Raw genomic sequence first — 55144 nt, forward strand, 5'->3', positions numbered from 1 at the left:
TCTTGTCACACTCTTGCCAATTGACGCCAGGCGTCGCGGCTGCGTCGCAATTTTGAGCGGCAGCGGCGTTCTGCCAAGCAAACACGGTGCAAACCGCTAGAACCAAGCCGGATGCGCCGTAACCTCTGGTTCGCCTCAAAGTCATTGTTGCTGCACCTCTGCCACTCGCCGACACTCAACCCTTACCACATCTGCTGACACACGAGCCACGGTGACCACCGCCGTCACAGTTAGCGCGTTTCTCATATCAAGCTTCGATGTTGATCAACCGATCACCCCGCGCGTAGGGCGCGATTTGCGAGCGCCTCCCCATATCATATCATCGGCGGTCCAGCGGAGAGGGCCCTGAAAGACTGGTGGTCCATTCCCCCACTCCCTGGTTGCGAGCGCAAAGGTATCGTCACGTGATCCATCCAAGACATTCCCCGCAGCCCGCCGTGTAGCACTCGCGGAGAACGTCATGTCGGCGTATGATCCGACTGCTTCGAACGCGGTTGAAGGCCTTAGCAATGGATCGGATCGAACGAAAGCTTTCGGCGATCCTCGTCGCCGACGTGGCCGGCTACAGCCGCCTCATGGGGATCGACGAAGAGGGGACGCTGACCCGACTGACCGCGCACCGCCGTTACGTTGTCGATCCGAGCATCATTCGCAACCGCGGCCGAATTGTCAAAAACACCGGTGACGGGCTGCTGGTGGAGTTTGCGAGTGTCATCGACGCAGTACGATGCGCGGTCGAAGTGCAGACCGATATGGCCAAACGGAACTCCGGCGTGGCCGAGGATAAGCGCATAAGTTACCGAATTGGCATTAACGTTGGCGACGTCGTAGAGCAGGACGGCGACATTTTCGGTGAGGGCGTGAACATCGCCGCGCGGCTGGAAGGCATTGCCGAGCCGGGTGGGATTTGCGTGTCAGCACGCGTGCAGGAGGATGCCGCCGGAAAAGTCGACCTCACCTTCATAGATATGGGTGAACAGGCGCTCAAGAACATCGCACGTCCAGTCCGCGCCTTTCGGCTGCTGGTCGAGCAACCCGCCCCATTTGACGCGGCTGCGCATCCGACGTCGCCCGATAAGCCGTCGATCGCGGTCCTGCCATTTCAGAATATGAGCGGTGATCCGGAACAGGAATATTTCGGCGACGGAATAGCCGAAGACATAATAACCGGCTTGTCGAAGCTCCGGGGCTTCTTTGTCATCGCCCGAAATTCGACCTTCGCCTACAAAGGCAAAGTGCCGAACATCCGGCAGGTCGCGCGCGAGCTAGGCGTGCGGTATGTACTCGAAGGCAGCGTCCGCAAAGCAGGCGAGCGGCTGCGGGTGACTGGGCAGCTCATCGACGCGACCAGCAGCAATCACATCTGGGCAGAGCGCTACGATCGTCCCATCGCTGACATCTTTTCAGTGCAGGATGAGATTACGGCAAGCGTCGTTGCAGCTATCGAGCCGCAACTTTATGCTGCTGAAGGCCTTCGTCTCCAAAGCAAGCCGCCCGAAAGCCTCGATGCCTGGGGCTGCGTCGTTCGGGCAATGCCCCATATCTGGACTTGGGTTGCCCAGAACGAAGACGATGGGGTCAATCTTCTGAATCGGGCGATTAAGCTCGATCCGAGTTATGCGCGCGCACGGAGCCTTCTGGCGTGGGCTTTCGCCACCCGCGTCGTCCTCGGCAACATGGATTTTGAGAGAGGCATCTCCGATGGTCTCGTTCTCGCCCAACGTGCGATCGACCTCGATCCCGACGACCCCTGGGCCCATATCGCGGCTGGGTACGTCTATGTGTTTTCGCGACGATTTGGGCCTGCCGTCGAGGAGTTGAACGAAGCGCTGCAGCGCAATCCGAATTTCGCCTTTGCGCGGATGATCCTTGGCTGCGCCTACGGCTATGCCGGGTTAGCGGAGGAAGGTCACCGTCAGCTCGAGATCGCAACACGATTGAGCCCGCGCGATCACACCCAGGCCGCCAATCTTTCGATCGAAGGGCTTTGTCATTTTGTGGCCGGCCGGTACATCGAAGCCGCAACCGCGGAACGCCGAGCCGTCCAACTGCGGTCGAATTTCGGCACCGCTTGGCGCACGCTCACTGCCGCCGCGGGCCTCGCGGGCGATCTGGAGTTAGCCCGGCAAGGCCTCGCCGAATGCAGGCGTTTACAGCCGGACGTCAGCCTCGCCTGGGTTGAGAAATATTATCCAATGATCCGGGTTGAAGACCGCGCTAGGTACATCGAGGGCTTGCGACGGGCGGGGCTCGAATAGCGGAGGCAGCCGTTCGGAAGTGCGACAGTTGGGGGTCGCGACATCCGTTGCTGGCGCAACCGCGACTCCCAGAGTGGTTGCCCGGTATGTTCGCTTCCAAATCTGGCAAATCCGACCTCAACGGCTGAGTTGAGGCGCAGAGCAGACGGTCGGCTTTCAAACCCGGAGCGACACGAGCAGACCTTTGTTCGGCGCAAGTGTCGTCCTGACGTGGTCCAAGGCGGTCTTCCGTTGCCACCGTCGCTTGCTGGAGCTGCGTTAAGTCGGTCGGAAGCCAATGGTATTTTCAATGGAACGCTAATATACATGGAACCCCAACGAGCAGCGCCTGCCAGATACTTGAGGGATGCCATGCGAAGGCTCATCTTCACGGCAATGTGTATCGCCGCCGCAACAGCCGCTAACGCCCACGATTGGTACGAAGACAAGATTGACCCACAGACCAAATTCAAGTGCTGCGGCGGTTCAGATTGCCGCGCCGTACCTCGGTCTTCGGTGCAGTCCAGGGTAGACGGTGGGTACACCTATTTGCCGCATAATTTCATCATCCCACGGGACCGCGTACAAGAATCGCCGGACGGCCAATACCATATCTGCGAAAATAAATATGTTGTAACCAACCAGCTGTATTGGCGTTGCTTCTTCGCACCTCGTGTCGATGTGTCTATACTTCTAAAGCATTAACTGCGCGTCGCTTCCGCAACTTACATCCGCAAGGTGCTAGTCCATTAATTCTGTTGGACTTTCTTCAAAATTGTCGAAGCTCAAGCGGTGCGCGACTGCCCCAGGGATTTCATTGGATACGTCGCGGCTATCGAGAGCCTGCGCACGCTAGGCGTTACTCCATAGGGCGCTGCCGCGGGTGACTTCTGGCGGACTCCGCAAGTTCGGTGACAGGCCAGATTTTATCGTGTCGGCAGGGCCGTGGTTGTGTAGATTGGCTGCGTGGCCCGCCTTGCCTGCATTGTCGTTCCAAGTCCACTCGCCACGTGACGCAAACGCGGTAACGGCTGGCGATTTCGACCACGATGGACAGCCAAGCGATAGGGGATAACTGGCGCGGGATCATCAGCACAGTTCATGCGGGAGCGGCATTCGCCGGATGCGGTAGTTGCGGCTGCAGTCTCGAATTTGACGCATCAGCACTTGCAAATCGTCAGCCGAGGTCTTTTGCTCGCGCGATAGTTGCCCTTGACCGTTGAATGGTTGGCGAACAGATGAACAAAATCGATCGACGGCGGCCAGAGTCAGAAACGGACGCCACCGTAAATGCCGCAAGACTTGGAACTCGGCTGCGCCTCGCCCGCCAGACACGCGGCATGACGCTGAAGAGCCTGGCCGCGGCTGCGAATTGCTCGGAAAGCCTGCTGTCCAAGATCGAGAACGGCAAGGCTTCGCCGTCCCTGCCCATGCTTCACCGTCTGGTCGAGGTTCTCGACACCAACATCGGCTGGATGTTCGAGCAAGTCGATGACGACGAGGCGATCGTATTCCGGGCGGGCGCAAGGCCTTTGATTGCGCTCGACGCGCTACGGCGTGGCGAAGGAATTTCGCTCGAACGCATCATTCCGTATTCGCCTGGCCACCTCTTACAATGCAACATCCATCACATCGAGGCAGAGGGCTCGAGCGAAGGTCCGATCCAGCATGCCGGCGAGGAAGTCGGCTATGTGCTCGCCGGCCGGATCGAGTTGATCGTTGACGGCAAGAGCCATGCTCTCGCCACGGGTGATGCCTTCGTGTTCAGATCGGAGTTGCCGCATCATTACCGCAACATCGGCGAGGAACGGGCCAGCATTTTCTGGGTCAACACGCCGGCGACTTTCTGAGCGACGCACTGCGTTCATTTGGATTGACAAATATTCAAGTCTCTTGAATGCTTGCCTCGTGCCTGTAGCACCAACGGGACCAGCCGAGGTCTGGTCCGCAAGCAAGGGGAACCAAAATGCGTCTGTTCAAACTTCTCGCCGGCTGTGCCGCCGCCATTGCCGTGGGCTCGGCAGCCATGGGATCGGCGCTTGCCGATACGTTCGCTCTCGTCAACATCAACCAGCAGGCCCTGTTCTTCAACCAGATCAACGAGGGCGCGCAAAAGGCAGCCGACGCCGCCGGCGCCAAGCTGGTCATTTTCAACGCCAACAATGTGCCCAGCGCGCAGAACGACGCGATCGAGAACTACATCACGCAGAAAGTCGACGGCATCATTCTGGTCGCCATCGACGTCAACGGCGTCAAGCCTGCGATCACCGCGGCCAAGGCGGCCGGCATTCCCGTCATAGCCATCGACGCGCAGATCCCCGACGGCGACAATATTTCGTTCATCGGCGTCGATAACACCAAGGCCGGCGAGGACATCGGCAAATTCTACGCCGACTATGTGAAGGCCGAGATGGGCGGCAAGGCCAAGATCGGTATCGTCGGCGCACTCAATTCATTCATCCAGAACCAGCGGCTCGACGGCTTCAAGAAGGCGGTGACCGAAAGCGGCCAGGCCGTCACCTTCCTCGACACGGTCGACGGCCAGAACGTTCAGGAGGCCGCGTTGAGCGCTTCGGAAAACCTGATGACCGCCAATCCGGACATGAACTCGCTCTATGCGACCGGCGAGCCGGCATTGCTCGGCGCCGTTTCGGCTGTGACTAGCCAGGGCCGCACCGGCGACGTCAAGGTGTTCGGCTGGGATCTGACCAAGCAGGCCGTTCAGGGCATTGACGACGGCTGGGTGGTGGCGGTGGTGCAGCAGGATCCGGCCGGCGAAGGAAAGGCCGCAGTCGAAGCGCTGGGCAAGCTCAAGAAGGGCGAGAAAATCGATCCGATCATCAATATCCCGGTGACGATCGTGACCAAGAAGAATGTCGACGAATACCGCGCGATGTTCAAGTAACCTGCGTCGGCGACCGAGCCGCGGCGCCGCCTGAGGCTGCGCTGCGGACCCCTTGCAATCGCGTGGAATCCCAGATGAGCAGCGGCCAGACCTATCGGGTGCGGATGAGCGGCATCTCAAAGCGCTACAACGCCATCCAGACGCTCGATGACGTGTCGCTGACGCTGAAGCCGGGCGAGGTGCTGGGGCTCGTCGGCGACAATGGCGCCGGCAAGTCGACATTGAGCAAGGTGCTGTCGGGGGCTGTGGTTCCCGACGCGGGCACCATCGAGATCGACGGTAAGCCGGTGATCTTCAGCTCGCCGGCGGACGCACGTGCGGCGCGCGTCGAGATGGTCTACCAGGACCTGTCGCTGTGTGACACGGTCGATGTCGCCGGCAATCTGTTTCTCGGCCGCGAGCCGCGCCGCCGCATCGCAGGCATTTCCTTTCTCGACAAGAAGCGCATGCATGACGAGACCCGCCAGATGCTCGATCGGCTCGGCATCGTCATTGCCGACACGCGGCTCAAGGTCGAAAACCTCTCCGGCGGGCAGCGCCAGTCGATCGCGATCGGCCGCGCCGCCTCGTTCGAGCCGGCCGTGCTCATCATGGACGAGCCGACGGCAGCGCTTGCCGTGGCCGAAGTCGAGGCGGTGCTCGAACTGATCCGCGCGGTCAGTGCGCGCGGTGTCAGCGTCATTTTGATCACCCACCGGCTGCAGGATCTGTTCCTTGTCTGCGATCGCATCCAGGTCATGTATGAGGGGCGCAATGTCGCCGAGCGACTGATCGGCGAGACCAATATCGAAGACGTGGTCAATCTGATCGTCGGCCGCAAGTTCAGTGCGCGTTCCGCCACCAATGGCTATCGCGGTGGAGCGCCGGCATGAGTGACGCGATCCACGCCGCCCAGCCCTCACGAGTGCACAAGGGCACCTGGCGCGATGTGCTGCTCGCCAATGGCAGTGTCGTCTCGATCGCGCTGTTCTTCCTGGTCGTCTGCATCATCTTCTCGCTTGCGACCGACGCCTTTCTGACGTCGCCCAATCTGTTGAACATCCTGCGGCAGTCGGCGCCGCTGTTGATCGTCGCCGCGGCAATGACTTTCGTCATCACCACTGGCGGCATCGATCTTTCTGTCGGCTCCGTACTGGCGCTGGTGGCGACGCTGTCGGCGACGCTTTTGCAGTTCGGCCTGCCCTGGCCAGTCGTTATCCTCGCGATGTTGGCACTCGGTGCCCTGCTTGGCGCGGTGCAGGGCTATTTCGTCGCCTATGAGGGCATCCCGTCCTTCATCGTTACGCTTGCCGGGCTTTCGGTGATCCGTGGCGTGGCGCTGCTGATCACCGGCGGCTATTCCATCCCGATCGAGCCAGGAAGCGCTTTCACCGTGCTGGGCCGCGCCTGGTTCCTTGGCGTGCCGGTGCCGGCGCTGATCGCGCTGGCGATCCTGGCCATCGCCTATCTCGCCTTCAACGAGACGCCATTCGGCCGCTATGTCACCGGTATCGGCGCCAACGCCGAGGCGGTGCGGCGTGCCGGCGTCAACACGCGGCAGACGACGCTGTTCGTGTATGTGATTTCCGCCACCGCGGCAGCCCTTGCCGGGATCATCATTGCTGCCCGGCTTGGATCGGGATCTTCGAATGCCGGACAGGGTTTCGAGCTGGAAGTCATCGCCGCCGTCGTGCTCGGCGGTACCAGCCTGTTCGGCGGCCGCGGAACGATCATCGGCACGGTGCTCGGCGCGCTGACCGTGGCCGTCATCGGCAACGGCCTGATCCTGGCGCATCTGTCGCCTTTCCTGACGCCGATCGTCACCGGAACGATCATCCTGATCGCTATCTGGCTGAACTTCCGCCTGTTTCGCGGCGCCGTGCGGAGCCGTTGAGCCGATGAGCGATCTGTTCGATGACGCGGTACCCAGGCAGCGGCTGCCAATCGGGGTCGAAACCGGCCATGTGATGACCGTGCTCTGCCCGGTTCCGGTCGAGGAGATGGGCATCACGCTGATGCACGAGCACATATTGCTCGACGGCGCGCGCAGCTGGAAATGCCCCTGCCATCCCAATGACATGGCGATCGCCGAGCAGCCGGTGAACATCGAGATCATCGGCGAGTTGCGCATGAACCCATACGTCAACCGCGACAACGTCTCGCTCGACGACGCCGACCTGGCGCTGTCGGAGCTGCAGCGCTATCGCGCGCTGGGCGGCCACACCGTCGTCGATGCCACCAATATCGGCATCGGCCGCGACCCCGAAAAGCTCGCCCGCATCAGCCGCATGTCCGGCCTGAAGATCGTCATGGGCACCGGCTTCTATCTCGAGCACACCCATCCCGAATGGCTGAAGGCGATGGATGTGGACGCGGTGACCGAGTTCATCGTCAACGACGTCGGCGGCGGCGAGACGCAGCCGCCGATCATGGCCGGGCTGATCGGCGAGGTCGGCGTCAGCAAGGATTTCACCGCCGAGGAACGCAAGTCGCTGCGGGCTTCCGCGCGTGCCTCGCGCATCACCGGCGTGCCGCTGTCAATCCATCTGCCTGGCTGGGAGCGGCTGGCGCACGACGTGCTCGATATCGTCGAGGCCGAGGGCGCCGATCTTCGCCACACCGTGCTCTGCCACATGAACCCGAGCCACGACGACCCCGATTACCAGAAAAGCCTCGCCCGGCGCGGCACGTTCCTCGAATACGACATGATCGGCATGGATTATTATTATGCCGACCAGGACGCGCAATCGCCCTCCGACGAGGAGAATGCACGCGCCATCGCTGCCCTTGTCGAGGCGGGCTTCGGCGACCGCCTGCTGTTGTCGCAGGATGTATTCCTTAAGATCATGCTGACGCGCTTCGGCGGCTTCGGCTATGGCTATATCCTGAAGCATTTCATACCGCGCCTGAAACGCCACGGCGTCGAGCAGGCTGCTATCGACCGCATGCTGATCGCCAATCCAAAGAGCGTATTCGCGCGGCTCTGAATGGCCTCGAGTTACGACGGGAGTTCAAATGTCCAAGAAGAAAATCCTGCTTGCCGGCGAATCCTGGGTTTCGACCGCGACCCATATCAAGGGTTTCGATCAGTTTCCGACCGTTACCTACCACACCGGCGCGGACGAGTTGCTGGGCGCGCTGAAGGCGACCGACTTCGACGTCACTTTCATGCCGGCGCATGAGGCGCAGCGCGGCTTTCCACAGACGATGGAGGCGCTGTCCGCCTATGACGCGGTCGTGCTCTCCGACATCGGCGCCAACACGCTGCTGCTGCATCCCGACACCTGGGTACACTCCAAGCCGACGCCGAACCGCTTGCGCCTGCTGCGCGATTACGTCAGCGGCGGCGGCGGTCTATTGATGTTAGGCGGCTACTACAGCTTCCAGGGCATCAATGGCGGCGCGCGCTACCGCAAGACCCCGGTCGAGGACGTGCTGCCGGTGAACTGCCTGGCCTACGACGACCGCGTCGAGGTTCCCGAAGGTTTTGCGCCCGTGCCGAAACCAGGGTCGAGCCATCCCATCCTCAGGGGCCTCGGCTCGGACTGGCCGATCCTGCTCGGTTTTAATGAGGTGACGCTGAAGGACGGGGCCGAGGTCCTGGCCAGCGTGTCGTCGGATTATGGCTCGCTGCCGCTGCTTGTCACCGGCCATTACGGCAAGGGCCGCACCGTTGCCTGGACATCCGATGTCGGGCCGCATTGGCTGCCGCCGCAATTCATCGCCTGGCCAGGTTACAAGACTCTGTTCGAACAGATGCTGGGCTGGGCGACCGGTGAGAGCTGAGCCATGCATGTCCACGTCGTCGGCAATGCCTGCGTCGATACCGTGTTTCGCATCGGCCGCTTCCCTGCCGCGGGCGAGACTTTGAATGCCATGAGTTATGCCGACGGGCTCGGCGGCAAGGGCGCCAACCAGGCAGTCGCAGCAGCACGGACTGGTGCAGAGGTGACGTTCTGGACGGCGCTCGGCAAGGACCCTGCTGGCGCGTGGATCAGGAGCCGCCTCGACAGCGAGCTATCAAACCTTGAGGCGAGCGAATTCGAGCTGTCGAGCGACCGCTCGACCATCGTCGTCGATAAAGGCGGAGAGAATTTCATCGTCAGCGGCGTCGCCTGCAGCGAAGCCTTCGATCCGGTGGCGCAAACAGCACTTGCCCGCTGGATCGCCCCCGGCGATATCCTCGTCTGTCAGGGCAATCTGCGGGCCGCAGCGACCAATGCCTGCCTGGGGGCAGCAAGGGAAAACGGCGCGCGCACCGTCCTCAACGCCAGCCCCATCGATGCGGCTTCTGTGCCCGATCTCGGCCTGGCGGAGGTTTTGGTGGTCAACCAATCCGAGGCGAAAACCCTGACCGGCCGGGATGACATGACAGCAGCAGCCGGCGCGCTGGTGGCCAAAGGCGCAGGGGCCGTCGTCATCACCCTCGGTGCCGCAGGCTGTCTCTTGCTTGGTCCGGGCCGGGCGGAACCAATTCGCTTGCCGGCGCCGAGCGTCGAAGCGCTCGACACCAGCGGCGCGGGCGATGTGTTCTGCGGCTGTCTGGCCGGTGGGCTTGCGCGGGGCATGCCGGTCATCTCGGCACTGGAGCTGGCGCTCGCCGCCGCCGCGATCGCCGTGACACGGCCGGGCACGCTGGCATCCTGTCCTTCCGCCTCCGAGATGGCGGCACTCATCGACAAAATGGAGTTCTCATGACCCAGCTCGGCCAATCCGGCGGCGATGCATTGTTAGACCTTTTCGGCCGCACACAGGTGGTGATCGGCGTCGTTCATCTGGCGCCGCTGCCCGGCGCGCCCCGCTATCACGGCGAGGTTATCGAGGCGATCTACCAGCGCGGGCTCGACGACGCCAAGGCCTATCTCGACGGCGGCTGCGACGGCGTCATCGTCGAGAACCATGGCGACATCCCCTTCGCCAAGCCTGACGATATCGGCCCGGAGACGGCCGCCTATATGGCGGTCGTCTCCGACCGCATCCGCCGCGAACTCGGCAGGCCGATCGGCATCAATGTGCTGGCCAATGCCGCGATCCCGGCCTTGGCGATCGCCAGCGCTGCCGGCGCCGGTTTCGTCCGCGTCAATCAATGGGCGAACGCCTATGTCGCCAATGAGGGATTTGTCGAAGGCGAGTCTGGCCGCGCGGCGCGCTATCGCGCCAAGCTGCGCGCCAACGGCATCCGCATTTTCGCCGATGCCCATGTCAAGCACGGCGCACACGCCATCGTTGCCGACCGCCCGGTGGAGGAACTGGTCAAGGACCTGGTCTTCTTCGATGTCGATGCCATCATCGCCACCGGCCAGCGTACCGGCCACGCCGCGGATTTGGGCTACATCAGCATGATCAAGCAGGCTGCCGGCCTGCCGACGCTGGTCGGCAGCGGTGTCACCCCGGATAACGCCAAGGATATTCTCGCCATTGTCGACGGGGTCATCATCGCCAGCGCGCTGAAGCACGACGGCGTCTGGTGGAACCAAGTCGACTCTGCTCGAGTAAAGGCTTTCATGGCTGGTCTGAAGCGATAGCTGACTACCCTACCGGGGGGCTTGGGGTCCCAGCTTGATCAGAGACGACGGACCGGCGCAGGATACTGCGCGACCAGATCGTCGACGGTCAGCAAAGTAATGCCTTCCACAATCGATTGAGCAACCAGGATCCGATCGAAAGGTCCTTGTGGATAGGTGGAAGCCCCTCCACTGCAATGGCATGCTCGCCGGTGATTGGCAGCTTATGATAGCCATTGTCAATCAGGCCCCGACGTAAAAGACGCATCGATCTTACAGTCAAGGCGGCCCAGACCGCGTCTAATGGCAATCTCCCGGGGAGTTGCGGCGCTGAACGTCAAGTGATTATTGGCATTCTCGATCTCAGCGAGGGCTGCGGGCGGGAGCTTTTCGGGCTCGCCCGCCGCCCAGAGCAGAAGATAAGTATCGAGAAGAAGTTTCATGTATCGCCGCCAAACAGCTTTTCGATCTCGTCATCGGCCATGCGATCAAAATCGTCCGGAACTGAAAACTGCCCGGCCATAAACCCCACCCGACGCATTTCGCCGGCCGCAGGTGCGTCTATGGCAACCACCTTGACCATCGGCTTGCCGGATTTGGCAATAATGAAGGATTCGCCTTTGGCTGCCCTGTCGACAAGACAAGACAGATGCGTCTTGGCCTCGTGGATATTGACGGTGCGCATTGCGGGCCTCACGACTTAGTCCATACAACTTAATCTACATCGGGCCCCGATTTTCAAGTGTGTTTCAGTCAGTGAAGGATGCCGCATGCGGCCGATCCTTTCGGATCGGCCGCATGCGCTACAAGAAAGGAATTGAGAGGCCCCACAGAGTGGCGAGGATGAGCGAGTCCTAGATCAATCGTTTCAGGTCCGGCGCTCATTTGGTAGGGTACGACTTCAACAAAGACGCGTAATCGATTGTCTGAACTGCATGTTTGTTGGGACTACATCTCATCTGATGTTGGCCGAACCTGTTGGTCCGCCATGCGACGTCGGAGTTCACAGGAGCGATTTTTGCCGAGCAAATGCTCTACGTCGCGCTAGGGGCGGAAAGCGTAACGTCCGCTTTTAGGGCGCTGCACCACGGCGGCGACGAAGGCGATCGACGTGACGGGCGCCAAAAGCCTTACCTGGCTCTATGTTCCCTTCACGATTCTCGGTTTAGTCGGTCGGCGGGATTGAGCCGCGCTCTCGAGGGCCAGGGCCAACCGCTTCTCGTCTTCGATGGCGCGATCGACTGCCTCAATTTCCTCTTGGAGCACCTTCAGCTCGGCTCCGTAGCTGGAGCCGTCGCTGTCCCCAATCTGAAAGCCACTTGCGCGCATTGCGTCGCGAGTATGGTGCACGTTACGGACTCCTTCGCGTCGAGTCGCGACCAAGATTTCCCTAAACTCTCCAAGACGTTCAACGTGATTGCGAGCCATTGCTTTCTCCTATTTCGTCGTCATCGTCGCCGACGGCGATTCAGAACGGCTAAAACCTACGGAGATACTCTCGACAAAGCATGAGTGCGGAAGCTCAAATTTGAATGTCTTGCAACAGCTTGAAGCGCGGCAGGCGGAAATTGGCCGCGACCCAACCGATCTCAGACCAACTGCTAGACAGTTTCGGCCGAGCGCGCCTGCGGCTCCCCCAACGGGGCCATCGCGCGGAAGCCGTCAAACGGCAGAAACTTCAAATCCATCATGTTGGCTCATTGCCAAAGCGCCGCTTCAAGACAACAATGACCTCGACGCCGGCGCGCCAGACGCGCACAAAAAAGCGTCGGAGGAAATGGAGGAGGAAGCCGCTGGCCAAGTCACGGACGCGCTATGCATGCGGCCTTTCGGTGCTCACCACCGACGAATCTGACGCGGATGCGTTCGCCCGGGCGGTGGCAGCGGAAGCAGTGGCCATCGACGCCGGGTTTGCCCTCCTGTTTTTCTCGCAGAGTCTAATAGAGGCCGTCGCCCTGTCGGAAGCGCTGAACACCCACGCGCCGGCGCTCCACTATGCCGGCTGCTCGACGGCCGGTGAGATAACGCCCAAGGGGCTGGAGGAAGGTCAGATCCTGGCGATGCTGCTTCCCTCCGTATCGTTTTCGGCAGCCAGCACCATGGTCGAAAATCTGTCGTCATCAGGCATGGACGGGATTACCGGCGAAGTCGAGGCGCTGAGGCGTTCGTTACGCGAGCGCCTCGGGCACGAGCGGGCCGACACCACTTTCGCGCTCTGCTTGATCGACGGGCTGTCGTATGCCGAAGAAGCGGTGACCTCCGCCATCCATTGGGGGCTCGACGACATCCCACTGATCGGCGGGTCGGCTGGCGATGATTTGAAATTCGAGACAACACGGCTGATCTCGAACGGCAAAGTGACCTCCGACAGCGCCATCATCGTGCTGATCACCACGGAAATTCCTTTCCACGTGTTCAAGACCGACAATTTCGTTCCCACCGACGAGAAGCTGGTGGTGACGGCATCCGATCCCGACCACCGCATCGTGCGCGAATTCAACGCCACCATTGCCGCCGAGGAATATGCCGCCTCGGTCGGCGTCGTCGCGCAGATGCTGACGCCACTGAGTTTTGCCTCGCACCCAGTGGTGGTGAAAGTCGGCGGCGAATTTTACTGCCGTTCAATCCAGAAGATGCACGCGGACGGCTCGCTGTCGTTCTTCTGCGCCATCGACGATGGTGTCGTGCTTGCCGTCGCCCAGCCCAAGGACATGGTCGAGGCGACCCGCGCCGCTCTCAGCGACGTCAGCGAAAGGCTTGGCGGCATCGACCTGATCCTCGGTTTCGACTGCGTGCTGCGCCGGCTCGACGCGCGCAATCGGCAGGTCTATCGCGAGATTTCGGAACTCTACAAGGTCAACAACGTCCTCGGCTTCGGCACCTATGGCGAACAGTACCGTTCGATGCATCTGAACCAGACCTTCACCGGCATCGCCTTCGGTGAACGCAATGCGGCCGAAGCGGCGGAGTAGGAAATCCGGGATGCCGCTCAGGAACATCGACGACCTGGAAAGGCTGAAGAAAATAAACGCCGCGCTGATCAGCCGCGTCGAGCGTTCCATGGACCAGCAAGGCAATGCCTTTTCGCTGTTCCAGACCGCCATTTCGCTCGAGAGCCGGGTGCGCAGCCGCACCGAAGAGCTGCATTCGACCTTGCGCCGGCTGGAGCAGTCGAACATCGACTTGAACGCGGCCAAGGAAAACGCCGAGCTGGCGAACCTGTCCAAGACCAGGTTCCTGGCGGCCGCCAGCCATGACGTGCTGCAGCCGTTGAACGCCGCGCATCTGTCGGTCTCGGCGCTTGCCGAAGTACAGACCAGCAACGAAGGCAGAAACCTGGTCCGCCAGGTCGAGCGATCGCTGGAGACGATGGAGGACCTGCTCCGTACCTTGCTCGACATTTCTAAGCTCGATGCCGGCGTCGTGCAGCCCGACATCACCGATGTCAGCCTGGAGACGCTGTTTTCGTCTCTGCGCTCGGATTTTCAGCCAGTCGCCGAAATGAAGGGGCTGACGCTGAAGTTCCGGCCGGTCAACGCGCTGGTCCGCTCGGATCGCACCTTGCTGCGCCGCATCCTGCAGAACATCCTTTCCAATGCGCTGCGCTATACCCGCTCCGGTGGCGTGTTGGTCGGCACCAGGCATCGCGGCGACACGATCCGCATCGACGTCGCCGATACCGGCTGCGGCATCCCCGACGACCAGCGCGAGGCGGTGTTCGAGGAATTCCATCGCGGCGTGATCCCGACGGATGCCGGGCTTGCCGCCGGCGGGCTGGGGTTGGGGCTAGCCATCGTGCGCCGCATCGCCGCGGCACTCGGCCATCCCGTCACGTTTTCGTCGAAGGTCGGACATGGCACGATTTTCCATATCGACGTTCCGGTCGGGATCGGCGACACGGCCGATCCAATCGCCAGCACGGTCGACATGGAGCGGCCGCGCGGCTACGGTCTGTTCGGCACAAGGGTGCTGCTGGTCGAAAACGACATCGAGGTGTTGCAGGCGATGACCTCCCTGCTCGAGCGCTGGCAGTGCCTGGTGCGCCCCGCCACCTCGACCGGTGACGCGCTCGACCTGCTTGGCGATACCGACTGGTTGCCAGATATTGTCATAGCCGACCAGCATCTCGACGCCGGCGACCTCGGCACCACCACAATCGCCGAGGTCCGTGATTATCTCGGCCGCGCGGTGCCGGCGCTGATCGTCACCGCCGATGGTTCGGAGACAATCGCCAACGCCGCCCGCGCCGCCGGCATCGAGCTGATGCGCAAACCGTTGAAGCCGGCGCAATTGCGGGCGCTGCTGGCGCATCTGCTGGCTTAGGAAATCGCGCGGACTTTCCTAGCATCGGGAGGTGGCAAAACAGATGGTTCGACTCATGTCCGAAGAGACGATTAAGAACCTGCTATGGACGCGGCGCGGAACCAACGTTCTTCTGGGGCGGCTGAGCCGCCAGGGCATGGGAAAGCCGCAAGGCCCAACCAATGCTTGATCCTTATGGGTGTCTGGCGCGATCGTTCTCGCAGCCAAGCGCGAGGAAACGGGTGCAGTTCAAAACCTGCCGCTAAAGGGAAGGAAGGAAAGATGCAATTGGCGGCTGACGCCGCCAAAAAAGTTCCGCGCGCCCTTGACGAGGGGCCGGCCAATGGGTGTCACCGTAATTCTGGGTGAACGGAAGGGCAACGAAGGGGTGGCCAACGAAACAATGACCAACGGCAATAAACAAACGGCTGGATACCATACGTCTCCCTTCTGGCGCATTCTTCGAGGAGAGGCTGTGTACCAACTTGATGAAACGTCAGTGCCGGAACCCATCAATCGAGCGCTTGGTCCCGACCCTTTTTGGGACAAGGGTGAGAACATAATGTGCTTCGACGACCTCGAGGTCGGACTGGACGAGACAAACGAATTGAAGACGGTTCGTTACTTCGGCTTATATCCTGGAAAAACGAGTAAAGGCGAAATCAGGCTACCAAAACATGATAGCGAACGGATTTCCAAAAAACTGATGCGAATGAGCAGCGTTATGGAATACTTGATGACTAATTCAGTTGGATTCAACTACGATAGAACCTTTGACAGCAATTCTGATCGTGGTATTCACCTACACGATGGAATTAGTCTTCATTTTTATGAAAAATCGGGGATATTTTATCTTGGTGCTGTGTTTTTGACGAAAATATAGGCACGCAGATTTTCGCCTGATGTTACTGGACCGCATTGCTCATCTTAAATTACCAATTACGGTGACAGTGCACTTCTTGCATGTTCGCCCAAAGCCTCTCCTGCGCCTCAAAACCCCGCCGGATCCCTAAACAACTCCGCATTGTCCAGCTTCGAGACCTCGATCACCGCCTGTGTGCGGCTGTAGACGTTGAGCTTGCGCAGAATTTCGGAGACATGCGCCTTGACGGTGGTCTCGCCGACCTGCAGCTCATAGGCGATCTGCTTGTTGAGCAGGCCCTGGCGCAGCATCTGCAGCACCTTGAGCTGCTGCGGCGTCAGCGTAGCCAGGCGCTGCACCATCTCGGCGCGGTCGGTGCTGTCGGCGTCGCGCGGCCGGCCTTCATAAGTCTCGGGAACATAGATCGCGCCTTCCATCACCGAGCGGATGGCGGCGGCAAGGTCGCTCTTGCGCGCCGATTTCGGGATGAAGCCGGCCGCACCGTAGGACAGCGCCTCGGAAATGATCTTCGGTTCCTCATAGCCGGAGACGATGACCACCGGCAGGCGCGGATAACGCGTCCTGAGCTGCAGCAGCCCGTCAAACCCATGCACGTCGGGCATACTGAGATCGAGCAGCGCCAGGTCGAACGGCTTGGCATCCGTCAGAAGCTCGAGCGCCTCGGCAATCGAGCGCGCTTCCACCGTGTCAACCTCCGGGTAGGCCATCTGGACGGCGCTGTGCAGCGCCTCGCGAAACAGCGGATGGTCGTCGATGATCAGGAACCTGGCGCGATCGGTCATCAGCTTCATTTCGGTTTGGTCTGGCCTAGAATAGTCCTGCAACCATGGCCAGCTTATTGGCAAATAGTACATTGCCATCTTGGCTGGCCAAAGCAGAATGTGCCCATGATTTCCGCGGCGCCACGCGGCAGATGTGGCCGTTCTAATGCAATGCCTTGCCCGGTGGCCCAAATCGGCCGATCTGGGCCGCGCCAAGCCAGAACCAACTGATCGCAGTCGCTGATGTTGAAATTACACGATCCGGTTGGACCAATTTCAGCGTATTCCCGTTGAGCCCAACGCCCCCGAGGCTGACAGCACGTCGGCAATGACCTGCGAAGCGTGTCCGTCTACGCGCTCGCCTGCGTTCGTTCCAACGCGTGGGACCGGGCGATTTCGTCCGGCCCCAAGGATAGTGTCTGATCAGTCGTTAGGCCGGCAACGCGCCGGATCTCTTCGCCGTCCAGGTGGCGATATAGTCCATCAGGCCGGGATTGAGGCAATCATAAGGTTCGAGCCCGATCGACTTCAGCTGTGATCTTATGCCGTCCATGCGGCTCGGATCGACACCGGATTCAATGATCGAGGAAACAAAAGCGGTGAAGCCCGGCGGCGACCAGCCGTCTTCCTGGAAGCGTTCGGGATGGATGAAGGACAGCCCCTTGAAAGCGTGGTCGCGCTCGACCGGGCCGTGCATGTGGACGCCGCAGCCGGTGCAGGCATGGCGCAGGATCAGCGCGCCCGGATCGACCACCTTCAGCTTGTCGCCGTTTTCGGTCACCGTCACGTCGTTTGTAGCGGCAACCGCCACGACCGAGAACAATGCGCCTTCCGGCTTCCAGCATTTGGTGCAGCCGCAGGCATGGTTGTGGGCGATCTGGCCCTTGACCTTCACCTTGACCGGGTTGCTGGTGCAGGCGCAGACCAGCGTGCCGCCGGCAAAATCGGGCTTTTCCCGTGGCAGTCCATTGTCGATTTTAGGATGCAGTTTTTCCGGCATTTTTGTCTCCTCCCGTTTTGAACATCTGCATTTTTCGGCCGCTGGCTGGTTAGCCGGCGGCTTTCTCCTCCTCAGTAAACCACCACGCTCCTGATCGACTTGCCTTCATGCATCAGGTCAAAACCCTTGTTGATGTCCTCGAGTTTCAGCGTGTGGGTGATCATCGGATCGATTTCGATCTTGCCGGCCATGTACCAGTCGACGATCTTCGGCACGTCGGTGCGGCCGCGCGCGCCGCCGAAGGCGGTGCCCATCCAGGTGCGGCCGGTGACCAGCTGGAACGGCCGCGTCGAGATCTCCTGGCCGGCGCCGGCAACGCCGATGATGACCGACTTGCCCCAGCCGCGGTGCGACGATTCAAGCGCCTGCCGCATGACTTTGGTGTTGCCGGTGCAGTCGAACGTGTAGTCGGCGCCGCCGATCTGGTCGGCGCCGCGCTTGGTCATGTTGACGAGATGAGCCACGACATCGCCGTCGATCTCCTTCGGATTGACGAAATGCGTCATGCCGAATTTCTCGCCCCATTCCTTCTTGTCGTTGTTCAGGTCGACGCCGATGATCATGTCGGCGCCGGCAAGGCGCAGGCCCTGGATGACGTTGAGGCCGATGCCGCCGAGGCCGAAGACGACGGCCGTCGCGCCTTGCTCGACCTTGGCCGTGTTGATCACAGCACCGATGCCGGTGGTGACGCCGCAGCCGATGTAGCAGATCTTGTCGAACGGGGCGTCGGCATTGACCTTGGCCACCGCGATCTCGGGCAGCACGGTGAAGTTGGAAAAGGTCGAGCAGCCCATATAGTGGAACAGCTTGTCCTTGCCGATCGAGAAGCGCGAGGTGCCGTCCGGCATCAAGCCCTGACCCTGCGTGGCGCGGATGGCGGTGCACAGGTTGGTCTTGCGCGACAGGCAGGACGGGCACTGCCGGCATTCCGGCGTATAGAGCGGGATGACATGGTCGCCCTTCCTGACCGAGGTGACGCCCTTGCCGACGTCGACGACGATGCCGGCGCCTTCATGGCCGAGGATCGCCGGAAACAGGCCTTCCGGGTCGGCACCCGACAGCGTGAACTCGTCGGTGTGGCAGATGCCGGTTGCCTTGACCTCGACCAGCACCTCGCCATCACGGGGACCCTCGAGGTCGACCTCCATGATCTCCAGCGGCTTTCCGGCGGCGACGGCGACAGCGGCGCGCGTTTTCATCAGGCAATCCTCCCAAGACAACCCATAGAGTTCACATTCCGGCATTGCTGCGGATGATCTCGGAGTCGAAGACCGCAACACGCTCATTCACCGCCGTATCTCCGCGAAAAGCCATAGGACTAAAGCAGATACGCAAGTCCACTTGCAGGGCTTTGATAAATCTTGTGGGGTCCGCTAAGCTCATTGTGGGCACCTTGAATTCGCGCTGGTCCGGGAACAATCGGACTTTAGTGCAAGAATGGGCAGTTTTATCGATGACGAGCGCGGTGCCAGGCACTCTCGCGGCCTTTTTGTGCTTATTTTTTCAGACCGCCAACGTTGCGGACGTGATGGCCCAGGAAGCGACGGGCAACCAACCGGTCGCAACCGACAGGCCAGAAAGAAAGATAGCTGAAATCAGAATAGGTTATTTGCGGGCCTACGCGCCGCAACTGGCGCTTTCCTTGCTGGACCTGCCGCCACGCGACGAAGGTGTCGCCGGCGCCAATGTGGCGATCGGCGATAACAATACGACAGGAAAGTTCCTCAGCCAGAAATTCAGCCTCGACATAGCCGAGATCAAGCCGGACGCCGACGCGGTTCAGGCGTTCAACGATCTGATTGCCAAAGGTGACCGCTATGTTGTCGCAGATCTCTCGGCCAAGCAATTGCTGTCGATCGCCGACATCGCCCGTGACAAGGGCGTTTTGGTCTTCAATGTCGGCGCCACTGACGACAGCCTGCGCGAGGAAGACTGCCGCATAAACATTTTCCATGTGGCGCCGACGCGAAGCATGCTGGCCGACGCTCTGGCGCAGTATCTCGTGGTAAAGAAATGGCCGAATTGGGTGCTGCTCTACGGTTCGCACGAGCGGGATCATCTATATGCGGCCGCGTTGCGCCGCGCGGCGGCCCGCTTCGGCGGTCAGATCGTCGCCGAGAAGGAATTCAAAGACACTGGCACGGCGCGCCGCACCGACACCGGCGCCACGCAGATACAGCAGCAGATTTCCGTGTTCACGCAGGATCTGCCGGAGCATGACGTGGTGCTTGTCGCCGATGAGAGCGAGGTGTTCGGAACCTATGTGCCCTACCGCACCTGGACACCGCGGCTGGTCGCTGGCACGGCCGGTCTTGTCGCATCCTCCTGGCACCCCGCGAGCGAGCAATGGGGCGGCATTCAAATGCAAAGCCGTTTCCTGAGGACGACCGGCCGGCGAATGCTGTCCAAGGATATGTCGGCCTGGACGGCGGTGCGGGCGGTGGGCGAAGCCAGCACGCGCACCAATGGCGACGATCCGAAGAAGATCAGCGACTACATCCGCTCGGATGATTTCTCGGTCGCCGCCTTCAAGGGACAGAAGTTGACCTTCCGTAAGTGGAACCATCAGCTTCGCCAGCCAATCCTGCTCGGCGACACCAAATCGGTGGTCTCCACATCGCCACAGGAGGGTTATCTCCACCAAATCTCCGAGCTCGATACGCTCGGCGTCGATCAGCCGGAAACGAAATGCGTCCTTAAGTAGAACCAATCGGGAGGAATTTTCGTGCAGAGACGAGCTTGCGCACTCGCCATTCTCGCAACCGGCTTCATGGCCAATCCGGCGTGGGCTTACATCGTTTATGTCTCCAACGAGAAAGACAATACGATAACGGTCGTCGACACGGCGACGATGCAGGTGGTCAAGACCGTCGAAGTCGGCCAGAGGCCGCGCGGCATCACCATCTCGCATGACGGCAAGTTCATCTATCTGTGCGCCAGCGACGACGATATGATCGAAATCATCGATACCGCGACGCTGCAGATCGTGGGCACGCTGCCATCGGGCCCCGATCCCGAACTGTTCGTGCTATCGCCCGACGGCAAGACGCTCTACGTCGCCAACGAGGACGACAATCTCGTCACCGCGATCAACATCGAGAGCAAGCAGGTCATGACCGAGATTCCCGTTGGGGTGGAGCCTGAAGGCATGGCCGTCAGTCCCGATGGCAAAACCATGGTCAACACCTCCGAAACCACCAGCATGGCGCATTTCATCGACACCGACAGCCATGAGGTGACCGACAACGTCCTGGTCGACACGCGTCCGCGTTTTGCGCAATTCAAGCCCGACGGATCACAGATCTGGGTCAGTGCCGAAATCGGCGGCACCGTCAGCGTCATCGACAGTCTCAAACGCGAGGTGGTGAAGAAGATCCAGTTCGCGATTGCGGGACTGCGGCCCGAAACCATCCAGCCGGTCGGCATCGCGATCAGCGCCGACGGCAAGAAAGCCTATGTCGCGCTCGGGCCAGCGAACCACGTCGCCGTCATCAACACCGAAACCTACGAGGTGGAAAAATACATCCTGGTCGGCCAGCGCGTCTGGCACCTCGACTTCACCCCCGATCAGAAGACGCTGATCACCACCAACGGCAATTCCAACGACATCACCTTCATCGACACGGCGACCGACGAGCCGGTTCAATCGATCACCGTGGGCCAGCAGCCTTGGGGCGTGGCCATATCGCCCCACTAGACCGCATCGATTATCAGGGAGGCCGACATGACAAATCTTTGCCGCGGGGCTGTTGCAAGTGCACTAGATAACCAGCGCGCCCCGAAGGAGCCAGCCGCATGCAGCATGTGAGGACAGGCGGACCTGGAGAGGAGGTGGCGGCGCTCGATGTTGCCGGTATCAGCCATTCCTATGGTCCGAAGCGGGCGCTCCACGACGTCTCATTCTCCATCGCGCCGGGAACTTTCACCGTTCTGCTCGGCCTCAACGGCGCCGGCAAGACAACTTTGTTCTCACTGATCAGCCATCTTTACGGCACCCGCCGCGGATCGATCCGCATCTTCGGCCATGACGTCAGCCGCGCTTCGGGCGAAGCGCTCAGGCGTGTCGGCATCGTGTTCCAGGCACGCACGCTCGACCTCGACCTCAGCGTCCACCAGAACCTCTCCTACCACGCCTCGCTGCATGGCATTGGCGGACACCAAGCCCGGCAGCGCATTGCCGCGCTGCTCGATACAGTCAACATGCAGGGCCGTCAGCATGACAAGGCACGCAGTCTTTCCGGCGGGCAAATGCGGCGCATCGAGATCGCGCGGGCGCTGCTCCACCGCCCTTCCCTGCTGCTGCTCGACGAGGCGACGGTCGGACTCGACATCCAGTCGCGTGCGGGCATTCTGGCCACCATCCGCAAACTCGTCGAAACCGAGGGCATCGGCGTGCTGTGGGCGACGCATCTGATCGATGAGGTCGAAGACGGCGACCATGTCGTCGTGCTGCGGCAGGGCGACCTGGTTGCCAAGGGTAAGGTGGCCGATGTCGTTGCGACGAGCGGTGCCAGTTCGATCCGCGACGCCTTTTCCAGGCTCAACCGCATCGAGACAAGCGGCATCGCGGAGATGTCGCCATGAGCGCTCCCGCAACGCCCGCAAAAGTCGCCGCCCTCACGCAGGTGAAGTTCGAACAATTTGGGCTCCGCCACTACCTCATTTGCCTCAAAGGGATCGTCGTGCGGGAGTGCCTGCGCTTCCTGCATCAGCGCGAGCGCTTCATATCCTCGCTGGTTCGGCCGCTCGTCTGGCTGTTCATTTTTGCCGCCGGATTCCGCCAGGTGCTCGGCGTATCGATCATCCCGCCCTACAAGACCTACGTGCTCTACGAGGTCTACATCACGCCGGGCCTGTGCGGCATGATTCTGCTCTTTTCGGGCATGCAGTCTTCGCTGTCGATGGTCTATGACCGCGAAATGGGCAACATGCGCACCCTGCTGGTCAGCCCCTTCCCCCGTTGGTTTTTACTGATCTCGAAGATGCTCGCCGGTGTCGCCGTGTCGATCGCGCAGGTTTACGCGTTCCTGATCGTTGCCTGGTTCTGGGGCGTCAAGGCGCCGCCGCTTGGCTATCTCACCGTACTGCCGGCGCTGTTCCTCTCAGGCATGATGCTGTGCGCGCTCGGCATGCTTTTGTCTTCGATGATCAAGCAGCTCGAAAACTTCGCTGGCATCATGAACTTCGTCATCTTTCCTGGCTATTTCGCTTCTCCGGCACTCTATCCCTTGTGGCGTATCCAGGAGGCTAGCCCCCTGCTCTACAAGATCTGCCTCGCCAATCCGTTTACTTACGCCGTCGAACTGATCCGCTTCGCCTTCTACGGCCAGGTTGACTGGCTGTCGCTGGGCGTCGTTGCCGGCTGCACGCTGCTGTTCCTTGCCGCCGCCATCCTCGCCTACGACCCTTCGCGCGGCCTGATGACCCGCAAACAGGACACGGGAGGAAATGCCTGATGGCGCGAATGATTCACGTTCGCGGCCTGGCTCTGGTTGCGATGCTCGCGCCGGGCGTCAACGCCATGGCAGCCAACCCCGATCCAGACTGGCCCTGCATACAGCGCAAGGTACCGCAACTCTCGCTCGGCCAGATCTGGACCGGACCGGACCTTCCTTCAGTGGCGAAGGGCTGGTCGAAGGACCCCACCATCTCCGCCTTGGTCGAGGAGCTGGCAGCTCGCCGCATGCCGATTGCGGAAGCTCAAAAGAAGATCAGGGATTTCGCCGCTTCCTTGCCGGCCGAGCAACTTGCACCCAAAATGGCGATGCTGGTGCAAGGCATGTTCGATCACATGGACGCCGAGCGCTCGCAGGTGATCTCCGGTATTTCCCGTTACGCCCACAAGCAGCTCGAAATGGCCGCCGCGTTGCGCAAGGAAGCGTCCGATGTCGACGCGTTGCGGGCAAAGCCGGATGCGGATCCCGAAGAGATCGATCGGCGAACCGAACAGCTGAAATTCGCAACGCGAATTTTCAATGAACGCGTCCAATCACTGACTTACGTCTGTGAAGTGCCGACGATAATCGAGCAGCGGCTTTATCAATTGTCCAAGGTCGTCTCGGAAACGCTGGCCGCGAAGAAATAGAACCTCATTCGATCTTCGCGGCGGATATCACGATCCGCGGCCGGGCAGCACGCGCCAGCGCTGAACGAAATAACCGGGATGCGTCCCGATCCACTGGGCTACCAGCGATTGCGCCTGCATGAAGGCGGTCCCGGGATTCATCGCCAGGCCGTCCACCATCTGTTCGCGTTGTTCACAGGTCTGCGGCACATCCGTCAGGCAGACCATCATAACGAGCGTGTAGAGCATTACCCCTTGTCCCCATCGAATCCCGAACCCCATGCCCGGGAGCTTCCGTGATACCGACCAGTCTGCAGGGGTCGCACATACGGATCACTTACGGGTGTGAAAGGAACGTGGCCCCCGCTCTTTCGCGCCGCAATATAACATGGCGCTAATCTAACGCCAATGACCGCAGGGCTAAGTCGCGGACGCTGGCGCATCGAAGATGCGCGTCTGGCTGTGCCAGTGCCAAAAATGTGAACTCCTGGAACGCGCGCTCCCATAGGTTCGACCGAAACAGGAATATCATTGTTGTCGACCTCAGACCGGAAGCCCGTTCTGCTTTCGCAGGCTTTTGTCGAATGCGGATGCCGGGACGAAACGGCGCAGGAAACTGACCTGGCGCGCCATTTTTCCAGCCGCATAGCGCCTCTTCGGAGCGGGATCGGTCGCAGCCGCCAAAACGGTCCTGGCTACCACTTCCGGCGCATCGCCTTTTTCCATCGCTTTCCGCACAGCTGCATTCATGCCGGCGCGCGCAGAGTCGTAGATATCAAGCAACTGGTCCGGCCTGGCGAGATTTTCTTCAAATGAGGTGCGGGTATAGGCGGGCTCCACCAACACGACGCGAATTCCGAAAATACGCAGTTCGTGGTCGAGCGATTCGGAATAGCCCTCAACGGCATGTTTGGTCGACGAATAGAGCGCGAAATAGGGAGCTGGAATGAACCCCTGCACCGAACTCAAATTGACGATTCTGCCCTTGCCTTGACGGCGCATTGTCGGCAACACAGCTTTGGTTACGCGCATAACGCCAAAGACGTTCACGTCAAATAATGACTTGGCCTGGGCCATCGAGGACTCCTCCGCGCCACCAAGCAGGCCAACGCCGGCATTGTTTACGAGCAGGTCGATGCGCCCGGTCTCGGCCAGCACGTCCTGGACAAGTTTCGCCACGGACGTGTCATCGGTCACGTCGCAGGCCAGCATGGTAACGCCGTCGGATCGGTCGGCGACCGCGCGACGGCTGGTTCCGAACACACGAAAGCCCGCGTTCTGCAGGGCTTTGGCCGTTGTGTGCCCGATGCCGCTGGATGCCCCGGTCACCAGGGCGACGCCTAGATTGGTCTTGTTCATGGAGGTCACTTCTTTCTTCGTATTGAATTGGCGTGGGGAGCACGAAAAGGTCGGAGCGAAAGGCGTCAATCATGAGCGCCTCCGGTGCTCGCGCCGGCCAGATCATCCGTCCAGCGCCGGAACAGCGCGCTGGCATTAACGCCTCCGAAGCCGAAGCCATTGGAGATTGCATAGCCCATCGCCACCGGCCGGGCCCGGTTTGCGACGAAGTCGATCCCGTCGCCGGCCGGATCGGGAGCGCTCAGATTGAGGGTCGGCGGTGCGATCTGATCCCTAAGTGCCAGAATTGCGAAGATTGCCCCGAGCCCGCCGGCGGCTCCGAGCAGGTGTCCGGTTGCCGATTTCGTTGCACTGACAGCTATCGCGAAATCGCGCCCGAACACGCTCTTGATCGCTTCGATCTCACCCAGGTCGCCCACCGGCGTGGAGGTCGCATGGGCATTGAGATGACGAACCTCGCGCGGCGAAATCCCTGCTTGGGCGATTGCGATCTCCATGGCCCGGCGCGCACCGTCGCCGTCCTCGGGACCGGAGGTGACGTGATGAGCATCCGCCGTCGTGCCGTAGCCGACAAGCTCGGCCATCGGTCTTGCGCCGCGCGCCAGCGCGTGGCTCAATTCCTCGATGACCAGCATGCCGGCTCCTTCGCCCATGACGAAGCCGTCGCGCGACTTGTCGAACGGTCGCGAGGCCTCATCAGGACGGTGATTAAAGGAAGTCGAAAGAGAGCGTGCCGCGGCAAACCCACCGAGGCTGACAAGATTCATGCATGCTTCCGTCCCGCCGCACACGGCAATATCGGCCTCGTTGGCGCGGATTAGGCGAGCCGCATCGCCGATCGCCTGAATGCCGGCCGCGCACGCCGTCACGGGTGCACCGAGCGGACCTTTGAAGCCATAGCGGATCGAGACGTGGCCTGCCGCGAGGTTCACCAGGAAGGACGGCACCGTAAAAGGTGACAGACGGCGGACGCCGCGCCGGTCGACCGTGCGCACCGCCTCGGTTATGGCCGGGAACCCGCCGACGCCCGAGGCGATGATCGTGGCCGTGCGCAAGCGATCCGCTTCCGAGACGGGAGCCCATCTTGCTTGGGCGAGCGCCTCTTGTGCCGCCGCCAACGCAAAGACAATGAACCGGTCTACCTTGCGCTGATCCTTCAGCGGAAGGACGGCTTCCGGATTGAAACCAGCGTCCGGATCTTCTTCTGTCGAGGGCACTACCCCGCCGACCTTCGCCGGCAGGTCGCCCACCACATCATCCGCAAGCCTCCGGATGCCCGAGCGGCCGGCCAGGAGACGCGACCAGGACGTTTCAACATCGGCAGCAAGGGGCGTGACCGCACCCATGCCCGTAACAACAATCCGTCGCATCTATTTTCCTATCAGTTTGGGCGCGCCGCCGGCGCAGCCACGCCGTTCAAGCGTCGGCTGATTCACGAACCTGATTGGCCGCCGCATCCAGAAAGGCCTGCGCGAGGTCAGGATCGTTGATGACGCGCGATAACATCAGCGAACCGACCATCGTCGAGAGAATGGCCATGGCCTTGCCATCGAACTCCCCGCCATTGGCCTCAGCAATGAAACGGCCGAGGATCTCGAGATGCTCCTTGATCCCGGCTTCGAACGGCGCTTTCACGTCCTTGCCCTGTCTGGCGGCATCCGAGCCGAGCGCCACGATCGGGCAGCCGTCCATCTTTTCTCCGCGATGGTCCATACTGAGGTAGAACGCGATCACCGCGCCAAGCGGATCATCGGGGTTTGCCGCAGTCGCGGCCGACCATCGATGCGTGGCGCTCTCCATCGCCCGCCTGGACGCCTGCGCCGCCAGGTCGTCCTTGGATGCGAACTGCTTGTAAAACGCGCCTTGGGTCAGCCCGGCAGCCTTCATCAGATCTTTAAGGCCGATACCGTCAAAGCCGCGCTCCCGAAAAAGGCGGCTTGCCACGTTGATTACGGTTTCGCGGTTTTCCGCGGCCTGAGTACGAGTTACGCGCATCGTTGACCTCTCTTTTTAGATTGCGTTCGTAATCTATAGCCTATATAGAGTTCGAACGCAATCTAAAAAGGAGATACGAAAATGATCCGCAAAACCCTGAGCGCATCGCTCCTGGCCGCGCTGTTTCTTGCGACCCCGGCTTTTGCCGAGGAAGCCACCATCGGACGCCCGATCGAGGGCGGCAGCCTGCACGAGGGACACCTTGACATGGTGGTCTACTACGTCCCGGTCGACGGCGACCTCCTGGAGGTCACCGCCACCTTCGCGCCGAAGACCGGGGGCGATCCGCTGCGCATCGTCATGGGTCTCGCCGACGACGACTCCGTGGCCTTTTCCATGCCGGGCCACCAGGGCTCGCTTTACGCGTTCTCAAGGTCCGGCGAGCAGGTGACGGTCTCGACCGAGACTGACATGGCTCGGCGAGCCGACGCGACAATACGCTGACCCGACGTGCAGACCGCAATCTGCGTGCTGCTGACCGTGGGCTCTCGCGTCCGCGCGGCCGACGTAGAGGTCGAACGCGATCTACTCGATATGAGGAGATGGGCATGAAAAGGAGACCCGCCATTGTGCTGGCGGGCGTCCTGTTCGGATGGTCCTCTCGAGAGCGCCTGGAGCAGGCAAAAGCCGTATTAGAGACTGCAGCGGCCACCGGACAAAAACCAGCAAGGTTCCACCGGATCAACGCCTGCGTTCCCCAATGGCGGCGAGCACCATCAGAAATCAGCGGACGGAGCGCCACGGTGCCCTCGATCACGCCATCGAATAAGCTTGGAGGAGAGGTCAAATGCTATACAGTTATTTTGTCGAGAAATCGATCCGAGAGAGCTTCGACCACGTCAACAACCATCGCTGGGATGAGGCTGTGAAGGCACTCGCGCCGCATGTCCATCACCGCGTTTCCGGCGCCCACGCGCTTGGTGGTGAGCGCCACGACAAAGAAGCCATGCGCCGCTGGTTTGAGCGCCTCGGCCGCGTCCTGCCCAATCTCCATCTCACGGTCAACCACATCTGGGTGAAGGGCTGGCCGTGGCATACTACCGTGTTTGCCCAGTGGGACGGCACCGCGACGCTGCTCAATGGCGACGCGTCGTACATCAACCGTGGTCTGCACGTGTTCACCCTGCGGTGGGGCAGAGTCTATGCACTTGAGGAATTTTACGATTCACAAGCAGCGGCCCGCGGTCTCGCCGCCCCAGCGGCAGCTGGCCTCGAAGAAGCTGTCGCCGAACCAATTGTAGGCTAGCAGACGCTCAGTCAAAGCCCACCCGTTCCGTGAACGCGGGGGACGCTACCCCGTTGGCCCAGCGCTTCGGTAGCGGTCGCCTCGGCAAATGCGTGCCACCAGCGAAGCCTCCCGATCCTCTGCTCGTGGACGTCGGTCTGGAGACCACAGCTGATCAGCCGCTGCTACGCACCATCGTTTGTCTGAAGCGTTTGTCTTGGGCCGCGCGCCCTAACTCGCTCGACCTCTACTGTTCAGTTCCTCGTGCGGATAGAGCTTGCCGAACAGTGGCAGGTACATCGCGCCCTTGCGCATCAGAAAATCGTGGAAGGTCGCCATCGCCGGCGAGATTGCGTGATCGCTGCGCATCACGGAAAACCATTGCCGGCGGATCGGCATGCCGACGACGTCGAGGATAACCAGCCGGCCAGCCTCGATTTCCGCGGCGATGGTGTGGGCAGAGATGAAGGCGATGCCGAGCCCGGCCATCACCGCTTGCTTGATCGTCTCGTTCGAGCCCATCTCGACGCCGAGATCGTCGATGCGGCCAGGCACGTCGCTCAAAAATATTTCCAGCGAGATGCGCGTGCCGGAGCCGGACTCGCGAATGAGGAAATGTTCCTGGGCAATCCGCTCCTTGGATATCTCGCGCACCGAGGCCAGCGGGTGGTCCGGCGGCGCGATGATGACCAGCGGGTGATCGCCGAAGACCGAGGCGCGCACCGGGACTTCTTTCGCCGGGCGTCCCATCAGCGCGATGTCGATGTCGTGATTCTTCAGATTGTCGATCGTCTCGGCGCGATTACCAATGGCAAGCCGCATGTCGATGTCGGGATGTTCCTTCATGAAGGCAGCCATTAGCCGCGGTGCGAAATATTTGGCCGTGGAAACAACGCCGAGCCGCAAGCTGCCGGCGCGCACGCCCTTGATCGCATCCATCTTGTCTTCGAGCAGACGAAGCCGCTCCTCGATGGCCTGTGCCGTCTCGACGAAGGCAAGACCTGCGGCAGTGGGACGCATACCGTCCGCCGTGCGGTCAAACAAGGCCAGCTGGAATTCTTCCTCAACCTGCCGCAACTGGATCGTCAACGCTGGAGGAGACAGCCCTAACACCTTGGCTGCACTGACGATTTTCCCGTGGGCGACGATTGCCTGAACGGTCTTGAACTGCTTGAGCGTGAGGTTTCTCATATAGCATACTAAAATTTTTTTAGTGGTAAAGTAAAGTTATTGAATTTTACTTATCCCGCATCGTTTGTTTTCATTCCCCAATCCGGCCGATCCGAGGAGAGGCGGCGGGATGGGGAGGTTACGATGCCAGCGGCAACGCTCGACGCTTTTCTGAACTCCTATCTCGGAGAGCCGGACGAACTGCGCTCCGCGGTCGTAATGACCGTCCGTCGGCTGACGCAGGCGGCCACCACGATCCGCAACACCATCAATCAAGGGGTACTCGGCACCGCCTTTGCCGGAACCCGTGGTGCCAATGCTGACGGCGATGTTCAGAAGGATCTTGATGTCTTCGCCGACGACATCTTTCTCGATGCCATGCGCCACGCTCCGGTCGCGCTCTACGCTTCCGAGGAACTGGACCAGCCGGTGCTTCTCGACAGGCAAGCGCCTCTTGCCATCGCCATCGACCCGCTCGACGGCTCTTCCAACATCGACACCAACGTGTCGATTGGAACGATCTTCTCGCTTCTCCCTGCAACTGGTGCGCCGGATGGGAATCCGGCCGCCTCATTTTTGCAGGCAGGGGTGAACCAGCTGGGCGCCGGTTTCTTCATCTACGGGCCGCAGCTGGCGCTCGTTCTGTCTCTCGGCAGCGGCACGCATGTCTTCGTTCTCTCAGCCAGGCTCGGCACCTTCGTCCAGGCCTATGAGAGCCGGGTCATCCCCCAGCGTACCCAGGAATTTGCCATCAACGCCGCCAACTACCGGCACTGGGACGAGGCGGTGCGGCTCTACATCGACGACTGCCTCGAAGGCACCGAAGGCCCACGCGAGAAGGACTTCAACATGCGCTGGATCGCCTCCCTGGTCGCCGATTGCTACCGCATATTGATGCGCGGCGGCGTCTTCCTGTATCCCGGCGACAAGCGCAAGGGCTACAGGCAGGGGCGACTTCGCCTCGTTTATGAGGCAAACCCGATCGCCTATCTCGTCGAACAGGCGGGCGGTGCCGCCACCGATACGATCACCCGCATCCTCGAAATCGAACCCGAGAGCCTGCACCAGCGCGTGCCCATGATTTTCGGATCGGCGCGGGAAGTCGCGCGCATCACCCGCTATCACACGGAGCCGAGCGCCATCGGCGAGCGCGCGCCGCTGTTCAGCCGCCGCGGCCTTTTCAGGGCCTGAAGACCATGTCGGCAAAGCACCCCATCATTACCATCACCGGGTCGTCGGGCGCAGGCACTACCTCTGTCAAGCGCATCTTCGAGCTGATCTTCAGGCGCGAGAACATCGGGGCCGCCTTCATCGAAGGCGATGCTTTCCATCGCTACGACCGCGCCACGATGAAGGCGAAGGTGGCCGAGGAGGAAAAGGCGGGCAATCCGAACTTCACCCACTTCCATGCCGAGGCCAATGAACTGGCAATCCTCGAAGAGGTATTCGAGGAATATGGCCGCCGGGGAACCGGAAAGACCCGCACCTACATCCATGACGAGGATGAGGAGAAGCAGTACGGCACGCAGCCGGGACATTTCACCGAATGGCGCGAATTTCCGCCGAGCGACCTGCTTTTCTACGAGGGCCTGCATGGCTGCGTCGTCACCGACAAGATCAACCTGGCCAGGCACGCGGACCTCAAGATCGGCGTGGTGCCGGTCATAAATCTCGAATGGATCCAGAAGATCCATCGCGACCGCGCAACGCGCGGCTATTCCACCGAGGCGGTGATGGACGTGATCCTGCGTCGCATGCCGGACTATGTCCGCTACATCGTCCCGCAGTTTTCGCAGACCGCCATCAACTTCCAGCGCGTGCCGATTGTCGACACGTCCAATCCATTCATCGCGCGCTGGATTCCGACGCCCGACGAATCAATGCTGGTCATCCGCTTCGCCAACCCCCGCGGCATCGATTTCCCCTACCTGCTTTCGATGATCCACGACTCGTTCATGTCGCGGCCGAATTCCATAGTGGTGCCCGGCAACAAGCTCGACCTTGCCATGCAGCTGATCCTGACGCCGCTCATCCTGCAATTGATCGAACGCAAGAACCGTGTGTCGTGAGGAGGACGCCATGAACAGCCAAGCCGCAGCATTGAAGCCCGTCGCCGCCGTCTCGGAACGCGACATGGCCAACGCCATTCGCGCATTGGCGATGGATAGCGTCCAAAAGGCCAATTCCGGTCATCCGGGCATGCCGATGGGCATGGCCGATGTCGCGACGGTGCTGTTCAGCCGCTTCATCAATATCGATCCGTCGATGCCGGACTGGCCCGATCGCGACCGCTTCGTGCTTTCGGCCGGGCACGGCTCGATGCTGCAATATGCGCTGCATTACCTGCTCGGCTACGAGGACATGCCGATCGAGGAGTTGCAGCGGTTTCGTCAGCTGGGCAGCCGCACCGCCGGACATCCGGAATATGGCCATGCGCTTGGCATCGAGACGACGACCGGCCCGCTTGGACAAGGCATTTCGACCGCTGTCGGCATGGCACTGGCGGAGCGCATGCTCGCTGCCCGTCACGGCGCAGATGTCGTTGACCATTTCACCTACGCGATCGCCGGCGACGGCTGCCTGCAGGAAGGCATCAGCCACGAGGCGATCGATCTTGCCGGTCACCTGAAGCTCTCCCGGCTGATCGTCTTTTGGGACGACAATGCGATCTCGATCGACGGACCGACTTCGCTGTCGACTTCGATGGACCAGCCGGCACGGTTCAAGGCCGCTGGATGGCAAGTCCAGTCGGTGGACGGCCACGACATGGAAGCCGTTGGGGCTGCAATCGAAGCAGCGCAGCAGTCGGATCGGCCGTCTCTGATCGCCTGCCGCACGGTGATCGGCAAGGGTGCGCCCAATCTGGGCGGTTCGGAAAAGACGCATGGCGCGCCGCTGGGCGATGCGGAGATCGCCGCGACGCGCGAAAACATCGGCTGGGCCTACGCGCCGTTCGAGGTGCCGGACGATATCCTTTTCGCCTGGCGCGAGATCGCCGGCCGCGGGCAAGCGGCACGTCGCGCCTGGGAGCAGCGGCTTGCCGCCTCGCCGCAGCGCGAGGCCTTCGAGAGCGCGGTCGCCGGCACCCTGCCCGACGCGGTCTTCGAAGCGCTCGTTGCTTTCCGTAAGGAGCATCTCGAGAAGGCGACCAAGGTTGCAACGCGGAAAGCCTCGGAAATGGCGCTGGGTGCAATCAACGCCGCAACCGAGCTGACCGTCGGCGGCTCCGCCGATCTGACGCATTCGAACCTGACGATCACCAAGGGTATGGGTCGCATAGCGCCGGGCGACTACGCCGGCCGCTACATCCACTATGGAATCCGCGAGCACGGCATGGCCGCAGCCATGAACGGGATCGCACTGCATGGCGGCTTCGTGCCTTATGGCGGCACGTTCCTGTGCTTCGCCGACTATGCGCGCGGCGCGATGCGGCTCTCGGCGCTCATGGGCCAGCGCGTCATTTATGTGATGACGCATGATTCCATTGGTCTCGGCGAGGACGGCCCGACCCACCAGCCGGTCGAGCACCTGGCGATGCTGCGGGCGACGCCAAACCTCAACGTCTTCCGTCCGGCCGACATCATCGAAACGGCGGAGTGCTGGGAACTGGCGCTTAAGAGCGCGAACCGGCCGAGCGTGCTGGTGCTCTCGCGCCAGAACCTTCCGATGCTGCGCCAAGCACCTAGCGGCGAGCCACACAGCGACGAGAACCGGTCGAGCCGGGGCGCCTACATCCTGCGCGAGCCAGCCGGGCACCGCGCGGTGACCCTGATCGCCACCGGCTCGGAGGTCGAAATCGCGGTTGCCGCCGCCGAACGGCTGGAAACCGAGCACGGCATCGCGGCCGCGGTTGTCTCGATGCCGTGCTGGGAGCTTTTCGAGGAACAGGACGCCGGCACCCGCAAGGCCGTCCTCGGCTCGGCGCCCCGCATTGCCATCGAAGCCGCAGCACGGCTCGGCTGGGACCGCTGGATCGGCGACACCGGCACTTTCATCGGCATGGCCGGTTTCGGCGCCAGCGCTCCTGCCCCGGATCTCTACCGGCATTTCGACATCACGCCCGAAGCCGTCGCGGCAGCGGCTCTGAAGCTCATCATCTAGGAGGACGACCATGGCCCGCATCACCCTTCGCCAGCTTCTCGACCATGCCGCCGAGCACGGCTACGGGGTGCCGGCATTCAACATCAACAACATGGAACAGGGCCTCGCCATCATGGAGGCCGCCAGGGCCTGCGATGCGCCGGTCATCATCCAGGCCTCGCGCGGCGCCCGTTCCTATGCCAATGACATCATGCTGGCCAAGATGATGGAGGCTTTGACCGAAATCCATCCGGCCATTCCGCTATGCATCCATCAGGATCACGGCAACAACGAAGCCACCTGCCTGTCGGCGATCCGCCACGGCTTCACCTCGGTGATGATGGACGGGTCGCTGATGGCGGATGCCAAGACGCCGGCGAGCTACGATTACAACGTCGCCATCACCGAACGTGTCGCACGCATGGCGCATTGGGTCGGCGCTTCGGTCGAAGGCGAGCTTGGCGTGCTCGGCTCGCTGGAAACCGGCCAGGGCGAGGCCGAGGACGGGCACGGCGCCGAAGGTGTGCTTTCCCACGACCAGCTTTTGACCGATCCCGATCAGGCGGTCGACTTCGTGACCGCCACGCAGGTCGACGCGCTGGCGATCGCCTGCGGTACCTCGCACGGCGCCTACAAATTCAGCCGCAAGCCCGACGGCGGCATCCTGGCCATGCAGGTGATCGAGGCGATCCACGAAAAGCTGCCCAACACGCATCTGGTCATGCATGGGTCTTCCTCCGTGCCGCAGGAACTGCAGGACATCATCAACAACTATGGCGGCGAGATGCCCCAGACCTTTGGCGTCCCGGTCGAGGAAATCGAGCGCGGCATCCGCTACGGCGTGCGCAAGGTCAACATCGACACCGATTGCAGAATGGCCATGGCCGGACAGTTCCGCCGCGTCGCGACGGAGGACCCGCGCGAATTCGATCCGCGTAAATTCCTGAAACCCGCCACGGACGCCCTGCGCGACCTTTGCCGCGATCGCTTCGAACGCTTCGGCACCGCAGGCCACGCGTCGAAGATCAGGGTGATCGCCATGGATGAGATGGCGAAACGTTACGCCGCGGGAAAGCTCGACCCCCAAATCGCAACCGCGAAAGCCGCCTGAGCGGCAAACAGGAGACCTGCCATGAACAAGATCGACATGCCCTCAGCAGGCACGCTCAAGGAAGGCAAGGAACGCTACAGGTCGGGCGTCATCCCCTACAAGAACATGGGCTACTGGGAGCCGGACTACCGGCCCAAGGAGACCGACCTGATCGCCATGTTTCGGATCACGCCGCAGCCCGGCGTCGACCATGAGGAGGCGGCCGCGGCCATCGCCGGTGAATCCTCTACCGCGACATGGACCGTGGTGTGGACCGACAGGCTGACCGCCTGTGAGCTCTACCGCGCCAAGGCGTTCAAATCCGAGCCGGTGCCGAACACAGGTCCAGGCACCAGGATCGAGCAACAGTACTTCGCCTATATCGCCTACGACCTCGACCTGTTCGAGCCCGGCTCCATCGCCAACCTGACTGCATCGATCATCGGCAACGTGTTCGGCTTCAAGGCCGTCAAGGCCTTGCGGCTCGAGGACATGCGCATCCCGGTGGCTTACCTCAAGACCTTCCAAGGCCCGGCGACCGGCGTCGTGGTGGAACGCGAGCGGCTCGACAAGTTCGGCCGGCCGCTGCTCGGTGCAACGACGAAGCCGAAGCTTGGCCTGTCAGGCCGCAACTACGGCCGCGTCGTCTACGAGGCGCTGAAGGGTGGCCTCGACTTCGTCAAGGACGACGAGAACATCAACTCACAGCCCTTCATGCATTGGCGCGACCGTTTCCTCTACTGCATGGAGGCAGTGAACAAGGCGTCGGCCGCCACCGGCGAAGTCAAGGGCCATTATCTCAACGTCACCGCCGGCACGATGGAGGACATGTACGAGCGCGCCGAATTTGCAAAACAGCTTGGCTCCTGCATCGTCATGATCGACCTCGTCATTGGCTACACGGCGATCCAGTCGATGGCCAAGTGGGCACGCCGCAACGACATGATCCTGCACCTGCACCGCGCCGGCAACTCGACCTATTCGCGCCAGAAGAACCACGGCATGAATTTTCGCGTCATCTGCAAATGGATGCGGATGGCCGGCGTTGATCACATCCATGCCGGCACGGTGGTTGGCAAGCTGGAAGGCGACCCGCTTATGATCAGGGGGTTTTATGACACGCTGCGCGAGGAGCGCACGCCGCAGAACCTCGAAACCGGGCTGTTCTTCGATCAGGAGTGGGCGTCGCTCAACAAGGTGATGCCCGTCGCCTCGGGCGGCATCCATGCCGGCCAGATGCACCAGTTGATCCATTATCTCGGCGAGGACGTCATCCTGCAGTTCGGCGGCGGCACGATCGGCCATCCGGACGGCATCCAGGCCGGCGCGACGGCCAATCGCGTCGCGTTGGAGGCGATGATCCTCGCCCGCAACGAGGGCCGCGACTATCTGCGCGAAGGGACCAAGATCCTCGAACAGGCGGCCAGGTGGTGCACGCCGCTGAAGGCGGCCCTGGAGACGTGGAAGGACGTCACCTTCAACTACGAATCGACCGACACGGCCGACTTTGTGCCAACCGCAACGCCGAGCTTCTAGACGAAAGGAACCGTCGCCATGATGACCAATCCGGGAAACAAGGTCACGCAGGGACAGTTTTCGTTCCTGCCCGAACTGACCGATGAGCAGATTTCGGCGCAGATCAAATACGCGCTGAAGAACCACTGGGCGGTCAGCGTCGAATACACCGACGATCCGCATCCGCGAAACACCTATTGGGAAATGTACGGCAACCCGATGTTCGACCTGAGGGACCCGGCGGGCATCCTGCTTGAAGTCAACAATTGCCGGAAAGCCATGCCCAACATGTATGTCCGGGTCACCGCCTTCGATTCGACCAAGGGCTGGGAAGCGCCGCGCATGTCATTCATCGTCAACCGGCCACCTAATGAACCCGGGTTCCGGCTGCTGCGCCAAGAGCGTGACGGCCGCAGCCAGGGCTATTCGATCGTGCCTTATGCGACCGACAGGCCCGAAGGCGAGCGGAGCTAGGCGACACCATGCTGGACGCGATAGCAAAGGGCGCTGCCGCGCAGGACGAATCGGTTGATCTGCAGGCCGAGTTCGAGGCATCCAGCATCGATGAGGTGATGGACAAGCTCGACCGCGAACTCGTTGGCCTGAAGCCCATCAAGACCCGCATCCGCGAGATCGCGGCGCTGCTCCTGGTCGACCGACTTCGCCGCAGGTTCGGCCTGACCTCGGGCGCGCCGACGCTCCACATGAACTTTACGGGCAATCCCGGCACCGGAAAAACCACCGTGGCGCTGAGAATGGCAGAAATCCTGCATCGTCTCGGCTATGTCCGCGAAGGCCACATGGTCGCGGTGACGCGCGACGATCTCGTCGGCCAGTATGTGGGCCACACCGCGCCCAAAACCCGCGACGTGATCAAGCGCGCCATGGGCGGGGTGCTTTTCATCGACGAGGCCTACTATCTCTACAAGCCCGAGAACGAACGCGACTACGGCCAGGAATCGATCGAAATCCTGCTGCAATGCATGGAAAACAACCGCGACGATCTGGTTGTGATTCTTGCCGGCTACAAGGACAAGATGGACCGCTTCTTCGACAGCAATCCCGGCATGCGCTCGCGCCTCGCCCATCACCTCGATTTTCCGGACTACGGCGTCAGCGAACTCAAATCCATCGCCGAGATCATGCTGGCGCAACAGAATTACCGTCTCAGCGAAGCGGCGGCTAAGGCGCTCGACGAGTATCTCCCGATCCGCATGCGGCTGCCGCATTTCTCCAACGCCCGCTCGGTCCGCAATAGCCTCGACCGGGCCCGGCTTCGCCAGGCCAGCCGGCTTTTCGCATCGCGCGACCGGGCGTTGACGAAAACCGACCTTATCACCATCGAGGAATCCGACATTCGCGGCAGCCGCGTATTCGCGGAAGGTAAGCTCGAAGGCGAACCGGAGACGAAGGTGCGCTGACAAGACGACGCCGGTTGTGTGTGCAGCGACCGGAAACGGACGACAGAATGGGAGCCGACGATCATGGATACCAAGACAATCATTGCGCCCTCGGTGCTATCTGCGGACTTCTCGCGGCTCGGCGACGAGGTGGAAGCGGTCGTCCGGGCGGGTGCCGATTGGATCCATCTCGATGTGATGGATGGCCATTTCGTGCCCAACATCACCTTCGGTCCGCCGGTGATCAAGGCGATCCGTAATCGAACGGACAAGGTCTTCGACTGCCACCTGATGATCGCGCCGGCCGACGCCTATCTCGGCGCCTTCGCCGATGCCGGCTGCGACATCATCACGGTGCATGCCGAGGCCGGACCGCATCTCGACCGTTCGCTGCAGGCAATCAGAAACCTCGGCAAGAAGGCCGGCGTTTCGCTGAACCCCTCGACGCCAGAAAGCGTCATCGAATATGTGCTCGACCGGCTCGATCTGGTGCTTCTGATGACGGTTAATCCGGGCTTCGGCGGCCAGGCCTTCATTGCGGCGGTCGTTGACAAGGTCAGGCGGGTCAAGGCCCTAGTCGGCCATCGTCCGATCGACATAGAGATCGACGGCGGCGTCACGCCCGAAACCGCTCCGCTGGTCACCGCGGCCGGCGCCAATGTGCTGGTCGCCGGCTCTGCCATCTTTAGGGGTGGCACCGAGGCTGCCTATCGCGCCAATATCGGCACCATCAGGCAGGCGGCCGACGGGGCGATCCGGAAAGCTGCATAATCGTCTCATCGGAGGGCAAATATGGCGGCAACCCCACCTGTCTGCGATTTCGGCTGGCGAGCCATCGACGCCGTTTTGCCCGGCGTCGACGGCAAATCGCATTCGATCTTCAGCCATGCCGGCCCGAACGGGCTGGTGCTGGCCTTCATCTGCAATCACTGCCCCTATGTGAAAGCGGTGATTTCGCGCATGGTGCGCGACGCCAACGACCTCAAGGCCGAAGGCATCGGCTTTGTCGCGATCAACTCAAACGATGCCGGGGCTTATCCGGATGATTCCTTCGACAATATGAAGCTCTTCGCCAGGACGAACGGCTTCACTTTCCCCTATCTCCACGATGAGCACCAGACGGTGGCGCGTGCCTACGGAGCCGTTTGCACCCCGGATTTCTTCGGGCTCAACAGCGAGTTGACGCTGCAATATCGCGGCCGGCTGGACGCGTCGCGACGCGACGCCGCATTGCCCGGGCTGAGGCGCGACCTGTTCGAGGCGATGAAGCAGGTTGCCCGAACCGGCGACGGACCGCTCGACCAGATCGCTTCGATCGGCTGTTCGATCAAGTGGAAGGATGCTGCATGAACGTCGGCGCAGGCAGGCCGTTTCGCTCGCCCAAGGCGATCCTGTTCGATCTGGACGGCACACTGGTCGATTCGGCGCCTGATATAGCGGCCGCCGTCAACGAATTGCTGGCCGACCGCGATCTGCCGCCGCTGCGGCTGGATCAGGTCAAGGCCATGATCGGCGGCGGCATCAGGAAACTGGTCGAACGAGCCTTCGCGGCTTCCGGCACGCCGCTCCTCGGTAGCACGCTCGATGAGGCCAACCGCGTCATGGCGCCGATCTATCGCAGGCATCTGACCGGCCGCACGAGGCTGATGCCTGGCGTCAGGGAGGTTCTCACGCACTTCCACTTGAGCGGAATAGCCATGGGCGTGGTGACCAACAAGCCGCAGTTGGCGGCTCGCGAAATCCTTTTGCATTTTGGGCTGACGGAATATCTCGGCGCGATCGTCGGCGGAGACGCGGTGACATACTTGAAACCGGCCCCAGACGCGCTGTTGCTGGCCCTCGACCAGCTTCAGGTCGAACCTCGTGACACGCTGATGGTCGGAGACAGCGGCGCCGACGTGGCCGCCGCACGTGCCGCCGGGATGGCAGTCATTCTGCTGCGTGGAGGATACAGCCAAATTCCCGTTGAAGAGCTTTGCGCCGACCTCGTTTGCGACAGCCTGTTCGATATCCCGTCCGCGATGCAGAGGCTGCAAGACGCTGCGTGACCTCGAGCGCAAAGCCCAGGGCAACGCCGGCCGGGCGCAGTCCAATTGGTCGGCGGTACCGCGTTATTTCGAGAATTGCTTCAGGTAGGCAATGACGTTGGCGATGTCCTCGTCTTTCTTGAGGCCGGAAAACGCCATCTTCGTTCCTTTGACCATCGCCTTGGGATCGTGAAGGTAGGTCGTCAGCGTGGCTTCGTCCCATTTAACGCCGGATTTTCCGGCCTCGGTCATGGCCTTGGAATAGCTGAACCCCGGATGCGTCCCGGCCGTTCGGCCGATGACACCGTTCAAGGACGGACCGACCTTGTTCTGGTCCTTGTCGGCGACGTGGCAGATCTTGCATTTGGCGAAGACCTTCTCACCCGCCGCGGCATCCTGTGCCTGAGACTGGGTAGTGACAAAGGTGGCGACGGACACGGCGGCGAAAAATGCGACTGCGCGCATGGCATTTCCTCATTGATCGTGTGAGTGCCCTGGACACTTTACGCGTGTCGATGCCTTGCCGGCATCCGTTTTTACGCGGGAGAGCGAACTATTCGTCCTTCCTCCCCGGACTGGCAGCACCTGCACGCCTCGAAAAGCTAGACTGCCGATGAAAGAAGTCAATCGTACAAAGGTCCTGTTTCGTTTCCCGACTGCGCGAAGGGAAGTGTGTAGCGACACGCAGTCCCACATCATTGACGCCTATTGGCCGAACGCGTAGCCTCACTCCAACCCGTTTCCTGTTTGGGCACCTTCAGGAAATCCGATGAAACTCCAAAGCACGAACTCTGGAGAGATCGCTGCACAGGCGACGATAGGTGCCAAATGGATATGGTCGATCTCATATTAACGGTGTGCCTGAGCACCAATCCGGGCAATTGCCGAGATGAACACCTCTATTTCGGGAGCCGCGGCTCTCTGTTCCAATGCATGTTCCTGGCGCCCGCCGAGATCGCAAAATGGTCTCAGGAACATCCAAGTCTCAAGGTCGTGCGCTGGAAATGTGCCGTTCCGAGCAAGGAACGAGCGATTTGATCGACATTCCTGGTTCGTCGACGACCCTGAAAGAGGAGACGCCATGATGATTTCGCGGCGCATGATGCTGCGCTTGGCCGCTGTGGGGGCCATCCTCGCCTCAAAGCCGTTTGCCGTCTTTGCGGCAGCCAAGGTCCGAATTGGTGTCCTGAAGTTCGGCACCGTGAGCTGGGAACTCGATACGCTGAAACGCCACAAGCTCGACGAGGCCAACAGGATCGATCTGGAAATTGTCTACTTCGCCGGGGAGGATGCGACCAACGTCGCGCTGCTGGCCGGCGCGATCGACATAATCGTGACCGACTGGCTGTGGGTCTCGCGCCAGCGCTCCGAGGGCGGCGACCTTACATTGGCCCCTTATTCGACCGCCGTGGGGGCAATCATGGTGAAGGAGGAATCGCCGATCCGGACGCTGGCCGACCTCAAGGAAAAGAAAATCGGTGTCGCCGGCGGCCCGCTCGACAAGAGCTGGCTACTGGTCCAGGCGTTGGCCAGACGCGATCACGGCCTCGACCTGCCGACAGCCTGCGACGTCGTCTTTGGTGCGCCGCCGCTGATTTCCGAAAAGGCGATGCAAGGCGAACTCGATGCCGTGCTCAATTTCTGGCATTTCTGCGCCCGGCTCGAGGCCAACGGCTTTCGTCGGCTGATCGGCGCGGATGACGCGACGAAAGCGCTTGGTGCCTCGGGCCCCGTATCGGCACTCGGTTATGTCTTCCATGACCAATGGGCGAACGACAATCCGGATGCCGCCCGGGGCTTCGTCAAGGCATCCATGCAGGCCAAGGACTTGCTGGGCAGGTCCGATGATGAATGGCTGCGCCTGGCGCCACTCATTCGCGCAGAAGGCAAGGAGTTGGAAAAACTGCGCGACCGCTATCGCCAGGGCATCCCAAGACGGCCGGTCGCCGAAGAAGCGGTCGATGCGGGTAAACTCTATCACGTGCTGGCCGCGATAGGCGGCGAGAAGCTGGTTGGCAGGGCGCCCGAGATGGCGCCCGGCACGTTCTGGGCGGAACTCGCGAAATGACCGCAACGGAAGACAAGTCGGGTCGATCCGGCTTTGCGTCGCCGCTAACGCCAGCGCTGACGGTAACGGTTTCCCTGCTCGGACTTTGCCTGTTGTGGGGCCTCGCGGCCCATCTGTGGCAAAGCCGTGCCTTCCCCTCACCAGGGCAGGTCTGGCAGGTGCTGCTCAGGGAAGCGGCGAGCGGCGACCTTTTTTATCATCTTGGCGCCACGCTCGGACGGGTTGCTGCGGCGTACGTCGTCGCAATGATTATCGGCTCCCTCATCGGCGTCATCCTCGGGAGCTACCGCGGTGCGGACCGGTTCTTCAGTCCGTGGGTGGTCCTGTTTCTCAACATTCCCGCGCTGGTGGTCATCGCGCTCGCCTATATCTGGTTCGGCCTCAACGAGGCGGCGGCGATTGGCGCAGTTGCCGTCAACAAGATCCCGAACGTCGTGGTGACAATGCGCGAAGGCGCGAGGGCGTTTGATCCGCGTTATGCCGAAATGGCCGCCGTCTACCGCTTCGCCCCGCTCGAGCGCATCCGCCATGTCCTGCTGCCGCAACTGCAGCCCTATTTTGCTGCGGCCTCGCGGTCCGGCATCGCCCTCATATGGAAGATCGTCCTGGTGGTCGAACTGCTCGGCCGCTCCAATGGCGTCGGCTTCCAGATCTATCTTTATTTCCAGCTCTTCGACGTCGCCGCCATTCTTGCCTACACGCTGGCTTTCGTGGCGGTGATGCTTGTCATCGAACTTCTCCTGGTGCAGCCCATTGAACGACATGTAACCCGTTGGCGCCGCCGTCCCGCTTAGGGTCGACATCGCCGAAAAGACCTTCAGGTCGGCGCAAGGCGTGTCGATCACGGCACTCGAGGGTCTGTCCTTCGAGGTGCGGCAGGGCGAATTCGCTTGCCTGTTTGGGCCGTCGGGCTGCGGCAAGACCACGACGTTGCGCATCCTGCTTGGACTGGACAAAGACTTTTCTGGCTCTTTCCAGCTGCCGCAAGGCGGCTCGAACCGCATCGCCGCCGTGTTCCAGGAGCCTACTTTGCTGCCATGGCGGACGGTGGAGCAGAATGTCAGGCTGGCGCTGCCGAAAAGCCTAAGAGCGAACAGTCTCGACGAGCTGTTTGACACTCTCGGCCTCGCCGGCATGCGCTCGCTCTATCCGGCGGAGCTTTCGCTCGGCCTTGCGCGCAGGGCAGCGCTTGCCAGGGCCTTCGCCACCGAACCGGCGGTGCTTTTCCTGGACGAACCCTTTGCCTCCCTCGACGAACAGACCGCCGAGCGACTTCGGCAATTGCTTTTGACCGTGTGGTCGGCGCGGCCCACGACTGCCTTGATGGTAACGCACAATCTGCGCGAGGCACTGATGCTGTCGGACCGCATCATCGTGCTTGCGCAGCGCCCAGCCCACGTGCTCGGCATGTTCGACGTAAGAGTGCCGCGACAGCATCGCAATCCACTGGTGATGAGCGACCTTTTGCGATCATTCCAGCAAGAATTTCCGGGCGTGGGCTGATCGCCTTGCCGTTCGGAATGCATATCGGAAAAGACATGTCGATCGACAGGGTACGACGCAAGCTCGTGAACGGCTTCGCCTGTACCGCGGCCAGCGCCGCGATGCTGTCGGGCGGGCCGCCTTCGCCCCTGCCGACAGCCTTCAAGGTCAGGAAAGTCGCCGACAACGTCTTTGTTTTTCCAGGGCGTGGATGAATTGATGAGCGCCGCCAACCAGGGCGCGATCTCGAACCTGGGCGTCGTCGTCGGGACTGACGCCGTTGCCGTCATCGACAGCGGCGGCAGCCCGATCGAGGCGCACGCCTTTACCGCCGCGGTCGGGAAAATAACCGCCAAGCCGGTTCGCTACCTGATCAACACTCACGCGCACCCAGACCACGTCTTTGGCAACGCTGCGTTTCGGGAGATCGGCGCGACCATCGTCGGCCATCACAATCTGCCGCGCGCTCCCGAGGCGCGCGGCGCGTTCTGCCTGCAAAGCTTTCGCGAACAGATCGGCGGCGCGCTCATGAAAGGGATCGAGACCGTGTCTCCGACAATGCTGGTCAAGGATCGCCTGCATCTCGACCTCGGAGAACGCACGCTCGAAGCAGGCATGGAAGGCGGCTCACACCGCCAATGATTTGACCATTTTCGACAGCGCGACCGGTACGCTGTTTGCCGGCGATCTCGTGTTCGTAGGTTCCTTGCCGACGCTCGACGGATCACTGCTCGGCTGGCTCCGCCAGATGGACGCGCTCGCCGCGATCGCCGCCGCGCGCGCCGTGCCGAGTCTCGGCCCGGCGCCGGCGGCTGGCCGGAGGCGCTGACGGCGGAGCGGCGCTATTTCGACATCCTGCCGCGCGATATTCGAAAGGCGATCGCGGAAGGGTTGCCGCTCAGCGAGGCCATCAAGACCGCCGGCCAAAGCGAACGCGGCAATTGGCATCTGTTCGACGACTACAACGAGTGCAACGCGACAGCGGCTTATGCCGAGCTCGAATGGGAATAAGCGACAACGACAATGCTGGGGGTCGCCGTTCGCAAATTGACCGGCCGTCGTCTGCTGCGCTACGATCGCTTCGACGCGCGTTCCGTCGCGGGCTACTTGTGCCCGCCGGGCGAGCCAGGCTACCGTCCGCTTGCCGTGTCTGTGGTGCGACTAAGACAGGTCGCGGAGGCCGTCGAGTTCGCGGGGCTGATGGGTTTCCGCTCCGGCGCCATTTCAACAAGGATTAGGTCGAACATAGGAGGTCGGATGAAGGTCGCGACTGAGCAGGAGTGGCAGGCTGCCCGCAAGGAGCTGCTGGCGGCCGAGCAGGAGCTGGCGGCGCACGAACGGCGCGTGACTGAGCAACGGCGAGAGTTGCCCTGGGTGCCGGTCGAGAAGCACTACGCCTTCGCCACCGAGGAAGGGCCAAAGTCCTTGCCGCAGCTGTTCGATGGCCGCTCGCAGCTCCTCATTTATCACCTAATGTACGGAGAGGACTGGAAGACGGCGTGCCCGGGGTGCGCCTCGGTCGGCGATGGGCTGGGCGGCATGATCACGCACGTGAACGGCCGCGACGTGACACTCATCGCGATGTCGCTGGCGCCGCTGGAGAAGCTGATGGCAACTAAGACACAGCGCGGGTGGACGATGCCCTACGTGTCGGGCTACGGCGACGACTTCCTGTTCGACTACGGCTTCGCATTCCGCCGGGAGGAGATGTCCGGAATCGCCCGCGACGAGTTCGACATGGGGCAGCTGCTCCGCGAGGCCCCGCAATGGCTGCAGGATTACCGGGACGATGTGGGTGCGCCGGACCTCCAGTCGGCCGTGTCGGTGAGCGCAGGGTGGAGCGTCTTCGCGATGGAGGACGGAGCGGTCTACAACACCTACCGCCGCTATCCGCCGCTGGTCGGGCCGCCGTACGCGCCATTGCTCGAGTTCGTGCCAAAGCGGTGACACCCGGTATTTCATTCCCGCGCACTTCATCCACGAACTGTCGATCTCTCAAGGCGATCAGCCGATTCTCTCGATGGAGGGCGGAATATCTATTTCGGAGGATCCCAATTTCCGGTTCGCTTTCACCGCGCACGGCAAAGGCGAAATCCGTGTCGAGGCGACACGGATGGCAAGGTATTTCGCGGCCATTGGCCGATAGAAACGGCGAGACTGTGAGGCGCACCGGCCACGCGTGCCTGTTCCGCCTGACTAAAAGCAACGTACGTCGGCTTCAGCCTGCGCGCGTTTCAGTTCCGTGCGCGCCGCCTTCGCTGGCGCGCTTTCGCGAAACAACCCTGCCGCCTCCCCTGTCGTCAACGACATGCTTTTGAAGGTCTCCGCCCTCTCATAGTGATCGTAAGGAAGGATCGAGGCGATAACGTCGATCGAGCAGGAACAGCTTTCAAGCGCCTGGCGTGTCTGGCCATTTGTTTGCATGCAGCCGAGCACGTAGTCGGCAATCGTTGCCGTCGGGTAGTCTCCCGCGGCGTTGGCCGAGTTCGCAAAGGCCAGCGTGGTCGCAAAGGCCACCGGCAGGGTGAGAGATCCAACAGACCTTATCATGGGGAACCTCCAGTTTTGGCCTGGACACCATGCATCCAGAAGGGATCATCGCTCCAATTGGCGACGTGCCGCAAAGCCCGTCAAGCTCCAATGGCCTGCGTATAGGACCAAAGGAGGAATGCCCTATCGACCGACAAGAGCCAGCTTCATGACCCGCTGCGCACCCTCCCTCACGCGTTCATTTCATGCTTCGCTCACTATCCGGCAACCAGCGAGACGCACGCATACTTACTCGGAGGCGCCCCGTAGAATATATCGAAATAAAGTCAAATGTGTATCACCTCGAGAATACGGGAACAATATGGTTGCTATATACATCGCGGCTGTGCGGTCATCCTCTTTTTAGTTCTTGAAACGGTGCTTATTTTAATTGTTTCTAAATATTGCGGTGCAGCATATCGATATTGCAGCGCAACGATCCATTGTAGGTTTTTGCTTGCCTGGTCTTTTACGATGACATAGTTTTTTCTTGTTTCCGGCTTCAAGAGCGCCACCGTTATCAGGGAGCGGCGGCAGTCTTTCGAAGACCAAGGGGGGCGGGCGGTAACGGTGCCCTCTGCTTCGGGGTAGGTCGTGACAGCTGCCGGAAAATAACTTCCCAACATGAATTGCTTGGGCAAGCCCTTGTGGGGCTTGACGGTCGATTCTTCACTGTGAACCCGGGAGGATTTTGGATGCGTGTACTTGCGAAAACTACTTACATTCTGACGACCGCGGCGTTTTTATCGCTCGGCGCTGCCTATACGGCTTCGGCCAATGAAGACCTTATAAAGCTCGCATCGGATGCGAAGAACTGGGCGATGCAGACGGGTGACTACGCCAACACCCGCTATTCCAAACTCAACCAGATCACTGCCGACAATGTGAAGAACCTGCAGGTCAAATGGAGCTTTTCCACCGGCGTGCTGCGCGGTCACGAAGGCGGGCCGCTGGTCATCGGCGATGTGATGTATGTCCACACGCCTTTCCCAAACAACGTCTATGCTCTGGACCTCAAGAACGACGGCAAGATCCTGTGGAAATACGAGCCCAAGCAGGACTCGAACGTCATTCCGATCATGTGCTGCGACACGGTCAATCGTGGTGTTGCCTATGGTGACGGCAAGATCATTCTCAACCAGGCCGACACCACCGTCGTCGCGCTCGATGCCAAGACCGGCAAGGTCGTCTGGTCTGTCAAGAACGGCGACCAGACCGACGGCGGAAAGGGCGAATCCGGCACGTCGGCACCCGTAGTCATCAAGGACAAGGTGCTCGTGGGCGTCTCCGGTGCTGAATTCGGTGTTCGCGGCTGGCTGGCCGCCTACAATCTGAAAGACGGCAAGCTCGCCTGGAAAGCCTATTCGGAAGGTCCTGATGCAGACACCCTTCTCGATCCCGAGAAGACGACCCATCTCGGCAAGCCTGTCGGAAAGGATTCCGGCACGAACACCTGGGAAGGCGAACAGTGGAAGACGGGCGGCGGCACGACATGGGGATGGTATTCCTATGATCCCAAGCTGAACCTGGTCTATTACGGCACCGGCAATCCCTCGACGTGGAACCCGGTCCAGCGCCCAGGTGACAACCGCTGGTCTATGACAATCATGGCTCGCGATGCGGACACTGGTGTTGCCAAATGGCTCTACCAAATGACCCCGCATGATGAGTGGGACTATGACGGCATCAACGAGATGATTCTCGTCGATGGCATGGAGGTCAACGGAGCCAAGCACGACGTGCTGGTGCATTTCGACCGCAACGGCTTTGCCTACACAGTGGATCGCGCCACCGGCGAACTTCTCGTCGCCAAAAAATACGATCCGGCAGTGAACTGGGCGACGGAAGTCAACATGGATCCCAAGAGCGACCAGTATGGCCGCCCGCAGGTCGTCGCCAAGTATTCGACCCAGCAGAACGGCGAAGACACCAACTCGACCGGTATCTGCCCGGCCGCGCTTGGAACCAAGGACCAGCAGCCGGCCGCCTACTCGCCGAAGACCGGATTGTTCTACGTGCCGACCAACCATGTCTGCATGGACTATGAGCCTTACAAAGTGAGCTACACCGCCGGTCAGCCCTATGTAGGCGCCACCGTGTCGATGTATGCGGCGCCTGGCGGTGACGGGAACATGGGCAACTTCATTGCCTGGGATGCAGCCAAGGGTGAGATCGTCTGGTCGAAGCCCGAGCAGTTCTCGGTGTGGTCGGGCGCATTGGCGACAGATGGCGACGTCGTCTTCTACGGTACCCTCGAAGGCTACATCAAGGCGGTCGATAAGGACGGCAAGGAGCTCTACAAGTTCAAGACCCCATCCGGCATCATCGGCAACATCACAACCTACGAGCATGACGGCAAGCAGTACATCGCCGTTCTGTCCGGCGTCGGTGGATGGGCCGGTATCGGTCTGGCAGGCGGGCTGCTTTCGCCCGATAACGCCGCCGCCTGGCATGGCGCCGTTGATCAGGGCCGTGCGCAGGGCGATCAGGCCGCGGTCGTTGGAACCGCTGGTCTGGGTGCCGTCGGCGGTTATGCGGCACTTGCCGACTATACGACGCTGGGCGGCCAGCTCACCGTCTTCGGCCTCCCGGACTGATTAACGGGAAGAGCCTAACGACTAGGTTCGAAAACGAGAGCCCGGGCCCCCGAAGCCGGGAACCGGGCTCTCGATTGCGCCGCGCACCCAACTCCGATCAATGCCGCTGCACGACGGCAGCCAGGGTTTCTGGCAAACGAAGGAAGAGTCTGAATGATCGTTCGCATTGCAGTTTCCGCTCTCGCCCTGGTCCTGCTGCCTCTGGCCAGCTCAAGTCTGGTACGGGCCGAAGACAGCATGGAGAAAGCCAAGGCGGTGAAGCAAGAAGGAGGCAAATATTTAGATGCGGACGGAAATCCGACCTACAAGATCGAAAACGGAACCGTCGATTGGTACACCTTCAGCGGGTACCGCCGGTATCACTCAGATTGCCATGTCTGTCACGGACAGGACGCCACAGGTTCGAGCTATGCGCCTGCTCTGGCCAACAGCCTGAAGAACATGGATTACGCCACGTTCCTGTCGATCGTCGCCGAGGGCCGCAAGAATGTCGGCGGCGGCAAGGAGAATGTCATGCCTGCCTTTGGCGACAACAAGAACGTCTATTGTTACCTGGACGATCTCTACGTCTATCTGCGCGCGCGCGCCGATGGCGCGGCACCCCGCGGCAGGCCGCCCAAGCACGAAAACAAGGCCCAGGCAGCCAAGGATGCCGAAGCATCCTGCATGGGTGGATGATATGACCGGCTGCACTGCATCGAAGCTGCGCGTCGTTCTGTCGATCCTCGGCGCGCTCGCCTTGCTGCCGTCGAACGTTCTGGCACAAAATGCCGGGCTTGGCGCTGCGGGCGAACTGGTTGATCCCGACATTCTGCGCGTCTGCGCCGATCCCTCGAACATGCCCTTTACCGACAAGAACGGCCAAGGCTTCGAAAACAAGCTGGCCGAACTGGTTGCCAAGAAGACCGGGCGAAAATCAGTCGCTTACACGTGGTTTCCCACTGTCACCGGCTTTGTGCGCAACACGCTTGGGGCCAACCGATGCGACATCATCATGGGCTACGCCCAGGGTGATGAACTGGTGCAGAACACCAATGCCTACTACCGCTCCGCCTATGTGCTCGTCTACCCGAAAGGCAACGGCATGGAAGGCGTCGAGACGATCGAAGACCCGAAACTTTCCGGCAAGAGAATCGGCGTCGTCGAAAGCACGCCGCCAACCGCCAACATGGCCGCCAACAAGCTTCTGCGGACCGCCAAGATCTACCCGCTGGCGGTGGATACGCGCGTCACCCCTTCCATGGGGGAGGTCATGATCAAGGACATGCTCGCCGGCAAGATCGACGCGGCGGTCCTGTGGGGCCCGATGGCGGGCTACTATGCCAGGGAACTCGGAGCCGACGTCACGATCGTTCCGCTGCTGAAAGAAAAAACCGGCTCGCGCATGTCTTATCGCATCACCATGGGCGTACGCCCGTCCGACCAGGAATGGAAGCGGACGCTCAACCGGGTAATCAGGGAAAACCAGGCGGAGATCATCAAGATCCTGCTCAGCTACAACGTGCCGCTGATCGACGAGCATGACAATCCGATCACACAATAGTTGGGACGGGCCCGGCAGAGGCCAGAAATGTGGCAGGCGATGAGAGGAAAGGAAGCGGTTTTGCTGCTCATGATGGGCCTCCTGGGCATTACGGAGCCGGCATGGGCAGGCGGGGTTGACGAGCCCGCTGGCTACCGGCCGGACGAATACCGGGCACCCGTGCCGGACATGCTGCAGGGTGCGACAGTGGTGACCACGGAAGAGGCGGAAGCGCTGTGGCGAGGGAAAAAGGCCGTCTTCTTCGACGTGATGCCGAACACGCCGAAGCCGACCACTCTGCCGGCTGGAACGATATGGAGAGACAAGGTCAGAAAGGACATTCCAGGCAGCATATGGCTGGCCAACGCGGGATACGGCGCTATTTCGGAAGAGACCGCCAGCTACTTTCGCCAAGGCCTCGCAGCCGCGGCCACCGACAAATCGCGCGCGATTCTGTTCTATTGCATGACGAATTGCTGGATGTCGTGGAATGCCGCGAAACGGGCAGTCGAGTGGGGCTACAGTTCAGTGATCTGGCATCCGCTCGGCGCGGATGGCTGGGTACGTGCAAGTCTTCCGCTGGAGGAGAAGAAACCCTACGCGATGAACAATTGAAGAAAGAGACCACAGCTACTTTCGATTTCATTTTTTGACTTTTTAAAACCTATTGATTCATTTGTCCATTTTGAAACCTGATGGACGAGCCATTGCTTCGGTGCCCTGCAGTGGTTGACTAACGACAGCATCGGCCCTTCGGGCTGGTAGAAGAGGAGAAATGTTATGAAGAAGAGCTGGACAAAACCGACCATGTGCCAGGTTGCTGCGGGCTTTGAAATTTCGCGGTATCTGCCTGCTGAAATTACTCCCAAGAAGTAGGCCGCAGAGGTGCGTGTCCCTGGCAACAGGGGCACGCATCCCCTTGCCGCATGGGATTTTCGTGAAAGAGTTTGAGGCGCGCAAAGCGGGCGAGCTGTTTTTTGCGGCTGCAAATTGGCTGCTGGTCAGCGAAGCCGCGGGGCGGGCGTTTTCATGCGCTTGAGAATCATCGGATCGGCTGCCGGCGGTGGCTTTCCGCAATGGAACTGCAATTATCGTCTGAGCCGTGCGGCTCGCACCGGGGTAGCTGGCGTGCATCCACGAACCCAATCGAGTGTCGCCGTGTCGGCGGATGGACTTGGCTGGGTTCTGTTCAACGCCTCGCCCGACCTTCGCCAGCAGATCGCGGCGACGCCTGAATTGCAGCCTGCGCATGATGCGCCGCTGCGCTCCACGCCTATTCGCGCGGTGGTGCTGACCAATGCCGATGTCGATCATGTCGCCGGCCTGCTCAGCCTGCGTGAGCGGCAGCCTTTCGCTATCTATGCAACGACACAGGTTCTGGCGACGCTGGAGGCGAATTCGATTTTCAATGTCCTCGATCCGGCGCTCGTGCCGCGACGCATCTTGCCGCCGGCGAAAGAGCTGGCGATCTGCGATGCAGACGGCCACGACACCGGCGTAGCTGTCGAGAGCTTTCCCGTGCCCGGGAAAATAGCCCTATATCTCGAAGAAAAAGGCCAGCCGGATGCCAATTTCAGCTCCGATGCCGGCGACACGATCGGGGTCCGTATCGCCAGTGCCGGCAGTCGCGGCTCCGTATTCTACATCCCCGGCTGCGCCCGCATCGATGCGACCCTGCGCACGCGTCTAACCGATGCCGCATGTCTTCTGTTCGACGGCACGGTCTTCACCGACGACGAGATGATTGCTGCCGGCGTCGGCCAAAAGACCGGTGCGCGCATGGGGCATCTGGCAATGTCGGGAGGTGCGGGGTCGATCGCCGGCTTGGCCGATGTGAGGATCGGCCGCCGTGTCTTTGTCCACATCAACAACACCAATCCTGTTCTGGACGAGAATTCTGCCGAGCATGCAGCAGTCGAAGCGGCTGGCTGGGAAGTGGCCTGCGACGGGATGGAGATGGAACTGTGAGTGATTTCCACGACGCGGCCAAGAAAGGCCTGTCCTCCAGCGAGCTCGAAGCCGTGCTGCGGCAGGTCGGTGCCGAGCGCTATCACAACCGCCATCCTTTCCATCACAGGATGACCAGCGGTGCGCTGTCGAGGACCGAGATGCAGGCCTGGGCGCTGAACCGCTATTGCTATCAGGCTGTCATTCCGCGCAAGGACGCCATGATACTCGCTCATGCCGAGGATCCGGCGTTTCGCGCCGCCTGGCGCAAACGCATCGAGGATCATGACGGCGAGGACGGCTGGAGCGGCGGTATTGCGCGCTGGTTGCACCTGGCGACCTCGCTCGGTCTCGATGCCGACGCAGTGAAGAGCGAGAGGCTGGCCCTGCCGACGACACGTTTTGCGGTTGGCGCTTACCTCTCCTTTTGCACGAACCGGACCCTGCTGGAGGCCGTCGCGTCGTCGCTGACCGAGATGTTCTCGCCGCTCATCATCGGCGAGCGGGTACCCGCGATGCTGGCCAGATACGATTATATCACCGAGGACACGCTGGCCTATTTCAGCCGACGGCCCGAACAGGCCTCACGCGACGCCGACTTCGCGCTCGCCTATGTGCTCGAACATGCCGACACGGCGGAACGCCAGCAGCAGGTGATCGATGCACTGGTGTTCAAATGCGATATACTCTGGGCCATGCTCGACGCGCTTCAACACGCCTATGGCGAGCCGGGCAATATCCCGCCCGGCGCCTTCCGTCCGGAGGCAGCCCAATGATGGCACTGCGCGAAAGAGCCATGGTGTCGCCGCAGTCGGTTCCATCGCTGCCGAGGCACGTGCGCATACAGTATGACCCCGTGCGCCAGGCGTTCGCCGTGCTTTCGCCCGAAAAGGTGTTCTGGCCAAACGACATCAGCCTCGACATATTGCGCCGCTGCGATGGGCGGTCCACGGTCGGCCACATCATTGCCGGCCTTGCCGCAGATTATGATGCCGAACAGGAGGCTGTGGCGGCCGACGTCGTCGCCTTCCTGCAGGAATGGTCGGACAAGCTGCTGGTGAAGCTATGAACGAGCCCCATCTCCCCCCGATCGGCATGCTGGCGGAACTGACGCATCGCTGCCCGCTGCAATGCCCCTATTGCTCCAATCCGCTCGAATTACTGAAAGCCAATCGCGAACTCGACACGCAGAGCTGGCTCGACCTGTTCTCGCAGGCGGCCGACCTTGGCGTTCTCCAGGTGCATCTTTCCGGCGGTGAACCGACGCTGCGTCGCGATCTCGAGCAATTGATCGCCGGGCTTTCGGCGCGCGGCGTCTACACCAACCTGATCACCGCCGGCGTCGGCATTGCGGATGGCCGCATCGAGGCATTTGCCGAAGCCGGGCTCGACCATCTGCAACTGAGCTTTCAAGGCGCACGGCCGGCGACCACCGAGCGCATCGGCAACCACAGGGGCAGCCATGAAAAGAAGCTGGAAACGGCACGCCGCGCTCGCGCGGCCGGCTTGCCGCTTACCATCAACGCGCCGATCCATCGCCACAATATCGAGGAGGTACCGGAATTCATCGATCTGGCCCTTTCGCTGGGTGCGGAGCGTCTCGAGATCGCCAACGTGCAGTACGCCGGCTGGGCGCTGACCAATCGCGATCAACTGATGCCCGAGCGTGCTGCCGTCGACCGCCAGGCGGAGATCGTCGCGGCGGCGCGCGAACGGCTCACCGGCATCATGAACATCGACTTCGTTACGCCGGATTATTTCGCCATCTATCCCAAGCCGTGCATGGGCGGCTGGGCGCGCGACGCCTTCATGGTGACGCCGGACGGCACCGTGCTGCCATGCCATGCCGCCCAGACCATACCGTCGCTCGGCTTCGAGCGTTTTGGATCACGCACCCTGGCCGCGATCTGGACCGATTCCCCGGCATTTAATGCATTTCGAGGCACGGACTGGATGCAGGAGCCCTGCCGCAACTGTGAGCGGCGCGAGATCGACTGGGGCGGCTGTCGCTGCCAGGCGATGGCAATCGCCGGCGATGCCGCCGCGACGGACCCGGCTTGCGCTAAATCGCCGATCCATGCGCGCATGGCAATGCTGATCGAGGAAGCCCAGCGCGCTGCGACGGTTCCTTCGAAGGACGAACCATTCGTCTACCGGCGTATCGGCGTCGTCACCGAGCCCGCCTGACTGCCGATCTATTCCTCTGGCCTTAGGCTCGTGAAAGCCGTTCGGCATGCCACGTCATATGGTCATGCATGAAGGTCGAAATGAAAAAATAGGAGTGATCGTATTCGTCCTGCATCCGCAATTTCAACGGAATGCCTGCCTTGGAGCAGGCGTCTTCGAGCAGCCAAGGCCTGAGGCCCTCCTGGAGGAAACCGTCTGACGTTCCCTGATCGACCAGGAATTCCGGGAAACGGTTTCCATCCTCAATAAGCGAAGTGGCATCGTAGCGCCGCCACGAGGCCTCATCCAGGCCGAGATACTTTTCGAAAGCCGGCTTCGACCAGCCGGCTGTGCTTGGCTGCACGATCGGCGCAAACGCCGAGCAACTTCTGAAACGCGCGGGATTTTTCAGTGCGATCGTCAGCGCGCCATGCCCGCCCATCGAATGGCCGAAGATCGACTGGCGTGCCATATCGGCGGGAAATTCGCGCCCGATCACGGCGGGCAGCTCCTCGACGATATAGGAATACATGCGATAGTTCTTAGCATACGGCTCTTGCGTCGCGTCGAGGTAGAAACCGGCGCCGCTGCCGAACTGCCAATTGTCCTTTTCATCCGGAATGTCGGCACGACGCGGGCTGGTATCGGGACAGACAACGATCAAGCCAAGGTCGGCGGCAATACGTCTGTATTCGCCTTTTTCCATTACATTGGCATGGGTGCAGGTGAGCCCGGAGAGGTACCACACCACCGGGCAACGGCTTTCCCGTGCCTGCGGAGGCACGAAAATGGCAAACGTCATTTCGCACGAGCAGCTCGTCGAGAGATGAGAGTAAACATGCTGGGCGCCGCCATGCGACTTGGCAGTAGAGACGAGTTTCGGGTGCTCTGGCATATATTCTTCTCCACCAATTTTAACCGCCGATCGTAGGCTCTACGACATCGAGGGCGATCGCGGCAACCTTGGTGGACCGGCTGGCGCGCAGGGTTCTTGATCGCAGTCGGGGATGACCTGCCTTGGCCGACCGTTTTGGCAACGAGACGCCATTCGCTGGCGCTGCGTTGCCCAACGTCTTTCGCAACCGTACGGGCCCAGGCCGGGCGCCCGTTGGCGATGCTGGCTACAGCAAGGACGCAGTGCGCAGGGGATCGGCGATGCCTTCCGGGACACCGAACTCTGCGCAAATGCACTTGCCATGGTTTCAGCGGCGACAGCCGCTTCGACGCGGCTCTGGCGGACTATCGGCGACAGCGCGACAACACTCGCTGCCGATGCAAGAGTTCACCTGCCAACTCGCAGCGATGCCCCGTTGAGATGCAGCAACATCGGAGGGGCA

General features: G+C 61.3%; 60 protein-coding genes. 46 read left to right on the plus strand and 14 right to left on the minus strand.

Going from position 1 to position 55144, the window contains the following annotated elements; all coding sequences use genetic code 11:
• The first annotated feature begins 509 nt into the window (after positions 1–509).
• The 9 genes from NKH21_RS26630 to NKH21_RS26670 all read left to right on the plus strand — a co-directional run bounded on the left by NKH21_RS26630 (position 510) and on the right by NKH21_RS26670 (position 10646).
• The gene (locus NKH21_RS26630; protein WP_352868546.1) at positions 510–2258 is read left to right on the plus strand and encodes an adenylate/guanylate cyclase domain-containing protein; all 1749 of its coding nucleotides are present in this window, start codon (positions 510–512) and stop codon (positions 2256–2258) included.
• Positions 2259–3475: 1217 nt separating this feature from the next.
• On the plus strand, positions 3476–4087 hold the full coding sequence (locus NKH21_RS26635) for a cupin domain-containing protein (RefSeq protein WP_352868549.1): 612 nt from the start codon (positions 3476–3478) through the stop codon (positions 4085–4087).
• 116 nt (positions 4088–4203) lie between these two features.
• The gene (locus tag NKH21_RS26640; protein WP_352868552.1) at positions 4204–5142 is read left to right on the plus strand and encodes an ABC transporter substrate-binding protein; all 939 of its coding nucleotides are present in this window, start codon (positions 4204–4206) and stop codon (positions 5140–5142) included.
• Positions 5143–5216: 74 nt separating this feature from the next.
• Entirely contained in the window at positions 5217–6014 is a 798-nt protein-coding gene (locus tag NKH21_RS26645; RefSeq protein WP_023721835.1) for an ATP-binding cassette domain-containing protein, read from the plus strand.
• Positions 6011–7015 (plus strand): ABC transporter permease, encoded by a 1005-nt coding sequence (locus NKH21_RS26650; protein WP_352868554.1) that lies wholly within the window; start codon positions 6011–6013, stop codon positions 7013–7015. The genes NKH21_RS26645 and NKH21_RS26650 overlap by 4 nt, the downstream gene beginning before the upstream one ends.
• Before the next feature lie 4 nt (positions 7016–7019).
• Positions 7020–8108 carry a phosphotriesterase family protein gene (locus tag NKH21_RS26655; protein WP_352868557.1) on the plus strand — a complete coding sequence of 363 codons (1089 nt, stop codon included), beginning with the start codon at positions 7020–7022 and terminating at the stop codon, positions 8106–8108.
• A 28-nt stretch (positions 8109–8136) separates the two neighbouring features.
• Positions 8137–8907: a glutamine amidotransferase gene (locus NKH21_RS26660; RefSeq protein WP_352868559.1), complete on the plus strand. Its 771-nt coding sequence runs from the start codon at positions 8137–8139 to the stop codon at positions 8905–8907.
• Positions 8908–8910: 3 nt separating this feature from the next.
• Positions 8911–9819 carry a ribokinase gene (locus NKH21_RS26665; protein WP_352868561.1) on the plus strand — a complete coding sequence of 303 codons (909 nt, stop codon included), beginning with the start codon at positions 8911–8913 and terminating at the stop codon, positions 9817–9819.
• The gene (locus NKH21_RS26670; RefSeq protein WP_352868563.1) at positions 9816–10646 is read left to right on the plus strand and encodes a BtpA/SgcQ family protein; all 831 of its coding nucleotides are present in this window, start codon (positions 9816–9818) and stop codon (positions 10644–10646) included. Before NKH21_RS26665 ends, NKH21_RS26670 begins: the two co-directional genes overlap by 4 nt.
• Before the next feature lie 218 nt (positions 10647–10864).
• On the opposite strand, the gene NKH21_RS26675 is transcribed toward NKH21_RS26670, so the two are convergent.
• The 3 genes from NKH21_RS26675 to NKH21_RS26685 form a co-directional block, all read right to left on the minus strand.
• Positions 10865–11068, minus strand: a complete 204-nt coding sequence (locus tag NKH21_RS26675; protein ID WP_352868566.1) for a PIN domain-containing protein — start codon at positions 11066–11068, stop codon at positions 10865–10867.
• A complete protein-coding gene (locus NKH21_RS26680) occupies positions 11065–11310 on the minus strand; it encodes a type II toxin-antitoxin system Phd/YefM family antitoxin (protein ID WP_352868569.1) in 246 nt (81 codons plus the stop codon). Before NKH21_RS26680 ends, NKH21_RS26675 begins: the two co-directional genes overlap by 4 nt.
• A gap of 455 nt (positions 11311–11765) precedes the next feature.
• Positions 11766–12053 carry a hypothetical protein gene (locus NKH21_RS26685; RefSeq protein ID WP_023679221.1) on the minus strand — a complete coding sequence of 96 codons (288 nt, stop codon included), beginning with the start codon at positions 12051–12053 and terminating at the stop codon, positions 11766–11768.
• Positions 12054–12352: 299 nt separating this feature from the next.
• Between NKH21_RS26685 and NKH21_RS26690 the strand changes: the two genes are divergently transcribed.
• From NKH21_RS26690 to NKH21_RS26700, 3 genes are all read left to right on the plus strand, one after another.
• The gene (locus NKH21_RS26690; RefSeq protein ID WP_352868570.1) at positions 12353–13597 is read left to right on the plus strand and encodes an FIST N-terminal domain-containing protein; all 1245 of its coding nucleotides are present in this window, start codon (positions 12353–12355) and stop codon (positions 13595–13597) included.
• 10 nt (positions 13598–13607) lie between these two features.
• Positions 13608–14948, plus strand: a complete 1341-nt coding sequence (locus NKH21_RS26695; RefSeq protein WP_352868572.1) for an ATP-binding response regulator — start codon at positions 13608–13610, stop codon at positions 14946–14948.
• A gap of 178 nt (positions 14949–15126) precedes the next feature.
• Positions 15127–15810, plus strand: coding sequence for a hypothetical protein (locus NKH21_RS26700; protein WP_352868574.1), 684 nt, complete (start codon positions 15127–15129; stop codon positions 15808–15810).
• 107 nt (positions 15811–15917) lie between these two features.
• Here NKH21_RS26700 and NKH21_RS26705 read toward each other — a convergent pair whose 3' ends face one another.
• The 3 genes from NKH21_RS26705 to NKH21_RS26715 form a co-directional block, all read right to left on the minus strand.
• Positions 15918–16601: a response regulator gene (locus NKH21_RS26705; protein ID WP_023679211.1), complete on the minus strand. Its 684-nt coding sequence runs from the start codon at positions 16599–16601 to the stop codon at positions 15918–15920.
• 400 nt (positions 16602–17001) lie between these two features.
• Positions 17002–17571, minus strand: coding sequence for an S-(hydroxymethyl)glutathione synthase (gene gfa, locus NKH21_RS26710; RefSeq protein ID WP_352667921.1), 570 nt, complete (start codon positions 17569–17571; stop codon positions 17002–17004).
• A gap of 71 nt (positions 17572–17642) precedes the next feature.
• Entirely contained in the window at positions 17643–18770 is a 1128-nt protein-coding gene (locus tag NKH21_RS26715) for an S-(hydroxymethyl)glutathione dehydrogenase/class III alcohol dehydrogenase (protein ID WP_352868577.1), read from the minus strand.
• 329 nt (positions 18771–19099) lie between these two features.
• Between NKH21_RS26715 and NKH21_RS26720 the strand changes: the two genes are divergently transcribed.
• From NKH21_RS26720 to NKH21_RS26740, 5 genes are all read left to right on the plus strand, one after another.
• The gene (locus tag NKH21_RS26720) at positions 19100–20275 is read left to right on the plus strand and encodes an ABC transporter substrate-binding protein (RefSeq protein WP_502911918.1); all 1176 of its coding nucleotides are present in this window, start codon (positions 19100–19102) and stop codon (positions 20273–20275) included.
• A gap of 21 nt (positions 20276–20296) precedes the next feature.
• Positions 20297–21268 (plus strand): YVTN family beta-propeller repeat protein, encoded by a 972-nt coding sequence (locus tag NKH21_RS26725; RefSeq protein WP_352868582.1) that lies wholly within the window; start codon positions 20297–20299, stop codon positions 21266–21268.
• A gap of 98 nt (positions 21269–21366) precedes the next feature.
• Entirely contained in the window at positions 21367–22155 is a 789-nt protein-coding gene (locus NKH21_RS26730; RefSeq protein ID WP_352868585.1) for a lanthanide ABC transporter ATP-binding protein PedB/LutE, read from the plus strand.
• Positions 22152–23027 (plus strand): lanthanide ABC transporter permease protein PedC, encoded by an 876-nt coding sequence (locus NKH21_RS26735; RefSeq protein ID WP_352868588.1) that lies wholly within the window; start codon positions 22152–22154, stop codon positions 23025–23027. Before NKH21_RS26730 ends, NKH21_RS26735 begins: the two co-directional genes overlap by 4 nt.
• On the plus strand, positions 23027–23656 hold the full coding sequence (locus tag NKH21_RS26740; RefSeq protein WP_352868591.1) for a hypothetical protein: 630 nt from the start codon (positions 23027–23029) through the stop codon (positions 23654–23656). The genes NKH21_RS26735 and NKH21_RS26740 overlap by 1 nt, the downstream gene beginning before the upstream one ends.
• Before the next feature lie 27 nt (positions 23657–23683).
• Here NKH21_RS26740 and NKH21_RS26745 read toward each other — a convergent pair whose 3' ends face one another.
• The 4 genes from NKH21_RS26745 to NKH21_RS26760 form a co-directional block, all read right to left on the minus strand.
• Positions 23684–23884 (minus strand): hypothetical protein, encoded by a 201-nt coding sequence (locus tag NKH21_RS26745; protein WP_352493646.1) that lies wholly within the window; start codon positions 23882–23884, stop codon positions 23684–23686.
• A 294-nt stretch (positions 23885–24178) separates the two neighbouring features.
• Positions 24179–24994, minus strand: coding sequence for an oxidoreductase (locus tag NKH21_RS26750; protein WP_352868593.1), 816 nt, complete (start codon positions 24992–24994; stop codon positions 24179–24181).
• Between the two features lie 65 nt (positions 24995–25059).
• Positions 25060–26364, minus strand: coding sequence for a beta-ketoacyl-ACP synthase II (gene fabF, locus NKH21_RS26755; protein ID WP_352868596.1), 1305 nt, complete (start codon positions 26362–26364; stop codon positions 25060–25062).
• 46 nt (positions 26365–26410) lie between these two features.
• Positions 26411–26989 (minus strand): TetR/AcrR family transcriptional regulator, encoded by a 579-nt coding sequence (locus NKH21_RS26760; protein WP_352868598.1) that lies wholly within the window; start codon positions 26987–26989, stop codon positions 26411–26413.
• A gap of 81 nt (positions 26990–27070) precedes the next feature.
• Here NKH21_RS26760 and NKH21_RS26765 point away from each other — a divergent pair, with 81 nt between their 5' ends.
• A complete protein-coding gene (locus NKH21_RS26765) occupies positions 27071–27433 on the plus strand; it encodes a hypothetical protein (RefSeq protein WP_352868600.1) in 363 nt (120 codons plus the stop codon).
• Positions 27434–27776: 343 nt separating this feature from the next.
• Positions 27777–28235, plus strand: coding sequence for a nuclear transport factor 2 family protein (locus tag NKH21_RS26770; RefSeq protein WP_352868602.1), 459 nt, complete (start codon positions 27777–27779; stop codon positions 28233–28235).
• A 210-nt stretch (positions 28236–28445) separates the two neighbouring features.
• Here NKH21_RS26770 and NKH21_RS26775 read toward each other — a convergent pair whose 3' ends face one another.
• A complete protein-coding gene (locus tag NKH21_RS26775; RefSeq protein WP_352868604.1) occupies positions 28446–29405 on the minus strand; it encodes a LysR family transcriptional regulator in 960 nt (319 codons plus the stop codon).
• Between the two features lie 123 nt (positions 29406–29528).
• On the opposite strand from NKH21_RS26775, the gene NKH21_RS26780 reads away from it, so the two are divergent.
• From NKH21_RS26780 to gph, 10 genes are all read left to right on the plus strand, one after another.
• A complete protein-coding gene (locus NKH21_RS26780) occupies positions 29529–30575 on the plus strand; it encodes a class 1 fructose-bisphosphatase (protein ID WP_352868607.1) in 1047 nt (348 codons plus the stop codon).
• A gap of 5 nt (positions 30576–30580) precedes the next feature.
• Positions 30581–31453: a phosphoribulokinase gene (locus NKH21_RS26785; RefSeq protein WP_352868609.1), complete on the plus strand. Its 873-nt coding sequence runs from the start codon at positions 30581–30583 to the stop codon at positions 31451–31453.
• A gap of 10 nt (positions 31454–31463) precedes the next feature.
• Complete coding sequence (gene tkt, locus NKH21_RS26790) at positions 31464–33485, plus strand: transketolase (RefSeq protein WP_352868611.1); 2022 nt, start codon at positions 31464–31466, stop codon at positions 33483–33485.
• Between the two features lie 10 nt (positions 33486–33495).
• Positions 33496–34575, plus strand: a complete 1080-nt coding sequence (fba, locus tag NKH21_RS26795; protein WP_352868614.1) for a class II fructose-bisphosphate aldolase — start codon at positions 33496–33498, stop codon at positions 34573–34575.
• A gap of 36 nt (positions 34576–34611) precedes the next feature.
• A complete protein-coding gene (locus tag NKH21_RS26800; RefSeq protein ID WP_352665803.1) occupies positions 34612–36090 on the plus strand; it encodes a ribulose-bisphosphate carboxylase large subunit in 1479 nt (492 codons plus the stop codon).
• An 18-nt stretch (positions 36091–36108) separates the two neighbouring features.
• Complete coding sequence (locus tag NKH21_RS26805) at positions 36109–36543, plus strand: ribulose bisphosphate carboxylase small subunit (protein WP_023678835.1); 435 nt, start codon at positions 36109–36111, stop codon at positions 36541–36543.
• An 8-nt stretch (positions 36544–36551) separates the two neighbouring features.
• A complete protein-coding gene (gene cbbX, locus NKH21_RS26810) occupies positions 36552–37490 on the plus strand; it encodes a CbbX protein (protein ID WP_352665679.1) in 939 nt (312 codons plus the stop codon).
• Between the two features lie 63 nt (positions 37491–37553).
• Positions 37554–38240, plus strand: coding sequence for a ribulose-phosphate 3-epimerase (rpe, locus tag NKH21_RS26815; protein ID WP_352665680.1), 687 nt, complete (start codon positions 37554–37556; stop codon positions 38238–38240).
• Between the two features lie 21 nt (positions 38241–38261).
• Positions 38262–38819, plus strand: coding sequence for a thioredoxin family protein (locus NKH21_RS26820; RefSeq protein ID WP_352665681.1), 558 nt, complete (start codon positions 38262–38264; stop codon positions 38817–38819).
• Positions 38816–39517 (plus strand): phosphoglycolate phosphatase, encoded by a 702-nt coding sequence (gene gph / locus NKH21_RS26825; protein ID WP_352665682.1) that lies wholly within the window; start codon positions 38816–38818, stop codon positions 39515–39517. Before NKH21_RS26820 ends, gph begins: the two co-directional genes overlap by 4 nt.
• Positions 39518–39580: 63 nt before the next feature.
• Here the strand turns inward: gph and NKH21_RS26830 are convergent, their stop codons facing one another.
• Positions 39581–39961: a c-type cytochrome gene (locus NKH21_RS26830; RefSeq protein ID WP_352665683.1), complete on the minus strand. Its 381-nt coding sequence runs from the start codon at positions 39959–39961 to the stop codon at positions 39581–39583.
• Between the two features lie 363 nt (positions 39962–40324).
• Between NKH21_RS26830 and NKH21_RS26835 the strand changes: the two genes are divergently transcribed.
• The 9 genes from NKH21_RS26835 to NKH21_RS26875 all read left to right on the plus strand — a co-directional run bounded on the left by NKH21_RS26835 (position 40325) and on the right by NKH21_RS26875 (position 45192).
• Complete coding sequence (locus NKH21_RS26835; protein ID WP_352665684.1) at positions 40325–40534, plus strand: hypothetical protein; 210 nt, start codon at positions 40325–40327, stop codon at positions 40532–40534.
• A gap of 43 nt (positions 40535–40577) precedes the next feature.
• Positions 40578–41564: an ABC transporter substrate-binding protein gene (locus tag NKH21_RS26840; protein ID WP_352665685.1), complete on the plus strand. Its 987-nt coding sequence runs from the start codon at positions 40578–40580 to the stop codon at positions 41562–41564.
• The gene (locus NKH21_RS26845; protein ID WP_352665686.1) at positions 41561–42358 is read left to right on the plus strand and encodes an ABC transporter permease; all 798 of its coding nucleotides are present in this window, start codon (positions 41561–41563) and stop codon (positions 42356–42358) included. The genes NKH21_RS26840 and NKH21_RS26845 overlap by 4 nt, the downstream gene beginning before the upstream one ends.
• A gap of 7 nt (positions 42359–42365) precedes the next feature.
• Positions 42366–43067 (plus strand): ABC transporter ATP-binding protein, encoded by a 702-nt coding sequence (locus NKH21_RS26850; RefSeq protein WP_502903405.1) that lies wholly within the window; start codon positions 42366–42368, stop codon positions 43065–43067.
• Positions 43068–43102: 35 nt separating this feature from the next.
• Positions 43103–43261 (plus strand): hypothetical protein, encoded by a 159-nt coding sequence (locus NKH21_RS26855; RefSeq protein ID WP_352665688.1) that lies wholly within the window; start codon positions 43103–43105, stop codon positions 43259–43261.
• 4 nt (positions 43262–43265) lie between these two features.
• A complete protein-coding gene (locus NKH21_RS26860; protein ID WP_352665689.1) occupies positions 43266–43688 on the plus strand; it encodes an MBL fold metallo-hydrolase in 423 nt (140 codons plus the stop codon).
• A 1-nt stretch (position 43689) separates the two neighbouring features.
• The gene (locus NKH21_RS26865) at positions 43690–43875 is read left to right on the plus strand and encodes an MBL fold metallo-hydrolase (protein WP_352665690.1); all 186 of its coding nucleotides are present in this window, start codon (positions 43690–43692) and stop codon (positions 43873–43875) included.
• A 194-nt stretch (positions 43876–44069) separates the two neighbouring features.
• Positions 44070–44993 (plus strand): DUF899 family protein, encoded by a 924-nt coding sequence (locus tag NKH21_RS26870; RefSeq protein ID WP_352665691.1) that lies wholly within the window; start codon positions 44070–44072, stop codon positions 44991–44993.
• Positions 44994–45036: 43 nt separating this feature from the next.
• Positions 45037–45192, plus strand: coding sequence for a thiosulfate oxidation carrier complex protein SoxZ (locus NKH21_RS26875; protein WP_352665804.1), 156 nt, complete (start codon positions 45037–45039; stop codon positions 45190–45192).
• A gap of 50 nt (positions 45193–45242) precedes the next feature.
• Here NKH21_RS26875 and NKH21_RS26880 read toward each other — a convergent pair whose 3' ends face one another.
• On the minus strand, positions 45243–45596 hold the full coding sequence (locus NKH21_RS26880) for a hypothetical protein (protein WP_352665692.1): 354 nt from the start codon (positions 45594–45596) through the stop codon (positions 45243–45245).
• Positions 45597–46270: 674 nt separating this feature from the next.
• Between NKH21_RS26880 and NKH21_RS26885 the strand changes: the two genes are divergently transcribed.
• From NKH21_RS26885 to pqqE, 8 genes are all read left to right on the plus strand, one after another.
• The gene (locus tag NKH21_RS26885; protein ID WP_352868623.1) at positions 46271–48172 is read left to right on the plus strand and encodes a methanol/ethanol family PQQ-dependent dehydrogenase; all 1902 of its coding nucleotides are present in this window, start codon (positions 46271–46273) and stop codon (positions 48170–48172) included.
• 153 nt (positions 48173–48325) lie between these two features.
• Positions 48326–48850, plus strand: coding sequence for a c-type cytochrome, methanol metabolism-related (locus tag NKH21_RS26890; protein ID WP_023678824.1), 525 nt, complete (start codon positions 48326–48328; stop codon positions 48848–48850).
• A gap of 1 nt (position 48851) precedes the next feature.
• Positions 48852–49715 carry a substrate-binding domain-containing protein gene (locus NKH21_RS26895; RefSeq protein ID WP_352665694.1) on the plus strand — a complete coding sequence of 288 codons (864 nt, stop codon included), beginning with the start codon at positions 48852–48854 and terminating at the stop codon, positions 49713–49715.
• 27 nt (positions 49716–49742) lie between these two features.
• Positions 49743–50309, plus strand: coding sequence for a PQQ-dependent catabolism-associated CXXCW motif protein (locus NKH21_RS26900; protein WP_352868626.1), 567 nt, complete (start codon positions 49743–49745; stop codon positions 50307–50309).
• A gap of 414 nt (positions 50310–50723) precedes the next feature.
• Positions 50724–51662 carry a pyrroloquinoline quinone biosynthesis protein PqqB gene (gene pqqB / locus NKH21_RS26905; protein WP_352665696.1) on the plus strand — a complete coding sequence of 313 codons (939 nt, stop codon included), beginning with the start codon at positions 50724–50726 and terminating at the stop codon, positions 51660–51662.
• On the plus strand, positions 51659–52417 hold the full coding sequence (pqqC, locus tag NKH21_RS26910; protein ID WP_352665697.1) for a pyrroloquinoline-quinone synthase PqqC: 759 nt from the start codon (positions 51659–51661) through the stop codon (positions 52415–52417). Before pqqB ends, pqqC begins: the two co-directional genes overlap by 4 nt.
• Positions 52414–52710 (plus strand): pyrroloquinoline quinone biosynthesis peptide chaperone PqqD, encoded by a 297-nt coding sequence (gene pqqD / locus NKH21_RS26915; RefSeq protein WP_352665698.1) that lies wholly within the window; start codon positions 52414–52416, stop codon positions 52708–52710. Before pqqC ends, pqqD begins: the two co-directional genes overlap by 4 nt.
• Complete coding sequence (gene pqqE / locus NKH21_RS26920) at positions 52707–53828, plus strand: pyrroloquinoline quinone biosynthesis protein PqqE (protein ID WP_352665699.1); 1122 nt, start codon at positions 52707–52709, stop codon at positions 53826–53828. The genes pqqD and pqqE overlap by 4 nt, the downstream gene beginning before the upstream one ends.
• Before the next feature lie 22 nt (positions 53829–53850).
• On the opposite strand, the gene fghA is transcribed toward pqqE, so the two are convergent.
• Entirely contained in the window at positions 53851–54702 is an 852-nt protein-coding gene (fghA, locus tag NKH21_RS26925; protein ID WP_352665700.1) for an S-formylglutathione hydrolase, read from the minus strand.
• Positions 54703–55144 lie beyond the last annotated feature (442 nt).

This window comes from Mesorhizobium sp. M1329 (genome assembly GCF_040318035.1).
Classification (GTDB): Bacteria; Pseudomonadota; Alphaproteobacteria; order Rhizobiales; family Rhizobiaceae; genus Mesorhizobium.

What these genes read in the sequence shown, in the direction of transcription:
- NKH21_RS26630 (WP_352868546.1), top strand. Translation starts at nt 510, where the DNA reads ATGGATCGGATCGAACGAAAGCTTTCGGCGATCCTCGTCGCCGACGTG.
- NKH21_RS26635 (WP_352868549.1), top strand. Translation starts at nt 3,476, where the DNA reads ATGAACAAAATCGATCGACGGCGGCCAGAGTCAGAAACGGACGCCACC.
- NKH21_RS26640 (WP_352868552.1), top strand. Translation starts at nt 4,204, where the DNA reads ATGCGTCTGTTCAAACTTCTCGCCGGCTGTGCCGCCGCCATTGCCGTG.
- NKH21_RS26645 (WP_023721835.1), top strand. Translation starts at nt 5,217, where the DNA reads ATGAGCAGCGGCCAGACCTATCGGGTGCGGATGAGCGGCATCTCAAAG.
- NKH21_RS26650 (WP_352868554.1), top strand. Translation starts at nt 6,011, where the DNA reads ATGAGTGACGCGATCCACGCCGCCCAGCCCTCACGAGTGCACAAGGGC.
- NKH21_RS26655 (WP_352868557.1), top strand. Translation starts at nt 7,020, where the DNA reads ATGAGCGATCTGTTCGATGACGCGGTACCCAGGCAGCGGCTGCCAATC.
- NKH21_RS26660 (WP_352868559.1), top strand. Translation starts at nt 8,137, where the DNA reads ATGTCCAAGAAGAAAATCCTGCTTGCCGGCGAATCCTGGGTTTCGACC.
- NKH21_RS26665 (WP_352868561.1), top strand. Translation starts at nt 8,911, where the DNA reads ATGCATGTCCACGTCGTCGGCAATGCCTGCGTCGATACCGTGTTTCGC.
- NKH21_RS26670 (WP_352868563.1), top strand. Translation starts at nt 9,816, where the DNA reads ATGACCCAGCTCGGCCAATCCGGCGGCGATGCATTGTTAGACCTTTTC.
- NKH21_RS26675 (WP_352868566.1), bottom strand. Translation starts at nt 11,068, where the DNA reads ATGAAACTTCTTCTCGATACTTATCTTCTGCTCTGGGCGGCGGGCGAG.
- NKH21_RS26680 (WP_352868569.1), bottom strand. Translation starts at nt 11,310, where the DNA reads ATGCGCACCGTCAATATCCACGAGGCCAAGACGCATCTGTCTTGTCTT.
- NKH21_RS26685 (WP_023679221.1), bottom strand. Translation starts at nt 12,053, where the DNA reads ATGGCTCGCAATCACGTTGAACGTCTTGGAGAGTTTAGGGAAATCTTG.
- NKH21_RS26690 (WP_352868570.1), top strand. Translation starts at nt 12,353, where the DNA reads ATGACCTCGACGCCGGCGCGCCAGACGCGCACAAAAAAGCGTCGGAGG.
- NKH21_RS26695 (WP_352868572.1), top strand. Translation starts at nt 13,608, where the DNA reads ATGCCGCTCAGGAACATCGACGACCTGGAAAGGCTGAAGAAAATAAAC.
- NKH21_RS26705 (WP_023679211.1), bottom strand. Translation starts at nt 16,601, where the DNA reads ATGAAGCTGATGACCGATCGCGCCAGGTTCCTGATCATCGACGACCAT.
- gfa (WP_352667921.1), bottom strand. Translation starts at nt 17,571, where the DNA reads ATGCCGGAAAAACTGCATCCTAAAATCGACAATGGACTGCCACGGGAA.
- NKH21_RS26715 (WP_352868577.1), bottom strand. Translation starts at nt 18,770, where the DNA reads ATGAAAACGCGCGCCGCTGTCGCCGTCGCCGCCGGAAAGCCGCTGGAG.
- NKH21_RS26720 (WP_502911918.1), top strand. Translation starts at nt 19,100, where the DNA reads ATGGCCCAGGAAGCGACGGGCAACCAACCGGTCGCAACCGACAGGCCA.
- NKH21_RS26730 (WP_352868585.1), top strand. Translation starts at nt 21,367, where the DNA reads ATGCAGCATGTGAGGACAGGCGGACCTGGAGAGGAGGTGGCGGCGCTC.
- NKH21_RS26735 (WP_352868588.1), top strand. Translation starts at nt 22,152, where the DNA reads ATGAGCGCTCCCGCAACGCCCGCAAAAGTCGCCGCCCTCACGCAGGTG.
- NKH21_RS26740 (WP_352868591.1), top strand. Translation starts at nt 23,027, where the DNA reads ATGGCGCGAATGATTCACGTTCGCGGCCTGGCTCTGGTTGCGATGCTC.
- NKH21_RS26745 (WP_352493646.1), bottom strand. Translation starts at nt 23,884, where the DNA reads ATGCTCTACACGCTCGTTATGATGGTCTGCCTGACGGATGTGCCGCAG.
- NKH21_RS26750 (WP_352868593.1), bottom strand. Translation starts at nt 24,994, where the DNA reads ATGAACAAGACCAATCTAGGCGTCGCCCTGGTGACCGGGGCATCCAGC.
- fabF (WP_352868596.1), bottom strand. Translation starts at nt 26,364, where the DNA reads ATGCGACGGATTGTTGTTACGGGCATGGGTGCGGTCACGCCCCTTGCT.
- NKH21_RS26760 (WP_352868598.1), bottom strand. Translation starts at nt 26,989, where the DNA reads ATGCGCGTAACTCGTACTCAGGCCGCGGAAAACCGCGAAACCGTAATC.
- NKH21_RS26765 (WP_352868600.1), top strand. Translation starts at nt 27,071, where the DNA reads ATGATCCGCAAAACCCTGAGCGCATCGCTCCTGGCCGCGCTGTTTCTT.
- NKH21_RS26770 (WP_352868602.1), top strand. Translation starts at nt 27,777, where the DNA reads ATGCTATACAGTTATTTTGTCGAGAAATCGATCCGAGAGAGCTTCGAC.
- NKH21_RS26775 (WP_352868604.1), bottom strand. Translation starts at nt 29,405, where the DNA reads ATGAGAAACCTCACGCTCAAGCAGTTCAAGACCGTTCAGGCAATCGTC.
- NKH21_RS26780 (WP_352868607.1), top strand. Translation starts at nt 29,529, where the DNA reads ATGCCAGCGGCAACGCTCGACGCTTTTCTGAACTCCTATCTCGGAGAG.
- NKH21_RS26785 (WP_352868609.1), top strand. Translation starts at nt 30,581, where the DNA reads ATGTCGGCAAAGCACCCCATCATTACCATCACCGGGTCGTCGGGCGCA.
- tkt (WP_352868611.1), top strand. Translation starts at nt 31,464, where the DNA reads ATGAACAGCCAAGCCGCAGCATTGAAGCCCGTCGCCGCCGTCTCGGAA.
- fba (WP_352868614.1), top strand. Translation starts at nt 33,496, where the DNA reads ATGGCCCGCATCACCCTTCGCCAGCTTCTCGACCATGCCGCCGAGCAC.
- NKH21_RS26800 (WP_352665803.1), top strand. Translation starts at nt 34,612, where the DNA reads ATGCCCTCAGCAGGCACGCTCAAGGAAGGCAAGGAACGCTACAGGTCG.
- NKH21_RS26805 (WP_023678835.1), top strand. Translation starts at nt 36,109, where the DNA reads ATGATGACCAATCCGGGAAACAAGGTCACGCAGGGACAGTTTTCGTTC.
- cbbX (WP_352665679.1), top strand. Translation starts at nt 36,552, where the DNA reads ATGCTGGACGCGATAGCAAAGGGCGCTGCCGCGCAGGACGAATCGGTT.
- rpe (WP_352665680.1), top strand. Translation starts at nt 37,554, where the DNA reads ATGGATACCAAGACAATCATTGCGCCCTCGGTGCTATCTGCGGACTTC.
- NKH21_RS26820 (WP_352665681.1), top strand. Translation starts at nt 38,262, where the DNA reads ATGGCGGCAACCCCACCTGTCTGCGATTTCGGCTGGCGAGCCATCGAC.
- gph (WP_352665682.1), top strand. Translation starts at nt 38,816, where the DNA reads ATGAACGTCGGCGCAGGCAGGCCGTTTCGCTCGCCCAAGGCGATCCTG.
- NKH21_RS26830 (WP_352665683.1), bottom strand. Translation starts at nt 39,961, where the DNA reads ATGCGCGCAGTCGCATTTTTCGCCGCCGTGTCCGTCGCCACCTTTGTC.
- NKH21_RS26835 (WP_352665684.1), top strand. Translation starts at nt 40,325, where the DNA reads ATGGATATGGTCGATCTCATATTAACGGTGTGCCTGAGCACCAATCCG.
- NKH21_RS26840 (WP_352665685.1), top strand. Translation starts at nt 40,578, where the DNA reads ATGATGATTTCGCGGCGCATGATGCTGCGCTTGGCCGCTGTGGGGGCC.
- NKH21_RS26845 (WP_352665686.1), top strand. Translation starts at nt 41,561, where the DNA reads ATGACCGCAACGGAAGACAAGTCGGGTCGATCCGGCTTTGCGTCGCCG.
- NKH21_RS26855 (WP_352665688.1), top strand. Translation starts at nt 43,103, where the DNA reads ATGTCGATCGACAGGGTACGACGCAAGCTCGTGAACGGCTTCGCCTGT.
- NKH21_RS26860 (WP_352665689.1), top strand. Translation starts at nt 43,266, where the DNA reads ATGAGCGCCGCCAACCAGGGCGCGATCTCGAACCTGGGCGTCGTCGTC.
- NKH21_RS26870 (WP_352665691.1), top strand. Translation starts at nt 44,070, where the DNA reads ATGCTGGGGGTCGCCGTTCGCAAATTGACCGGCCGTCGTCTGCTGCGC.
- NKH21_RS26880 (WP_352665692.1), bottom strand. Translation starts at nt 45,596, where the DNA reads ATGATAAGGTCTGTTGGATCTCTCACCCTGCCGGTGGCCTTTGCGACC.
- NKH21_RS26885 (WP_352868623.1), top strand. Translation starts at nt 46,271, where the DNA reads ATGCGTGTACTTGCGAAAACTACTTACATTCTGACGACCGCGGCGTTT.
- NKH21_RS26890 (WP_023678824.1), top strand. Translation starts at nt 48,326, where the DNA reads ATGATCGTTCGCATTGCAGTTTCCGCTCTCGCCCTGGTCCTGCTGCCT.
- NKH21_RS26895 (WP_352665694.1), top strand. Translation starts at nt 48,852, where the DNA reads ATGACCGGCTGCACTGCATCGAAGCTGCGCGTCGTTCTGTCGATCCTC.
- NKH21_RS26900 (WP_352868626.1), top strand. Translation starts at nt 49,743, where the DNA reads ATGTGGCAGGCGATGAGAGGAAAGGAAGCGGTTTTGCTGCTCATGATG.
- pqqB (WP_352665696.1), top strand. Translation starts at nt 50,724, where the DNA reads ATGCGCTTGAGAATCATCGGATCGGCTGCCGGCGGTGGCTTTCCGCAA.
- pqqD (WP_352665698.1), top strand. Translation starts at nt 52,414, where the DNA reads ATGATGGCACTGCGCGAAAGAGCCATGGTGTCGCCGCAGTCGGTTCCA.
- pqqE (WP_352665699.1), top strand. Translation starts at nt 52,707, where the DNA reads ATGAACGAGCCCCATCTCCCCCCGATCGGCATGCTGGCGGAACTGACG.
- fghA (WP_352665700.1), bottom strand. Translation starts at nt 54,702, where the DNA reads ATGCCAGAGCACCCGAAACTCGTCTCTACTGCCAAGTCGCATGGCGGC.